Origin of the sequence: Methanogenium sp. S4BF, from assembly GCF_029633965.1 — an archaeon.
GTDB lineage: Archaea > Halobacteriota > Methanomicrobia > Methanomicrobiales > Methanomicrobiaceae > Methanogenium.
Genome location: NZ_CP091277.1, coordinates 1,842,051 through 1,897,204, shown reverse-complemented (window position 1 = coordinate 1,897,204; position 55,154 = coordinate 1,842,051). Strand labels below are relative to the sequence as shown.

The 55,154-nt window shown below is 55.4% G+C and carries 60 protein-coding genes and 1 tRNA gene (2 of these 61 cut by a window edge); 28 read left to right on the top strand and 33 right to left on the bottom strand.

The genetic code is table 11. The features are described 5' to 3' along the window. Positions 1-1,723 carry the 5' portion of a hypothetical protein gene (locus tag L1S32_RS09200; protein ID WP_278154773.1) on the bottom strand. Its footprint begins 1,469 nt before the window's first position, so the window shows 1,723 of its 3,192 coding nt (coding positions 1-1,723); it begins with the start codon at positions 1,721-1,723; its stop codon lies beyond the left edge, outside the window. Between the two features lie 324 nt (positions 1,724-2,047). Between L1S32_RS09200 and L1S32_RS09195 the strand changes: the two genes are divergently transcribed. Then, the gene (locus L1S32_RS09195; protein ID WP_278154771.1) at positions 2,048-3,319 is read left to right on the top strand and encodes a metallophosphoesterase family protein; all 1,272 of its coding nucleotides are present in this window, start codon (positions 2,048-2,050) and stop codon (positions 3,317-3,319) included. A gap of 242 nt (positions 3,320-3,561) precedes the next feature. On the opposite strand, the gene L1S32_RS09190 is transcribed toward L1S32_RS09195, so the two are convergent. The 3 genes from L1S32_RS09190 to L1S32_RS09180 all read right to left on the bottom strand — a co-directional run bounded on the left by L1S32_RS09190 (position 3,562) and on the right by L1S32_RS09180 (position 5,591). Further along, positions 3,562-4,296, bottom strand: a complete 735-nt coding sequence (locus L1S32_RS09190; protein WP_278154769.1) for a flavodoxin family protein — start codon at positions 4,294-4,296, stop codon at positions 3,562-3,564. Positions 4,297-4,312: 16 nt separating this feature from the next. Next, positions 4,313-4,975, bottom strand: coding sequence for a flavodoxin family protein (locus L1S32_RS09185; RefSeq protein ID WP_278154766.1), 663 nt, complete (start codon positions 4,973-4,975; stop codon positions 4,313-4,315). A gap of 358 nt (positions 4,976-5,333) precedes the next feature. Continuing rightward, positions 5,334-5,591, bottom strand: coding sequence for a MarR family winged helix-turn-helix transcriptional regulator (locus tag L1S32_RS09180; protein ID WP_278154764.1), 258 nt, complete (start codon positions 5,589-5,591; stop codon positions 5,334-5,336). Between the two features lie 281 nt (positions 5,592-5,872). On the opposite strand from L1S32_RS09180, the gene L1S32_RS09175 reads away from it, so the two are divergent. Further along, on the top strand, positions 5,873-6,112 hold the full coding sequence (locus L1S32_RS09175; protein WP_278154762.1) for a hypothetical protein: 240 nt from the start codon (positions 5,873-5,875) through the stop codon (positions 6,110-6,112). Between the two features lie 226 nt (positions 6,113-6,338). On the opposite strand, the gene L1S32_RS09170 is transcribed toward L1S32_RS09175, so the two are convergent. The 5 genes from L1S32_RS09170 to L1S32_RS09150 form a co-directional block, all read right to left on the bottom strand. Beyond that, positions 6,339-7,202: a DUF1670 domain-containing protein gene (locus L1S32_RS09170; RefSeq protein ID WP_278154761.1), complete on the bottom strand. Its 864-nt coding sequence runs from the start codon at positions 7,200-7,202 to the stop codon at positions 6,339-6,341. A gap of 175 nt (positions 7,203-7,377) precedes the next feature. Next, positions 7,378-8,043: a peroxiredoxin gene (locus tag L1S32_RS09165; protein WP_278154759.1), complete on the bottom strand. Its 666-nt coding sequence runs from the start codon at positions 8,041-8,043 to the stop codon at positions 7,378-7,380. Positions 8,044-8,221: 178 nt separating this feature from the next. Continuing rightward, entirely contained in the window at positions 8,222-8,566 is a 345-nt protein-coding gene (locus tag L1S32_RS09160) for a carboxymuconolactone decarboxylase family protein (protein WP_278154756.1), read from the bottom strand. Positions 8,567-8,572: 6 nt separating this feature from the next. Further along, complete coding sequence (locus tag L1S32_RS09155; protein WP_278154754.1) at positions 8,573-8,698, bottom strand: desulfoferrodoxin FeS4 iron-binding domain-containing protein; 126 nt, start codon at positions 8,696-8,698, stop codon at positions 8,573-8,575. Positions 8,699-8,753: 55 nt separating this feature from the next. After that, entirely contained in the window at positions 8,754-8,972 is a 219-nt protein-coding gene (locus L1S32_RS09150) for a hypothetical protein (protein ID WP_278154752.1), read from the bottom strand. Between the two features lie 131 nt (positions 8,973-9,103). On the opposite strand from L1S32_RS09150, the gene L1S32_RS09145 reads away from it, so the two are divergent. Next, the gene (locus L1S32_RS09145) at positions 9,104-9,709 is read left to right on the top strand and encodes a flavodoxin family protein (protein WP_278154750.1); all 606 of its coding nucleotides are present in this window, start codon (positions 9,104-9,106) and stop codon (positions 9,707-9,709) included. Between the two features lie 195 nt (positions 9,710-9,904). Here the strand turns inward: L1S32_RS09145 and radC are convergent, their stop codons facing one another. Next, positions 9,905-10,570 carry a DNA repair protein RadC gene (gene radC / locus L1S32_RS09140; RefSeq protein ID WP_278154748.1) on the bottom strand — a complete coding sequence of 222 codons (666 nt, stop codon included), beginning with the start codon at positions 10,568-10,570 and terminating at the stop codon, positions 9,905-9,907. Positions 10,571-10,732: 162 nt separating this feature from the next. Here radC and L1S32_RS09135 point away from each other — a divergent pair, with 162 nt between their 5' ends. From L1S32_RS09135 to L1S32_RS09125, 3 genes are all read left to right on the top strand, one after another. After that, complete coding sequence (locus L1S32_RS09135; RefSeq protein WP_278154747.1) at positions 10,733-11,233, top strand: rubrerythrin family protein; 501 nt, start codon at positions 10,733-10,735, stop codon at positions 11,231-11,233. 61 nt (positions 11,234-11,294) lie between these two features. Then, positions 11,295-12,455 (top strand): FAD-dependent oxidoreductase, encoded by a 1,161-nt coding sequence (locus tag L1S32_RS09130; RefSeq protein WP_278154745.1) that lies wholly within the window; start codon positions 11,295-11,297, stop codon positions 12,453-12,455. Positions 12,456-12,542: 87 nt separating this feature from the next. Next, positions 12,543-13,160, top strand: coding sequence for a HEAT repeat domain-containing protein (locus L1S32_RS09125; RefSeq protein ID WP_278154743.1), 618 nt, complete (start codon positions 12,543-12,545; stop codon positions 13,158-13,160). A 78-nt stretch (positions 13,161-13,238) separates the two neighbouring features. Here the strand turns inward: L1S32_RS09125 and tfrB are convergent, their stop codons facing one another. After that, a complete protein-coding gene (tfrB, locus tag L1S32_RS09120) occupies positions 13,239-14,735 on the bottom strand; it encodes a fumarate reductase (CoM/CoB) subunit TfrB (RefSeq protein WP_278154740.1) in 1,497 nt (498 codons plus the stop codon). Then, on the bottom strand, positions 14,732-16,363 hold the full coding sequence (gene tfrA / locus L1S32_RS09115; RefSeq protein ID WP_278154738.1) for a fumarate reductase (CoM/CoB) subunit TfrA: 1,632 nt from the start codon (positions 16,361-16,363) through the stop codon (positions 14,732-14,734). Before tfrA ends, tfrB begins: the two co-directional genes overlap by 4 nt. A 71-nt stretch (positions 16,364-16,434) precedes the next feature. Between tfrA and L1S32_RS09110 the strand changes: the two genes are divergently transcribed. Then, positions 16,435-17,817, top strand: a complete 1,383-nt coding sequence (locus tag L1S32_RS09110; RefSeq protein ID WP_278157077.1) for an aspartate kinase — start codon at positions 16,435-16,437, stop codon at positions 17,815-17,817. Positions 17,818-17,830: 13 nt separating this feature from the next. After that, entirely contained in the window at positions 17,831-18,826 is a 996-nt protein-coding gene (gene purM / locus L1S32_RS09105) for a phosphoribosylformylglycinamidine cyclo-ligase (protein WP_278154736.1), read from the top strand. A 1,035-nt stretch (positions 18,827-19,861) separates the two neighbouring features. Here the strand turns inward: purM and L1S32_RS09100 are convergent. From L1S32_RS09100 to L1S32_RS09090, 3 genes are read right to left on the bottom strand one after another with little or no spacing between them, the layout of a single operon-like run. Beyond that, positions 19,862-20,395, bottom strand: a complete 534-nt coding sequence (locus L1S32_RS09100; protein ID WP_278154734.1) for a ZPR1 zinc finger domain-containing protein — start codon at positions 20,393-20,395, stop codon at positions 19,862-19,864. A gap of 2 nt (positions 20,396-20,397) precedes the next feature. Beyond that, positions 20,398-20,778: a cell division protein SepF gene (gene sepF, locus L1S32_RS09095; RefSeq protein WP_278154732.1), complete on the bottom strand. Its 381-nt coding sequence runs from the start codon at positions 20,776-20,778 to the stop codon at positions 20,398-20,400. Positions 20,779-20,832: 54 nt separating this feature from the next. After that, the gene (locus tag L1S32_RS09090) at positions 20,833-21,330 is read right to left on the bottom strand and encodes an RNA-binding protein (RefSeq protein WP_278154729.1); all 498 of its coding nucleotides are present in this window, start codon (positions 21,328-21,330) and stop codon (positions 20,833-20,835) included. Positions 21,331-21,458: 128 nt separating this feature from the next. Between L1S32_RS09090 and L1S32_RS09085 the strand changes: the two genes are divergently transcribed. From L1S32_RS09085 to purF, 3 genes are read left to right on the top strand one after another with little or no spacing between them, the layout of a single operon-like run. Continuing rightward, positions 21,459-21,686: an LSM domain-containing protein gene (locus L1S32_RS09085; RefSeq protein WP_165077105.1), complete on the top strand. Its 228-nt coding sequence runs from the start codon at positions 21,459-21,461 to the stop codon at positions 21,684-21,686. Positions 21,687-21,711: 25 nt separating this feature from the next. Next, the gene (locus tag L1S32_RS09080; RefSeq protein ID WP_278154726.1) at positions 21,712-21,894 is read left to right on the top strand and encodes a 50S ribosomal protein L37e; all 183 of its coding nucleotides are present in this window, start codon (positions 21,712-21,714) and stop codon (positions 21,892-21,894) included. Between the two features lie 15 nt (positions 21,895-21,909). Beyond that, a complete protein-coding gene (gene purF, locus L1S32_RS09075; protein WP_278154724.1) occupies positions 21,910-23,334 on the top strand; it encodes an amidophosphoribosyltransferase in 1,425 nt (474 codons plus the stop codon). 194 nt (positions 23,335-23,528) lie between these two features. Here the strand turns inward: purF and L1S32_RS09070 are convergent. Then, positions 23,529-23,603: transfer RNA gene (locus tag L1S32_RS09070), tRNA-Met, on the bottom strand. Positions 23,604-23,754: 151 nt separating this feature from the next. On the opposite strand from L1S32_RS09070, the gene L1S32_RS09065 reads away from it, so the two are divergent. Continuing rightward, a complete protein-coding gene (locus tag L1S32_RS09065) occupies positions 23,755-24,177 on the top strand; it encodes a thioredoxin family protein (protein ID WP_278154722.1) in 423 nt (140 codons plus the stop codon). Positions 24,178-24,671: 494 nt separating this feature from the next. After that, on the top strand, positions 24,672-24,860 hold the full coding sequence (locus L1S32_RS09060; protein WP_278154721.1) for a hypothetical protein: 189 nt from the start codon (positions 24,672-24,674) through the stop codon (positions 24,858-24,860). A 656-nt stretch (positions 24,861-25,516) separates the two neighbouring features. Here L1S32_RS09060 and L1S32_RS09055 read toward each other — a convergent pair. Then, entirely contained in the window at positions 25,517-25,726 is a 210-nt protein-coding gene (locus L1S32_RS09055; protein WP_278154719.1) for a hypothetical protein, read from the bottom strand. 47 nt (positions 25,727-25,773) lie between these two features. Here L1S32_RS09055 and L1S32_RS09050 point away from each other — a divergent pair, with 47 nt between their 5' ends. After that, complete coding sequence (locus tag L1S32_RS09050) at positions 25,774-27,390, top strand: IS1634 family transposase (RefSeq protein ID WP_278154718.1); 1,617 nt, start codon at positions 25,774-25,776, stop codon at positions 27,388-27,390. A 209-nt stretch (positions 27,391-27,599) separates the two neighbouring features. Here L1S32_RS09050 and L1S32_RS09045 read toward each other — a convergent pair whose 3' ends face one another. From L1S32_RS09045 to L1S32_RS09035, 3 genes are all read right to left on the bottom strand, one after another. Then, positions 27,600-28,214 carry a flavin reductase family protein gene (locus L1S32_RS09045; protein ID WP_278154716.1) on the bottom strand — a complete coding sequence of 205 codons (615 nt, stop codon included), beginning with the start codon at positions 28,212-28,214 and terminating at the stop codon, positions 27,600-27,602. Positions 28,215-28,600: 386 nt separating this feature from the next. Beyond that, on the bottom strand, positions 28,601-29,779 hold the full coding sequence (locus L1S32_RS09040) for an ABC transporter substrate-binding protein (RefSeq protein WP_278154715.1): 1,179 nt from the start codon (positions 29,777-29,779) through the stop codon (positions 28,601-28,603). Next, positions 29,776-31,698 carry an Nramp family divalent metal transporter gene (locus L1S32_RS09035; RefSeq protein ID WP_278154714.1) on the bottom strand — a complete coding sequence of 641 codons (1,923 nt, stop codon included), beginning with the start codon at positions 31,696-31,698 and terminating at the stop codon, positions 29,776-29,778. The genes L1S32_RS09040 and L1S32_RS09035 overlap by 4 nt, the downstream gene beginning before the upstream one ends. 200 nt (positions 31,699-31,898) lie before the next feature. Here L1S32_RS09035 and L1S32_RS09030 point away from each other — a divergent pair, with 200 nt between their 5' ends. Next, positions 31,899-33,356 carry a PAS domain-containing protein gene (locus tag L1S32_RS09030; protein ID WP_278154712.1) on the top strand — a complete coding sequence of 486 codons (1,458 nt, stop codon included), beginning with the start codon at positions 31,899-31,901 and terminating at the stop codon, positions 33,354-33,356. 26 nt (positions 33,357-33,382) lie between these two features. On the opposite strand, the gene L1S32_RS09025 is transcribed toward L1S32_RS09030, so the two are convergent. The 8 genes from L1S32_RS09025 to argF form a co-directional block, all read right to left on the bottom strand. Continuing rightward, the gene (locus L1S32_RS09025) at positions 33,383-34,450 is read right to left on the bottom strand and encodes an AI-2E family transporter (RefSeq protein ID WP_278154711.1); all 1,068 of its coding nucleotides are present in this window, start codon (positions 34,448-34,450) and stop codon (positions 33,383-33,385) included. Between the two features lie 193 nt (positions 34,451-34,643). Continuing rightward, entirely contained in the window at positions 34,644-35,246 is a 603-nt protein-coding gene (locus tag L1S32_RS09020) for a hypothetical protein (protein WP_278154709.1), read from the bottom strand. Beyond that, positions 35,227-36,507 (bottom strand): aldo/keto reductase, encoded by a 1,281-nt coding sequence (locus L1S32_RS09015; protein ID WP_278154707.1) that lies wholly within the window; start codon positions 36,505-36,507, stop codon positions 35,227-35,229. The genes L1S32_RS09020 and L1S32_RS09015 overlap by 20 nt, the downstream gene beginning before the upstream one ends. A 418-nt stretch (positions 36,508-36,925) precedes the next feature. Beyond that, the gene (locus L1S32_RS09010; RefSeq protein ID WP_278154706.1) at positions 36,926-37,747 is read right to left on the bottom strand and encodes a proline dehydrogenase family protein; all 822 of its coding nucleotides are present in this window, start codon (positions 37,745-37,747) and stop codon (positions 36,926-36,928) included. A 5-nt stretch (positions 37,748-37,752) separates the two neighbouring features. Next, entirely contained in the window at positions 37,753-39,306 is a 1,554-nt protein-coding gene (locus L1S32_RS09005) for an aldehyde dehydrogenase family protein (RefSeq protein WP_278154703.1), read from the bottom strand. 131 nt (positions 39,307-39,437) lie between these two features. After that, entirely contained in the window at positions 39,438-40,712 is a 1,275-nt protein-coding gene (locus tag L1S32_RS09000) for an arginine deiminase (protein WP_278154701.1), read from the bottom strand. Further along, entirely contained in the window at positions 40,705-41,682 is a 978-nt protein-coding gene (gene arcC, locus L1S32_RS08995; protein WP_278154698.1) for a carbamate kinase, read from the bottom strand. Before arcC ends, L1S32_RS09000 begins: the two co-directional genes overlap by 8 nt. After that, positions 41,679-42,755: an ornithine carbamoyltransferase gene (gene argF / locus L1S32_RS08990; RefSeq protein ID WP_278154696.1), complete on the bottom strand. Its 1,077-nt coding sequence runs from the start codon at positions 42,753-42,755 to the stop codon at positions 41,679-41,681. Before argF ends, arcC begins: the two co-directional genes overlap by 4 nt. 185 nt (positions 42,756-42,940) lie before the next feature. Here argF and L1S32_RS08985 point away from each other — a divergent pair, with 185 nt between their 5' ends. The 9 genes from L1S32_RS08985 to L1S32_RS08945 all read left to right on the top strand — a co-directional run bounded on the left by L1S32_RS08985 (position 42,941) and on the right by L1S32_RS08945 (position 50,364). Next, positions 42,941-43,489, top strand: a complete 549-nt coding sequence (locus tag L1S32_RS08985; RefSeq protein WP_278154694.1) for an HDIG domain-containing metalloprotein — start codon at positions 42,941-42,943, stop codon at positions 43,487-43,489. A 72-nt stretch (positions 43,490-43,561) separates the two neighbouring features. Beyond that, positions 43,562-44,362, top strand: coding sequence for a class I SAM-dependent methyltransferase family protein (locus L1S32_RS08980; RefSeq protein WP_278154692.1), 801 nt, complete (start codon positions 43,562-43,564; stop codon positions 44,360-44,362). Positions 44,363-44,822: 460 nt separating this feature from the next. After that, complete coding sequence (locus tag L1S32_RS08975; protein WP_278154690.1) at positions 44,823-47,051, top strand: MASE3 domain-containing protein; 2,229 nt, start codon at positions 44,823-44,825, stop codon at positions 47,049-47,051. 74 nt (positions 47,052-47,125) lie between these two features. Then, on the top strand, positions 47,126-48,031 hold the full coding sequence (locus L1S32_RS08970; protein WP_278154689.1) for a flavodoxin family protein: 906 nt from the start codon (positions 47,126-47,128) through the stop codon (positions 48,029-48,031). A gap of 92 nt (positions 48,032-48,123) precedes the next feature. Next, positions 48,124-48,462, top strand: coding sequence for a cupin domain-containing protein (locus L1S32_RS08965; RefSeq protein ID WP_278154687.1), 339 nt, complete (start codon positions 48,124-48,126; stop codon positions 48,460-48,462). A gap of 211 nt (positions 48,463-48,673) precedes the next feature. Continuing rightward, positions 48,674-49,378, top strand: coding sequence for a metal-dependent hydrolase (locus tag L1S32_RS08960; RefSeq protein ID WP_278154684.1), 705 nt, complete (start codon positions 48,674-48,676; stop codon positions 49,376-49,378). Between the two features lie 135 nt (positions 49,379-49,513). Then, positions 49,514-49,849 carry a cupin domain-containing protein gene (locus L1S32_RS08955; RefSeq protein WP_278154683.1) on the top strand — a complete coding sequence of 112 codons (336 nt, stop codon included), beginning with the start codon at positions 49,514-49,516 and terminating at the stop codon, positions 49,847-49,849. 78 nt (positions 49,850-49,927) lie between these two features. Further along, positions 49,928-50,209 (top strand): NAC family transcription factor, encoded by a 282-nt coding sequence (locus tag L1S32_RS08950; RefSeq protein ID WP_278154682.1) that lies wholly within the window; start codon positions 49,928-49,930, stop codon positions 50,207-50,209. A 14-nt stretch (positions 50,210-50,223) separates the two neighbouring features. Next, positions 50,224-50,364 carry a hypothetical protein gene (locus tag L1S32_RS08945; protein ID WP_278154681.1) on the top strand — a complete coding sequence of 47 codons (141 nt, stop codon included), beginning with the start codon at positions 50,224-50,226 and terminating at the stop codon, positions 50,362-50,364. Positions 50,365-50,430: 66 nt separating this feature from the next. Here L1S32_RS08945 and sugE read toward each other — a convergent pair whose 3' ends face one another. After that, on the bottom strand, positions 50,431-50,760 hold the full coding sequence (gene sugE / locus L1S32_RS08940) for a quaternary ammonium compound efflux SMR transporter SugE (RefSeq protein WP_278154680.1): 330 nt from the start codon (positions 50,758-50,760) through the stop codon (positions 50,431-50,433). Positions 50,761-51,052: 292 nt separating this feature from the next. Between sugE and L1S32_RS08935 the strand changes: the two genes are divergently transcribed. After that, on the top strand, positions 51,053-51,457 hold the full coding sequence (locus tag L1S32_RS08935; protein ID WP_278154679.1) for a carboxymuconolactone decarboxylase family protein: 405 nt from the start codon (positions 51,053-51,055) through the stop codon (positions 51,455-51,457). 170 nt (positions 51,458-51,627) lie between these two features. Here L1S32_RS08935 and L1S32_RS08930 read toward each other — a convergent pair whose 3' ends face one another. From L1S32_RS08930 to L1S32_RS08915, 4 genes are all read right to left on the bottom strand, one after another. Continuing rightward, on the bottom strand, positions 51,628-51,927 hold the full coding sequence (locus tag L1S32_RS08930; protein ID WP_278154678.1) for a ChaB family protein: 300 nt from the start codon (positions 51,925-51,927) through the stop codon (positions 51,628-51,630). Positions 51,928-51,996: 69 nt separating this feature from the next. Next, positions 51,997-52,947 carry a nucleoside recognition domain-containing protein gene (locus L1S32_RS08925; protein ID WP_278154677.1) on the bottom strand — a complete coding sequence of 317 codons (951 nt, stop codon included), beginning with the start codon at positions 52,945-52,947 and terminating at the stop codon, positions 51,997-51,999. 50 nt (positions 52,948-52,997) lie between these two features. Further along, positions 52,998-53,438 carry a tRNA (N6-threonylcarbamoyladenosine(37)-N6)-methyltransferase TrmO gene (gene tsaA / locus L1S32_RS08920; protein WP_278154676.1) on the bottom strand — a complete coding sequence of 147 codons (441 nt, stop codon included), beginning with the start codon at positions 53,436-53,438 and terminating at the stop codon, positions 52,998-53,000. Positions 53,439-53,561: 123 nt separating this feature from the next. Further along, entirely contained in the window at positions 53,562-54,218 is a 657-nt protein-coding gene (locus L1S32_RS08915; RefSeq protein ID WP_278154675.1) for a phosphoribosyltransferase, read from the bottom strand. Positions 54,219-54,412: 194 nt separating this feature from the next. Here L1S32_RS08915 and L1S32_RS08910 point away from each other — a divergent pair, with 194 nt between their 5' ends. The 3 genes in view from L1S32_RS08910 to L1S32_RS08900 are tightly spaced (each overlapping or abutting the next) and all read left to right on the top strand, a layout consistent with a single transcriptional unit that may run on beyond the window. Then, the gene (locus L1S32_RS08910; protein WP_278154674.1) at positions 54,413-54,634 is read left to right on the top strand and encodes a FeoA family protein; all 222 of its coding nucleotides are present in this window, start codon (positions 54,413-54,415) and stop codon (positions 54,632-54,634) included. Further along, entirely contained in the window at positions 54,634-54,864 is a 231-nt protein-coding gene (locus L1S32_RS08905; RefSeq protein ID WP_278154673.1) for a FeoA family protein, read from the top strand. The genes L1S32_RS08910 and L1S32_RS08905 overlap by 1 nt, the downstream gene beginning before the upstream one ends. Then, positions 54,861-55,154: the 5' end (the start) of a FeoB small GTPase domain-containing protein gene (locus L1S32_RS08900; RefSeq protein ID WP_278154672.1), read on the top strand. It continues 336 nt past the right edge of the window; 294 of the gene's 630 nt are visible here — the first part of the coding sequence; its start codon is at positions 54,861-54,863; its stop codon lies off the right edge, out of view. The genes L1S32_RS08905 and L1S32_RS08900 overlap by 4 nt, the downstream gene beginning before the upstream one ends.

The following is a 55,154-nucleotide window of genomic DNA, read 5'->3' as shown; positions in this document are numbered from 1 at the left end:
GGAAAACGGTGGCGTCTGTCGTTGGATCACTGTAGCTGATGAGTGCAGCGCGGTCATAGCCGGGTGTGAGGCCCATCTCCTCGCTGCCCCCATCGACCAGGTACATTGCAGCGCGGCGTGCCCGTTCCATCCGGTCTTCTGCACCTTCATCGGCGAGCATGTCCTCACCACGGTCGAGGCAGAGAGCTACGTCAATCGGGTCATGGGTAAGCAGTTCATTGCCGTCGCCTATCAGCCGGATGGTCACGTTCAGCTGGTCGCCGGGTGCGATGTCGACATCCGAGACTTCTGTCTCGACCCGCAGGTAGGGGTAATTGCGCCAGGTGATCTCAGGTGAGGTCTTGGTCTGGTTGTTCCACATTGCAGTGACGGTGGCACCTCCGCGAGAGAACGGATCATACCCGTCCGCTCCCCGGACAGGGAAGGCCCCTGCCCGGAAAAAGAAGGTGGCAAATCCATCGTCCCCGGTAATGGCTGCCACGGCACTGCCGCTAAAGCCCCCTTCACTGGTTGCAGAGATTTCCGGTTCCTGTGTCATGGTGTTTGTGGCATTTATGCTTCCCGGGGTGATCCATGCCTGAATGGTCTCTCCGGAGACGCCGGTGCCGAGATCGTTGTACACACGGGCCTGGACTGCGATCAATGCGTTCTGGTCCACATCGTATGACGGAATGTTATTCGGATTTAAGGTGACTGAGAACCGGGTGCCGCTGCCCCCTATAAAGGAGAGGGTGGATGCCACAGTGGCTGTGCCCGCACTGGCGGAAACGGTGACATTGCCTATGCCGGTCTCCGGGCCGTAGATCATTTTTGCCACTCCCTGTGCACCGGTGACAATCTCTCCCGATTCCCCAAGGGTAGTGGATATACTCACCGGGTAATTGGCGATTGAGTTGCCGTACTGATCCTTGATGACATAGCTGATCTGGAAATAACTGATGCCGTCTGCGGGGCAGGTGTTTGTTACCGGATAGTGTGGTACGGTGACGATATACTGGGTGATCTGAGCGGGTATACGCTCCCCGATTACATCAACGGTGATGAGGCGCTGCAGGCTACTGCCTGGCGAGGGGTCCACCGAGATGATCACCGGCCCTGCGGTATTCGGTGCAAGGAATGATACGGTGCAGTCGCCGTCATCATCGAATGGCATGGTGATCGTCTGGACGGTCTCCATTCCATCTGTGAAACCCGCACCTTCATTTGAGACTGAGAAGGTGACGGTGGCATTTGTATCTGCGGTTATGGTATTGCCGTACTGATCCCTCATCCGTACGGTGACAGGGCCTGCAGAGGCCGCCTGGACAGCATCAGGTACAATACTCTCATACGTATATGGGTCAGACGGAATCACATCCTGCATAAATATGATGCTGAGGGGTTCAGTGGTATTACCGGTGAATGTGACATTCGCCTGGATATATGCCGTGCCGGCATGGTCAGAGGTGAACTGTGTTTCATAGGGAGCAACGGTATCGGTGGGTACACTGAGTGCACCGGAGGGATCTGCGGTGCTGTTCAGGTATGAAAATGAAACAGCAGCTATTTCGGGGAATGATGAATCCGGTTCGAGAAAAATGTGTGCCCCGGTCCCTCCTGCCCTGATCTGATCCTGGTCAGAGATGATCGTTATCTGGTCGGGCGTGACCCCCGCTGCAGAGGTGATACACAGGAGAGAGCATATGAGGAGGATAATCATCCCCCACGTCCGGGGAAGATGCATAATGCATACTATCTCCAAATCCTGTATATAGTAATATTGAATGATGAAATTATATCGATTTGGTAATAAATCTTGATGTCTGTTTTTGCGCTCAAAAAACTAATTTTATTATTAAAAGAGTGTGTCTGTTTGTGCAGAAATTGAGAATAATATATATATTATTATCCGGGTTCTGATGTATTCATGGTAGGTCTTTTCCGGTTGGAGCGCAGAATATCTTCCAATCAGTCCCGTACCGAATATGGTGAAAAAGACAGAAAGTATATGCAAAATTGAGGTTTTTTAAAAAATGGCGAGTGATGCAGGATGAAACAGGTGACACGTATGGCATGTATGCTCCTTCTCGTGCTCTCCTGTACCGGGTTTGGGGCGGCGGATACCATTGCCACAGGAATGACGGATGATAGCGGAAGTGGAGGAGGGTCCTCTCTTTTCAGCCATGGTCCGTATCTGACCGGCACGACAGTGAACGAAACGACGGTGAACTGGCTGTCCTCCCTCGCCGTAGGAGGGACGGTTTCCTGTGCAGGTGATGCCTATTACCGGGAAACGGGGCGGTATGAACAGGAGGTGACAGATGACGCGGATACCTCTCTCCACCATGTCCACCTCACCGGTCTTCAGCCGGATACCACCTATCATTATATGGTCACCATCGGCAGAGAAACGTCCGGCGACCTGACCTTCCGGACCTTCCCGGAGAACGGCCCGTTCACCTTCATTGTCTACGGAGATACACAGGAACAGATCCCCTACTTTACCCAGGCAGAACGTCATGCGCTGGTTGCAGAACGGATCGCCGCAGCAGAGCCGGATGCCCTCTTTGTAATGCACATGGGTGACACGGTCTGTGTTGTGGAAGATGGTGAGGAATGGAACCGCTTCTTTGCGGCAGGAAACTCTCTCTTTGCCAATACCACCGTAATGCCAGTGATGGGCAATCATGAGAATAATGCTTCCGTCTGGTATGACACCTTCGGCATGCCGGAGTGGTACTCCTTTGACTGCGGGGATGCGCACTTCGTAGTGCTGGATTCAAACGACTGGACTGCCCCGCATTTTGATGAGGAGGCGGCATGGCTCAGGGCAGATCTTGCGGCGAACCAGGAGTGCCGGGAGAACAGCCCGGCGGCCCGGACGTTTGTTGCATTCCACCACCCGCCGTACAGCTCCGATACCCGGCATCCCGGCGGATGGACGGATCTCCGTGATCTCTGGGGCCCGATTTTGGAGGAATACGGGGTCGATATGGTCTTTAACGGGCATGTCCATGCCTACCAGCGGTATGCGGTGAACGGCGTCCAGTATGTGGTTGCACCACCCGGCGGCGGACTGCTCTACAATCTCACCGACGAGAAGACGGAAGGATATGCGGCAAGTGCCGCCCAGGAACTTGGGTATGTGCGGGTGACGGTGGATAAAGACGGCGTTTCTTCCGTCTTTGTCCCGGTGGCAGCGGTTTCGATGGATAGCCGTGCCGTTACTAAAGTGTTCCCGGTGGGGGCGGAGTTTGATCCGGTGCGTATCGGGCATGATGATGGGGTTGCCGGAGTGATTGGGATGATGTCTGAGGGTCTTTTTTCTCTTTTAAACTGACCTTTCGTATCGATTTATTGGTCGATAAATCCGTACTCTCTGATTATTTGACAGTATCCGGAGATATCGGATATATCCCCCCACATCCGTCCCAAGGAGGGTCCTGTGGATAGCTCCTGTGAATAATGGTGGTCCGTCCGCAATGATGTGGATCTCTTGCCTGATGATGCAGGTGAGAATCCTGTGCGAACAGACTTCCATGAAAAGAGTCTTTTCCGTGCGATTTTGAAAAAAGAATTGGGTTATTTATTCAGCTCTTCCGTTTCTGCCCTTGTTTCTGTCTGCACCTTCTCAAGCTGTTTTACTGCTTCCTTGCCTGCCATATAGGCAAAGGTGAGAGCAGTCGGGTGTCCCTGAATGCCGCCCCAGCGGTCCATGCCGGGTGCAGTGATATTATGGTCAGGGGTGTAGCCGCAGCCGAATCCGTTGAAGAATGCGGTGATGACGGGGTAGGCGTAGTCAAAGATATCCGGCCGCTCCATCCCTGCTGTTGCCAGGAAGTAGCCGGGGTGGGTGGTAAAATGCTCTTTGCCATAATGCACCAGATTGAGCTTGAACTTCTGCGCCCAGATGGTGTGCGCCCGGTCGATGAACGCCTTCATCTCCGATGTGATGGACATGGAGTAGATGGGGGAGGCAAGGGCGACGATGTCTGCCTCCGGTACTTTCTTCGTAAGAATCGGGATGAGATCATCATCCATGATGCAGACACCGGTTTTATGGCAGGCATTGCACCCCCGGCAGGAGTGGTAGTCCAGCGTGGAGAGAACGATTTTCTCGATATCTCCTCCCGCGTCTGCAGCCCCCTCCAGAAAGCGGTCCAGCAGCTGTTCGGTGTTTCCCCGCCGGTGGGGGCTGCCGGAGATGCCCAGCACCCGTACCGGGCGGTTGGCTTTATGGGCCATGCTGAGCCCTTCCCTCATTTCCCTCTCCTCTCTGCTCTCCCCGGTAGCAGTGGTGTCATCTCTTTTTTTCATATCTCTCTCTTTCCTCTCAGGCCTGACTTCCCGGGCTCTTTTCCTGTTCTCCTTTGCTTTCCTCTTCACCAAGCCGCTTTTTGATCTCTTCGACCATCCGCGTTCCGAGGGCTGCTGCGTCCGCCGTCGCTGTCGGGTGAGCAGCAACCGCCCCCTTCTCGTCCACACTTTTCACCATAAGGTACGAGATGTCGCGGTTTTTGATATCCATGACATGGAAGAAGCACTTCACTGACGGGATGAGGGCGTCAAAAACATAGTCCCAGTCCTGCCCGGCCGTTGAAAGAAACGCCGCGAGGCGTTTTCCCTGCCGTTCTGCCGGAATGACCGGGAGATGGAGCACATATTTCCGGGAGCGAAGCACCTGCATCCGGTCGACAAGCGCCTTTGCCTGTGCACACAGTCCCATGCAATAGACCGGAGAGGCCATCACCACGATGTCTGCGGCGATTATCCTGTCCAGCACCCAGTGAAGATCGTCATCCTCCATGATGCAGTGGTTCAGCTTCTCGCAGGCATTGCACCCCCTGCAGGGACGGATCTCTATCTCATCGAGCGCATACTTCTCCACCGTGACACCGTCTTCTGCCGCCATCGCGTCGAGGAGGGCATCAAGGAGCGTCTCAGAATTGCCGTGCCGCCGCGGACTTGTCGCAAAGGCGAGGACATTCACACCCATTACGCCACTGTTCGCAGGAATCTTACTTTAGGGTTTGCAACGGAGGGTTGGGATTCCCTGTCTCGTGGTATTTCCCGGTTTTCTTTGTGCCATTTACAGGCTCCATCGTCCGTCAGGGAATATCAGTGATTCTCTGTTCTGAAGTGCGGAAAAAAGATGTGGGAAAGAAAAGGATATTGGGAAAACCACTCTGTATTGTCCGGTGGGATGCAGGTGATATTACCCGCGGGGTATCCGACCGTTCTCGTTCTGTAAAGTAATTGAGCAAAGATATGGTGCCGTCACCCTGAACTGCCGGTAAAAAACGGGGTTGCAGCCTCCCGCTCCCGTATGCAGGGTTTTTCTGTCGGCCTGGTACCTATGGCCGCATGTAATAGACCTGGCGTGCGTCGGTGAAGTTGAACTTCCGGACGACAAACCCTTCCTCAATGAGCCTGCGCAGTGCATTTCTGACTGTCCGCGGTGCCCATTCGACCTGGCCGGATATCTCTGAGAATGTCCGGGGTTCGTGATTTTCGAGGATATCCAGTACGGCACGTGCTGAACCCGGAAGCTTCTCTTCGGGGATCTGGGGCTTGATGCTGTCCTGGCTGGGCGTTACAGTATACGTTGTCATTGGTGTCCTCCTTGACTGGTGTATGATGGTTGTGGTGCTCATGTTTTAGCACCGTTTTTCCGGTTGCTGTTCTTTTGATGGTGGTTGTCGTTCTCCGACCTAATCTACGGTTGGATTTTGGAGATAGTGATGTCCTTCTACGGTATGGTTTATCTGGGTCACTGTGTGGTACCTCCTGAATCTCTGCGCACTGTCGTGTTCAACCAACGGATCTTCGCGGGTGGATTATCACAACCTGTCTTGCGACATATGTGTTCTCCACTGGCATCTGTCCGGACCCAATGGGTCCGTGTCGCATCGCCCGGAATTTCTTCCCCGTACCGGACCACTATCTCGCCTGTTCTGATGAGGCAGCGGGCATTCCCGGATCCCTGCCCCATCGTCCCGGGGTCATCGGTGGGGGTCTTATGATTCTGAAGGTAGGCAGCCATACTCCCTGCATTGTCCGTCACCGGTTCAGAGACGAAGCCACTGCGGATGGTATTGTCTGTCATTCCACACCGGGGGGTCTGTCGATCTGATGCGACATTTGTCACCCCTATCTCTACGCCAATACATATTAAACCTTTCGCATACGTGAAACTATTACAAAGTTGTGATAAATCCAATTCTGGCTTAAAATTGATTTTTTGAGAAAAATTGCCTGATTTCAATGATTGTTGATATTTTAAGGCTTTCCTGACCGCAATGCTCTAATCAAAGGTATTATATGCTCCCTTCAGGTGCGTGTGTCCGACTGCCGATGGACTACCGGGGGGCAAACGGGACCGGGCGCTGGATGATGCCCGGTGTGTATCGGGCAAAAAAATCATTCAGCCTCGGACTCTTCCGGTTCTTGTGGCATTCATAGAGAATAAGGAATTCTCCGACCACCTTTTCGGGAATGCCGGTGACGTCAATGATTTCATTTGCCCGGTACCCCCGTGCATACAGCACCACGGTATCGGTGAACTGCCGGTGATATCTGCGGACGATGTCGACAGAAACGCCGCATTCATCAGCGGTACTGTCCACATCCTCACCGCAAAGGAAGCGATCGACACAGACCGAGCGTATGGACGGAATATGCCCGTATTCATGAATGGCACCCCGTGTCGGCAGCCGGATGCCTGCGCCTCTCAGTTCCTTGATGTCACGCTGGATGGTGCGTGAGGAGGTGGTGAGCAGGAGTGCCAGGTCATGCTGGGTCAAAAGGCCGCCCTGGTCATAGGCCTCACGGGCGAGTCGGATCAGTTTATACTGCCGCATCCCCTGCAAACCCCCCTTCTCAAATGCCGCTGCGTCCTCCGGTACCGATATCGTGAGAAATACGGGCCGGAGCGGCATCTCCCCGAATGCCCTCCCCGGGGGTTCCCGCATATCTACCGTATGATAGATTATTTGCATGTCCCCGCGGTGCCATCCGTAGAATTCCCCTGCGAATTCGTTCATCAGATTGACAAGGGAACGGCTGGTCGCATGTTTTAAGCCGTATTCCTCTTCAAGAATGGCAAGGAGCTGGTACTCTTTGGTTTTGGTCCAGGCGCTTCTGAGAGACGGAACCTCGGTACGCTGCATAGGCATGAGACGTTTCCTGATGGTAGATGGATCCTTCTGGATGATAAACCTCACGACAAATGTCAGATCAGTTTATATGGAAAATCGTTGTGAATTGGCATGATACAGACGTTTCTCCGGGAGAATGCAAATATTTATATATCATTGTTGGTTGCAGCGCATGTATTCTCCGCCGCCCGCAGCGTGAGATGCCGGCCGTCTTCCTGCGCTCAAAAAAAGGGGGGAGATCTCAGATCTCTTTAAAGCAGAGATACCAGTCCTTGCACTCGTATCCCTCCTGAAGGCGTGCTTCTGCAGCTGCCTGGGTTGCCGGCGCCGGCACAACCACCTTGTCGCCCGGCTGCCAGTTTGCGGGAGTGGCGACACCCTTCTCGTCGGTTGTCTGGAGCGCCTTCACCAGCCGGACAATCTCCGGAATATACCGTCCGTTTGTGAGCGGGTAGTAGATCATGGCACGCAGAATGCCCTCCGGATCAATAAAGAAGACACACCGGACCGTTGCCGTGCTGCTCGCCCCTTGCTGAACCATGCCATACAGGTGGGCCACATTCATGTCGAGGTCGGCTATGACCGGGAAGGGAATGTCTACTCCCATCCTTTCCTTAATGTTACGTATCCACCCGAGGTGGGCATGCACCGAGTCAATGGAGAGGCCGATGAGGTACGCATTCAGCGCCCGAAGCTCCTCATACACTCCTGCAAATGCCATAAACTCGGTGGTGCAGACCGGGGTGAAGTCTGCCGGGTGACTGAAGAGCACCACCCATTTTCCCCGATAATCCTCCAGTTTCATCGGCCCCTGTGTCGTCACGGCGGAGAAATCCGGTGCAGGTTCACCCAGCACCGGTCCTCCCTGACAGCAGAGGCATTCGTCAAACAACTCGTCGTCACACATTTGTATTCCTCTTCATCATGAGGCGATTGCCGTTTTAGGCGGCAGGGCGTCTCATTTGTATCATTCTCACCGTCGGACGGGCTGAAGCAAAGGAGTGACTGTTCTGCACCCGGCTGCTCCGCTCGGCTGTTCAGATCATTGAATAAGGGGGGATACCGCCGGGAAAGCGCCTGGCGGATTATTTTTTCATCAGGTCGTCGATTGCAGTGCGCCCATAGGTATAGGCCGGCATGCCTGCAAGCAGGAATGTCACCCGGAGTGCCTCTTCCACCTCGTCATAATCGACACCAAGGCTGGATGCCCCTGCTGCCTGTGCCCGGACCGCATGCCGGTCACGGAGGGCTGCTGCCACACAGATTGCGATTATCTTCTTTGTCTGTCGGGACAGTTTTCCGTCTTTCCAGATCAGTTTATCCATTGACGCGACCCAGTCCTTCAGTTCCGGGTCTTCTTCCGCCCACTTCTTCACGATAAGAGGGACCTTGCCGATCTCCTCTTCCAGTTCTTTGAGCTGTGCATCCATCGGTTTTTACTCCTGCAGGGCCATCGGCTCACCGCAGCAGACGAGTTCTCCCCCGCCTACTTCTTTTACTTCAACGACATTTCCGCAGATCTCACATTCAAAGACCTGTCCTTCATCTGACACATTTACCATTTATCTTCACTCCGTTGTCGGGGAGGTGGTTCCTCCCCTTTTCAGGTTCATTCCTTCAGCGTTTCGGGGGATGTCTGGCATCTTCAGGGGTCTTGATATCTTCCCGGATGTGAGTCATCGGGAAACAGTCATAATACTCACAGGCACATGTAGGACATTTCCTGAGATCCTTGTCGGACTCATCAATGGCAAATTCAAGGCCGCAGTCAATACACTTGTATGTCCCTGGTCCGACTTTTTCACCGGCTTTCACTCGTTTTGGGCTTTCACTCATGAATACTTACCTCTATGCCTACATCATACTACGGTGTAATAAACTTTTCCCGGCCGATAGTTCTGAATAAATACTGCGTCACGTTTTCTCATCAGGAATCATTATTATGATGAGCACCATACCCTCCATCAATGGCACCACAGATTATTGCCCTACTGGGAAGTCCGCGACCAAAGGGAAATACGGCAAAACTGATGAATGAAGCGGTGCGGGGGATCCGTGATGCGGGCTGTGAGGTGGAGATCGTTGCTGTGCCGCGACTCAAATTCAGCCCCTGTAAAGAGATACTCTACTGTCAGGAGCATGCCACCTGTGGAATAAATGATGATGTGACCCCCTTTTTTGAGAAATTCCGTAATATTGACGGTCTCATCGTGGCCACGCCGGTGATGACGATGGGCATTCCGGGTGCCCTGAAATCGTTTATGGACCGGTTTCAGGTCTTTTTTATGGCGAAGTACTTCAGGAAAGAGCCGCTCGTCACCCCCGAAAAGAAGAAACACCGTAAAACGCTTCTTCTGAGCATCGGAGGGCAGAATATTGAACATGATTTCGACGGTGTCATCCTCTCCATGAAGGCTTTCTGCGACATCATCGACTGCCCGTACTGGGATGAGGTGCTGCAGAATAACATGGATGAAGTAATCGACATTACGACACAGCCGGCAGTAATGAAGGCCGCCTACGAGAAAGGATATCAGATGGGTGAGCTTATCGCCCGTGATATGGCAGTGTAACCCGAACTGGCAGGAAGGCCGTCATCCCCTGCATTTTTCCCGGTCGCATCCGTGATGACACCCTCAGGATTTTCACGCCCGAAAGGAAATTATGGCTTTTTTCCCATGAGATAGGGGGTATGTTCTGTTCGGCAGAACCCGGGTTCGGTGTAACCACTCTTTCATGGATCCTCTCTTCGTGAGAGTCCCCGGCTTCTAGAAAAGGCCGCGCTCCTTTAGACTGGTGTGCCCCGTCTTTGCGACGATCACATGGTCAAGCACCCGGATGCCGAGAATCTCTCCTGCCTCAGCGAGGGTGCGGGTGATGGTGATATCTGCGTCTGAGGGTTCGGTGCTGCCGGAGGGATGGTTATGGACAAAGATCACAGAGGCGGCACGGTCTGTGAGTGCGGGGGCAAACACCTCGCGGGGGTGCACCGGAGAATGGGTGAGTGTGCCTTTTGTGATTGTATGACGCCGGATAACCTCCCCCGCCCCGTTGAGGGTGAAAGCGACAAAGTGCTCCTGTTGTTTGTGAAGCAGGTCGGCAGACATCATCAGGATATCCTCCGGCCGCGAGATCGTGGTGCCGGGCTTTTTGATGTAGCGGCGGGCGAGTTCAAAGGCTGCCACCATCTGGGACGCCCTGCTCCCTCCGATTCCCTTTATGGCCTTCAGATCATCGTAGGTCATCTCGGTCCCCTTCTCATCCAGAAGGGCGGTGATGTCGGTTGCGATTGTGTTTACATCACGGCCGGAAATGCCTCTCCCGATGATTGCCGCAACGAGTTCACGGTTATCAAGGACTGCCGGTCCGGCGGCGGCGATCCGCTCCCGGGGCCGGTCAACCATTTCAGTATCGCGCATCCGTTTCACTGCCATATTGTTCCCTTTACCACCAAAATTGGTTACTATAGTGAGAGAATGGCAAACAGGGCATAAAACGGTGACGGTATGCAGCAGCCTCCCCTGCGGTCGGGGAAGTTTTTAATAGGGAGTATGTCCGTTCTATTCCTATCCAAAAGGAAGAGGTCAGAGATTACGATGACAACAGAAGAGAATGCGTGGGCAGCGTTTGCCGGAGAATCGCAGGCGAATCGCAAATACGCTAATTATTCAGTGAAGGCAAAGGATGAGGGATACCCGGTCGTGGCGAAACTCTTTGCAGCAGCATCCAGAGCAGAGGAGATCCATGCACGGCGTCTTCTCGGGGCCCTGAAGGCAATCGGGTCAACCGAGGAGAATCTCAGCGGTGCCGTTGAAGGGGAGACGCACGAGTTCACCGAGATGTACCCTTCTTTTATTGAGGAGGCAACGGCCGAAAATGCCAGTGAGGCACGGACGGTATTCACCCATGCAATGAAGGCAGAGGAGGTCCACGCGGGACTCTATGCCAAAGCGCTGGATGCTGTGAAGGCCGGTGGCGATCTTGAGGAGACTCCTGTTCATCTCTGTCCGTTCTGCGGCAACGTAGTGCTTGGCGAAGTGCCGGAGCGCTGCCCCATCTGTGGTATTCCGGGCACAAAGTTTGAACTGATTGAATAACCCTCCCTTTTTCCCTGCCGGGCCGGTAAGCCTTATCTGCCTCTGTGGTCTAGATGAGATCATGCCGAATGTCACGATATATTCTACGGAAGGGTGCCAGTACTGCCGCCTGACGAAGGGATATCTCTCCCGTCTGGGGGTGCCGTTCACTGAAGTCGATGTCGGGAGGGATCGCAGCGCCGCAGAAGAGATGGTGAAGCTGTCCGGCCAGTACGGGGTGCCGGTCACCGTGGTGGATGGGGAGGTTATCGTCGGGTTTGATGTGGCCCGTTTCCGCGAACTCTTTGAAACCGGGGAGGCCCCGGACGTCTACGATGTGCTCATCATCGGGGGCGGGCCTGCCGGTCTCACGGCTGCGATGTATGCCTCACGAAAGATGCTCTCGGTGCTGGTGCTCACGGAGAATATCGGGGGTCAGGCCCTTGAATCGTGGGCCATCGAGAATTATATGGGGTTCCGTCTGGTGACCGGCGGGGAGCTGATGCAGAAATTTGAGGAGAAGGTGCGTGAGGAGGCGGGCATCACTCTTGAGCTTGACTCGGTCACCGCCCTCCACGAAGAAACAGATCGCGGATTTGCGGCAGAGACTGCCTCCGGGCGAACATTCTCCGCCCGGGCTGTCATCATCACCTCCGGTATGCGTCCGCAGTGGCTGGGCCTTCCTGAGGAGAAGCGGTTCATTGGCCGCGGGGAGAGTATCTGCTCCACCTGCGACGGACCGCTCTTTGCCGGGAAGACGGTCGCGGTTGTCGGCGGTGGCAATTATGCCCTTACGACCGCAATTGAGATGAGTGGTATTGCAAAAGAGGTGCACCTCATCGTACGTTCAAAACTGCGGGCAGACGAAATATACCAGAAGGAGTATGCAACCGTTAAAAATATCTTCACTCATAAACCGGCGGTGGTGACTGCCATCCATGGGGAGACACTGGTGCAGGGTATTACCATCACCGACCAGGAGACGGGCAGTGAGACCCGTCTTGCGGTGGACGGCCTCTTCCTTGCAATTGGTCATCAGCCGAACAATGGCTTCCTGGACGGTTTTGTGGACCTGAACGAGCATGGTGAAATAAAAATTGATGTGAACTGCACCACTTCGCGGCCCGGTGTCTTTGCGGCAGGTGATATCACAGAGGTACACAGTAAGCAGGTGATCATTGCCTCAGGCGAGGGTGCCAAAGCAGCGCTTGAAGCATACCAGTATCTCTCGCGGAGCCGCTGAAGGGAGCTGTTTTTCGCTTTCCCTTTTTTCACCCTTCTCCCTTCCTGTGCGTGGGATTTTTCTCTGTTTACGGCCAACCGGGTATGTATGCGACCATCTCCGGCATGGAAGGCCGGTGTCCTGATTCTTCTGCTCCTCGCCGTCTGCATCTGCGGATGCGCAGAGAATGCAGCAGGGGATGCAGGCACCGGCGGGGTGATTCAAGAGCAGATACAGGCACTTTCTTCTGACGATCCGGAGGCGGAACTTGCCGCCATCAACGCCCTAATCGGGGCCGGTGAACCCGCCGTCCAGCCAATCATTGACTCCTTTGCCGCGGGTGACAACAAGACCCGTATATACGGTGCATTTATTCTCCGGGAGATTGGGGAACCGGCGGTTTCACCGCTGGTGGCCGCTCTGGATTCTGAGAACCCTGACACCCGGATGATCTGTGCGACGACCCTTGTGGGTATCGGTGCGCCTGCGGTGCCGTACCTGCTTGACGCCCTCGAACGCGGTGATTCAGACACACAGAAGGTAAAAGAGGTCATCATCCGGATTGGTGAACCGGCTGTACCCGCGCTGCAGGCGGCCGCCCTGAGTACAAATCCGGACTATGCCCGTGAAGCAGACGCCCTCATTAAGTCAATCTATTTCAGTGCTCAATACAAGGCCGGAGCATTGAATGGCGTGCAGAACGGGACTGCTGCGGCAGCAGACTAAAACGGCAGAGAACACAATCAAAAAAAGAGGGGATGGGGGGCATTCCCCTTCTTCGTATCAGATATGTTTTTTATTTTGCTATTCGGCGTCCCTGCAGGGGAGGTCTTTCCACCCGGAATCCTCACCTGACGCCTCATCCTTTGCTTCATATCCCTCAAAAAGGAGGGTCGTGATGTTGATGACGGGGACGTCGGAGTGCTCACCAATATGAAACTCACAGAACGGGCATGAGGTGACAACAACGGCTGCACCGGTCTCTGCAATGGCATCCCGGCGGTCACGGCCGAGGTCTGCTGCTTCATCGGGAAGCCCGGAGCGGACACCACCCCCCGCCCCGCAGCAGCGTGCGGGCATCTCACGGAAATCGTCTGTCAGTTTACGGAGCAGGGCCCGCGGCTCTTCGGTAACGCCCTGACCCCGGCGGAGATGGCAGGGGTCGTGGTAGGTCATGGGAACAGAGGATGAGGCCGGCGGTTCGACGCCGTATTCGTCCAGCAGTTCATTGATATCCATCACCCGGAAGGGCGTGTCGTAATCGTTCTTCAGGGTTGAGCCGCACCCGGCACACATCGTGAGGACGGTTTCGATGCCCCGGTCGACGAAGCACCCGATATTAATCCGTTTGAGTTCGCGGATATATTCCGTCTGGCCGGTCCGTATCAGCGGTGAGCCGCAGCATACCTGTTCGGGAGGGATGATGACACGGATGCCGTTTCTGCGCAGCACTGCAAGCATCTTCAGGGCGGTGTCCGGCAGACGTCCGTTGTACATGCAGCCGACAAAGAAGCCCACTTCGCCTTTCACTTCATCCAGCGGTTCGATCACTTCCGGTACCTGCTCCAGCACGGTGGGCATGATGCGGTCCACGCTTCGTCCGGTGGCGCGGACCATCTCTGCGACCGTCTGGTGCTTCGGCAGGGTGAGGCCCTCGCGATGGGCGATCTCCCGCAGCTTCTCGATGGCCTTCCCCGGAATCGCAATATGTTTCGGGCAGACTTCAAGGCAGCGCTGGCAGGTGGTGCACGTAAAGAGGCCCTCGTCGACAGAGAGGGCCGCACGGTCCCGGTCGTCCCGCGGGTCAAGGGCGATGCGCATCTCCTGACGCATCGCTGTCGGCCCCGCAAAGGTGGTGACGGCAACCGCGGGGCACTCGGAGACGCAGGCGAGGCATTCGATACAGTCCCGGATGGGCCGGATTGCCTCGTTTGCCTCCATCGTCAGGTAACCGGTGAAGATGCCCGGTGTGATCCCGGCAAGGTCCTGCAGGTAGCTTTTCATCTCCACGGCGAGGTCCCGCTCCACCGGGAGGTTCAGGGGGGCGACTGCCATGCCGTCATAGGCCTCGTGCATGCACGCGAGCACCGGCTCGCCGTTTACCCGGACCGCACAGCTGCCGCACTGGCCGGACATGCAGCAGTAGCGGTAGGAAAGTGTCGGGTCACACTGCTCGCGGACTGCGTGGAGGGCATGCAGCACCCGTGCCCCCTCGTTTATATCCACAGTATAGGTCTCGGTATGCGGTGCCGGGTCCGTCTCCGGGTCAAAGCGTTCGATGGTAAAGGTGATCGTGTTCATGTTTTCCTCCGGGCATCTTCAATGGCTGTCCCGAACAGCGACTGCACCGTATGGCCGAAGGGTGAATTCTCCGGGGTCCAGTCCTGGGTGATGTCTGTTCTCACGTGGGCACCGCGTGACTCCTCCCTGAGGAGTGCACCATGTATGATGAGGCGTGCAACTGTGAGCATATTGGTGACTGTGCAGCATTCATTGAGCATCCGGCGGTTTGCTGCCCTGGGCACCAGATTCTGGAGGCGGCTGACGGTGGCCTCGGCCGCCAGCAGGCCCGCTTTCGTCCGGAAGATACCGGCATGGTCCCACATCGCCCGCTTCAGGTCACGGGTGATCTCATGGGGGGGTGTGGTGCCGCGGCAGTAGGCGTCACAGCGTGCGGCCTCGGTTGCGAGAACCGCATCGATATCCACCGAAAGGGTGATTGCCGGTGCCTTTCCTGCGGCTTCTCCGGCACGTTTGCCGAATACCTGAGTGTCTGCAAGGGCGTTGCCGCCGAGGCGGTTGGCTCCGTGGACGCCGCCTGTCACCTCGCCGCAGGCATAGAGGCCGGGAAGAGTGGTGGCAGCATCCGGTGTTATCTTCAGTCCGCCCATGAGATGGTGGGCGGTGGGGGCGACCTCCATCGGCTGAACCCGGATGTCCACACCGAACTGGAGGAACTGCTCGAGCATGATGGGCAGCCGGCGTTCTATTTCTGCTGCCGGCAGATGGGTCACATCAAGGTAGACGCCACCGTGTTCGCTCCCCCGGCCTTCGAGGATCTCGGTTGCGATGGACCGTGAAACCACATCACGGGTGGAGAGCTCCATTCTCTCCGGGTCATAACGTTCCATAAACCGTTCCCCGAGGCTGTTTTTGAGCACTCCCCCTTCCCCGCGGACGGCCTCGGTGATGAGGCGGCCGCGTGAATCCGGCGGATAGACAGCGCCCGTCGGGTGGAACTGCACCATCTCCATGTCAATGAGGGCGGCCCCTGCCCGGTATCCAAGGGCAAAGCCGTCTCCGGTCCCTGCGGCACAGTTGGTGGAGATGTCATAGCACCGGGTGCCGCCGCCGGTGGCAAGCACGGTCGCGTCAGCGGTGATGATGCCGAGGCGTCCGTTTCCGTCCAGCGTGATCGCCCCTGCCACCCGCCGTCCGTCCATGAGGAGATCGATGGCACTCGTCTCCTGCACCTGCCGGATGCCCGCGTTTCGTATCTGTTCGGTGAGGGTGGCGATCATCTCATGGCCCGATCGGTCGCCTGCATAGCAGGTGCGGCTGAACCGCTGGCCGCCGAAGGGGCGCTGGGCCGGCACGCAGTCGGTCTCCACGTCAAAGACCGAGCCCCATGCGGCGAGGTCCCGGAAGCGGTCCGGCGACTCGGTCACCAGCACCTCTGCCAGCGCAGGGTCGTTGAGGTATGCTCCCCCGCGCACAGTATCTTCAAAGTGGAGGCCTGTTGAATCCTCCTCAGCGAGGACTGCATTATACCCGCCCTCCGCCATGATAGTGCAACCGCCTTTTCCCGTCAGCGTTCGCGAAAGAAGCACTGTCTCGCCGTACCGGCTTGCTTCAAGTGCCGCCCTGCAGCCGGCACCGCCGCTGCCGATGACAAGCACATGGCAGTCTGTCACATGATCTCCAGGCATGATATTAACCATTATGCAGTATACTTACATAAAGAAATAGATGGGATAGTGGAGCCAGAATGAGGCTTTTAATGAAATTTGGCGGCACCTCGGTCGGTGATCAGGACTGTATCGGCCGGGTTGTCGAAATCCTGAAGCATTACTATACGGCAGGCAATGAACTCTGTGTTGTGGTTTCAGCGATGTCAGGTGTGACGGATCAGCTCCATGCAATTGCAGCAGAGGTTGAAGGTGCCCGTGACGAACCGCCCATTGATGTGTTTATTGTATCAATGCGGGCCCGCCACGGAAAGGTCCTGCAGGCAGTGGCACCGGGTGAGTACGACATCGTTATGAGGATCATCAACGAGCGGCTGGAAAACCTGAGGAATATTCTTACTGCGGTCGATAATCTGCGGGAACTGACTCCGCGGTCACGGGACTATATCATATCGTTTGGTGAGCGTCTCTCTGCCCTGATAGTCTCTGCGGCGCTGCGGGAAGCGGGCATCCCCTCCCGGGCACTGAATGGCTGTGAGGCAGGTATCCGTACAAACGACAGGCATGGGTGCGCAGAGGTGCTGCCGGAGAGCAGCAGTCATATCAGGTCCCGTGTCGTTCCGCTTCTCGGGGAGTCGGTGCCGGTCATTATGGGTTACATGGGCTGCACCGCTGACGGGATCGTAACGACTCTTGGACGCAGCGGCTCAGACTACTCGGCCGCTATCGTGGGCGCTGCCATCGATGCGGATGAGATATGGATCTGGACCGATGTGGATGGCGTGATGACCGCTGACCCCCGTATCATCGAGGACGCACGGGTGCTCTCCGATGTCTCGTACCGCGAGGCAATGGAGCTTTCGTTCTTCGGCGCAAAGGTGTTGCACCCGCGTTCTATTGAACCGGCGATGCAGAAGGGGATTTTGGTCCGGGTGAAAAACACCTTCAACCCGGGGGCACCGGGTTCCTGCGTCGTGGACAAGAGTGCACCTGACCACCGGGTGGTCAAGGCGATTACCTACATCGACAAGGTCTCGCTGATCAACATCACCGGTGCCCAGATGATCGGACGTCCGGGGGTTGCCCGCGCCATCTTCTCCGCACTGGGTGAGTACGAGGTGAACATCATGATGATCTCACAGGGGTCGTCCGAGGCGAACATCTCCCTTATCGTGGATGATGAACATCTGGCCGCCGCCCTTGCCGCCCTCAATGAGGTGCTCAAGAAAGGGTATATCCAGGAAGTGGGGCACGACCGCAATGTGGTGGCAGTTGCCGTCGTCGGTGTCGGCATGGCCGGTTCTCCCGGTATAGCGGGCCAGATATTCACCGCCCTCGGTCGGGAGGGCATCAACCTCATGATGATCTCACAGGGGTCATCTGAGGTAAATATCTCGTTTGTGGTGAAACAGGCAGACGGACAGCGGGCCGTCCGTGTGCTGCATGAAGAATTCGGGCTTGCAGAAGAGAGCTGAAAAGATGAGAGGAATGGGCAGGAAACATACATACAGTGAAGCGGGCGTGGATATCGGACTGGAGGCATCCGCGGTGAAGGCACTGGTCTCTGAACTGACCTTCCGGCGGACAGGTGACTGTGCACCGGCGGGCGGCAGCGGACATTTTGCCGGCCTGATTGAGTTTGGCGACTATTATCTTGCCATGGCAGTGGATGGTGTCGGCACCAAGATGCTCGTTGCGGATGTGATGGAGGACTGGAGCACCATCGGCATCGACTGCATCGCGATGAATGTAAACGACCTCTATGTCATGAACATTGATCCGGTCGCCTTTGTCGATTATGTGGCCACTGACAAACTCTCCCTGAGCAAGATGGAGCAGGTGGGCATGGGCTTAAACGAAGGTGCCCGGCAGGCGAACATGACGGTCATTGGCGGCGAGACGGCGACCCTGAAGGGCATGGTGACCGGGCTTGATGTAGCAGGCACCTGTCTGGGCATCCAGAAAAAAGATGCAATCGTCACCGGAGAGGAGATAACCCCAGGCGATGTCATCGTGGGCGTCCCATCCTCGGGTATCCATTCAAACGGGCTCACACTGGCCCGTGAGCTGGTTGAGTCGTATGCACGCTATGATCAGACGATGCCATGGGGGACCACACTGGGGGAAGAGCTTCTGACCCCGACACGCATTTATGCGGGGGTTCTGGATGTTACTGCTGCCTGTAAGGTGCATGGTATGTGCCATATCACGGGAGGCGGCCTCCTCAACCTGAAACGGCTGGGTGACTGGGGGTATGAGATCACCGATCCTCTCATCCCGCAGCCGATCTTTCCCTGGATGCAGTCGATGGGCGATGTAGACGAGGCTGAGATGTACCGGACCTTCAATATGGGTATGGGATATGTCTTTATTGTCCCCGAGGAGTCTGTCGCTGTGGTGCAGAGGGTCTTTTCCGATGCCCGGCCGGTAGGCAGAATCACTGAAACCCCCGGTGTCTTCCTTCGTGGCGAACGGATTGAATAATAACCCTTCTGATTCCCTCTTTTTGTGATTAGGATATCTTCCAGGGTCTTTTTGGCCCCGTCCCGGAGATACTCATGTCCGGATGAAGGAAAAAATGTTCAGCAATATTCCCGGGTATTTTTCTGCAGGCCTCCTGGTATGTGTACCTCGGTTGTGGAGGTCTGCAGGAAAATGAGCCTAAAATTGTGTTTCAGGCGTCTCTAATCAGATCAAGGTGTGATCTCCTTTGTAAATGAGGTGGGATTGCCGCCTGCAGCTCCGTCATTCCAGGCGGCATCAGGGTATTTTGGTATTCAGTTATCGGGATTGGGTGCTTTCCGAATCCAAGTGGTATCATCCAGTCACATGCAGGGCATGTAATATTGGTATTGCTATAATCGGGAATTTTTTCAGACGACCTGGTAAGGCGGGTGCTCCCCACTCAGGGCTGCGATTAATTCCGTATGTTGCATTTGAGCCTCGGATTGACTCGTTATCGTTCGTGAGGGCCATTTCTGCTCCGGCTCCTTCATGGGTAAAGAACCGGACCGGCATGGCGCCTGATTATCAACACTTGTTGATTCCATTCCAGGACCTCTGTTCTTTTCCAACCACCCCCTGTGTGTTAGATGGTGCATACTGCCATATGGGGTGATATATATCTTTCTGGCAGGTGCTTTCTAAATCCAAAAATAGTCGTTGTTATGGCTTTAAATCATTATCTGTCGATTGAATGCCGGTATTTGTTGTATGTTTGTTCTGGTATCCAGACGATCAGGGAGACGTCCGGTTTGATACTGATGGTCCGGTGTTTTACGGCACTGGTACTAATTGAATGGAGTATATGAGGTATATATGGAGAAATCGGGTGTTTTCCCTTATTCCGGTATATTATTCCATTTACTGTGGTAATCGGGTGATAGACCTGATTTTTGAATCGGCTGTCGAGGTGCCGCCCGGCCTGCGGGTTGCACTTTCCTGCCCCACCCGCAGAAAGCAGGGGATGCAGGGACGAAGCTATGTTTCGGACCGGATATCACAAAAAAGGTATGAAGATTATTCCAGGCGGTCTTCGTACGGGATGAATGCACTCTTCTCTGCATCCGGGTGGATGATTGCACTGTTCCCATCCTCGTCCTGAATGATCAGGACAAAGGGCACGGTGCCTGAGCGCATCTCCTCTATCTTTGCTTTGAGTTCCCGGGCACGCTCCAGTTCCTCCCCTTCAGACCAGGTAATCACGCGATCGATGACATCTCCGATACGGACAAGGACTCCTTCTACATTGGTGATGAACCCTTCACAGATGGGCCCAGGCTCCACGAGAATGCCCAGTTCCGGTATTTCTATGGTCCCGGTCGTTGATCGGACTACACGCCCCTCCATGTCCTCTGGTGAAGAGACTGTGAGGGTATAGCGGGCAGGCTCGTTCTCCCCCAGTATCATTACATCGACAGAGCGGAACCCGCAAGAACCACAGATGACGGTTGTTATGAGAGCATCGGAAAAATAAGGGATTTCTACGGTTTTATACAGGTATTCGATCTCTTCTGAACACTGAAGGCACGGGGCACGAATGACCCTGTCCACCCTCAGACCCCTCCGCCGATCTTATCGCGGGAAATTTTCACAGACATCGGAGTCAGGATCACATATTTCTGGTCGCCAAGACCGACAATATCTCCGTTTATGTCATGTGCAACGGCCCGGAGGTCTTTGAGGACCCGTTCATAGGTGATCTTGTCCATCTTCAGTCTGGAAACATCGACAATGACGATGTTTCCGTTATAGATCTCGTCTTTAACCCGGGGTGTGTCCTTGAGGTCATTTATTGCGGCGATCTTGACATACATAGAGGCCGGTGACGCATCCCCTGAAACGGATTCAAACGATGCAAGGTCCAGTTCCATATAATCTGACTCTGCCGCAGATGAGGAACCCTTGCCAAGGATGGAATCCAGAAATTTAGCCATGAAAATCGTTTTAGAGTGAATTTTATTTAATGGTATCTTTTTTCCGGACCCGCGCTAGATCTCGATGTTCCAGAGTTCATCCCCTACGTAATGGAAGTTTCTGACCATCTTGCCGGTATCTGCCGCTTCTATCTCTGCTGCATCGAGTTCTGCGATGCCCACTGCAAGCGGTTTTCCATAGGTCTCCTCGATGATGAGGACCGGATGGCCGGCCCGAATGTCACCACTCACGCGGACAATGCCAGGGCGCATCACATCTGCACCCTTTACCATGAACCGGACAGCTCCGGCATCAACAACCACGTTCCGCGCCGAAAACGGGTGGGCGATAGCACCCCTGAGGGTAGGAAAGACCATCTCCTGGTATTCCATCAGGTAGGGCTTCTTTCCGATGAGATACAGGGAGATGTCTCCGGTGGTGTCTACCACCTCTACGGTCGATGACCGGAAGAGATCGGTCTCAGCACCGATCTCCTCTTCGAGCCCGCGGAAGAGACGGGAGAGATCGGATTTTCGTATTGTATGTCTTTTTCGTGAGCTAATCTTCGCCATTTTTACAATTCACCGTAATTTTACGTATTTTTTAGGTTTGTGTTCCGCCCATAAGGGGTCGGTCGCTATATTTATGTATGTTACTGCCGCAATTATACTAATCCTCATCGATTAGAGCAGGGAGTCTAATGACCAGAAGACCATTGGAAATTTTAGATAAGGCCCTTAACCAGAAACCGGTCATCGTCAGTCTAAAGGGCGGCAGGGAGATCCGGGGTATTCTCCAGGGTTATGATGTTCATATGAACCTCGTCCTCGACAATGCAGAGGAAGATATTGATGGCGTGGCTGAGAAACGCGGCACTTTAATTGTCCGCGGAGACAATGTGATCTACATCTCTCCGTCCGTGGAATAACTATCATTCAGGTTGGTGACAAAAAATGAGTAAAGGCACGCCCTCAATGGGTAAACGGCAGAAAACAACGCATATTGTCTGCAGACGCTGTGGTAAAATTTCATACCACAAGCGCCATGGAGTCTGTGCGTCGTGCGGGTTTGGAAAGTCTCCCCGCCTGCGTAAGTATAACTGGACGAATAAGAATTCTAAACCCTCAACTCACTGATTTTTGGGATTTATTATGTGCGGAATTGTTGGCATCGTCGACGAAGGCGATGTCTCATTCCCCCTGTATTATGCGCTTTACGCCCTGCAGCACAGGGGGCAGGAGAGCGCAGGTATTGCAACGTTTGACGGCCAGACACTGTACAAAGCGAAGAGTCAGGGCCTTGTTGCGGAAGTGTTTGATAAGGAGATCCTCTGCGGTCTGCAGGGGGGAACTGGTCTCGGGCATGTCCGGTATCCGACTACAGGAGAGAAGATACCGGAGAACATCCAGCCGTTCACTTTCACCTTCCGGGGGCGGAAGGTGGCGCTGGCCCACAACGGAAATCTTGTCAATACCATCAGTCTCAGGGAGGAATATGAAAAACGCGGGCAGATTTTCTGCACGACAACCGATACCGAAGTAATCGGCAACATCATCGCCGATGAGTACCGGGTTTCAGAGGATGTCACAGAGGCCGTTGGCATGTGCATGCGGCGCCTCCAGGGTTCATACTCGGTGGTGATGATGTTTGACGATGAAATCTGGGCATTCCGCGACCCGCTGGGTATCCGTCCGCTGTGCATCGGAAGGACCGAAACCGGGCATGTGGTTGCTTCAGAGTCTGTCGCCATCGACGCCCTTGGCGGTTCGTTTATCCGGGACGTCCGTCCGGGTGAACTGATCTGTCTGAAAGGGGGTGGCATCGAGTCGCATCAGATTGCAGAGGCCTCTCACCGGGCGCACTGCATCTTTGAGTATGTCTACTTTGCCCGGCCGGACTCTGTTATTGACGGGCGCCTTGTCTATGATGTGCGGCGCCGCATTGGGCACTCCCTCTTTGAGGAGGCGCCGGTGGAGGCAGATCTTGTCTCCCCCGTCCCGGACTCCGGGATGGCCCATGCGGCAGGATATGCAGAGGCGTCCGGCATCCGCTACCGGGAGGGTTTGATTAAGAACCGGTATATGGGCAGGACCTTCATCATGCCCAATCAGAAAGACCGTGAGACGGCCGTCCGGATCAAACTGAATCCGGTCCGGGGCCACCTGAAGGACCGGTCCCTGGTCCTCATCGATGACTCCATCGTCCGCGGAACCACGTCACGGCGGCTGGTGAATATTGTCCGTGATGCCGGTGTGCGGGAAATACACATGCGTATCGGCTCCCCGGCAATCAAGGCCCCGTGTTACCTGGGTGTCGATATGCCTACGCGTGCCGAACTGATTGCAAGTGACCTTGAAAATGACGAAGTCTGTGCGTCCATCGGGGCGACATCACTGCACCACATCTCAATCACAGCGCTTATTCGTGCGATAGGGATACCCGAAGAGGATCTCTGTACAGGATGCCTGACAGGCAAATACCCGCTTCCTATCGGGAAGGAGCATTGCTGCACCCGTGAGATTACCTGTGTTGCGAAACACTATCAGGCGGGGCTGGAGTCATTCTCCGGCGAATGACCGGACTCTTTTTTTTCGAAGTTTTTCGGAACTTTCCCACGGTATTTTCCGGCTTATGGCTGCTGATATGGATTAGTATGGTGCAGGGATGTTTCCGTGAGGCGTCAATACTCCTGATTACTATCCGTTCCGGATGGAAGAGATTACAATAAAAAACGAAATGTCTGTTGTTAAAATGAATAAAATGCTTAAAATAGCGAGGGATGGATTTGAACCATCGGTCTACGGGTTATGAGCCCGTCGGGATTTCCTGACTACCCCACCTCGCTCCGCAGAGCTACACAATAAACTGTGTGTCATACTACTATGATTCACAACCTGATATATGTTGTCATCTGAAGGCGCCGGTTTTCCGGGTTTTTGGATGTGAACTATCCGCTTACAGCAGTGTTAAGTACATTCGGGCCTACCTGTATCCTTATGGGCAATGATAATCCTGATGAGGATGAACTCGTACGCCTGCGCGAACTACGCCTCAGAGAGATGGAGAAATTGATGCATTCCCCTGGCCGGTTTCCCGGTGCGGTGATGGAAGTGACAGATATGAATATCACTGACCTCATTCAGGCTCACCGGTATCTGGTGGTGGACTGCTGGGCGGAGTGGTGCGGTCCGTGTATGACGATAGCTCCGGTGATAGAGGAACTGGCAGGTGAGTTCGGGGGGGTAGTCATATTCGGGAAATGTGATGCAGACATGAATGCAGCGGTGATGCGAACCTATCGGATATCTGCCATTCCGACTCTGCTCTTCTTTGCAGACGGGTCGCTTGCCGGGCGCCTCACCGGTGCCTATCCCAAAGAATCGATACGTGCATCCCTGCTGAGGACCTTCGGGCTCTGAATACGATGTTGCCTGTCGAACCCCTTTGCGGGGGTGTCTTCCGGGGCGAAAGGTCTGTCGGCGGGATCTTTTATCTCCGGCCCTGCTGCAGGGCGTATGCTGCAAAAATGTCGGTATATTGATAAGGGGGTGGACTGCCATGATGGGCGGGTGCTGGTTTAGTTATATAGCTATCTGCGGCACCCCCTCACAAGTGCCATTTTTGGGACCTATTTCTGTGCGCGTTTGTGTGTCTGTCTCCTCTTTGGGGGGGTCTTGAAATAGGCTATTCTGGTGGAGTGCTGTTGGATCCGGAAAGGCTTGTCTATTTTTGATTATTTTGATATATTGCCTGTATGATGGCGGTATTTTTTACAAATATTGGGTGGATGGTGAATTGACTGGATATTCCTCGATATTTATCTGTTTTTTGGAATTTCCGTTCCATATCTCGGGTTGCCGAATCGGAAAGACTTATATGTCTGACACTGAGACTATCATTTTGTAGAGATATCATGGAGTTCATGAGAATTACCGGATTCGAGTGTCTGAAGCCAATGGGGGAGTATGATCTGGAAGAGCGTGATGAGCTCTTTTCGTACTCACTGTCTGACGTCTACTGCCTGGATTATGAGTCATCCTGGCATGTGGCTGGTCACGATGATATACGTGTCATGGTTTCAGAACGTGATGAAGCAGACTAAAAAGACGCAAATGTCAATCCTGAACGGAAAATAATACAGGATGACGCGCCCGGAAGGCATGAGGGAAACTCCGGGAACAATAGATATTCTTTTTTGCCCTGGTGGAGTGGATCTCCGGGATAAACCGTATTTGAGTTTATGGTGTGGGGGTATGTGCTCTCATTCTCTCCTACGGAGACGGGATGTTCTCTTCTCCTCTGCTTTTCAGTTTCGGCTGCTCCGATGGCATGTCGGCGGGTGCTTCATCAGACGCATTCTGGTATCCTTTCCGGGTTGATCTTTGTCAGATGGTACGTTTTTATCCGATGCTGTCGACAATCCCTCCCGGGATGCCCCCGAATACAGCACGTGTCCGCTGCAGAAACATCTCAGGCAAAGAAGAACGAATGCGATCCAGAAGTGGTGCCTGCGATCAATCACTGCATGACGTGCCAAAAAGAATGATGGTCCATCATCCGCTGAATACGTATCCATACTGGTCTTTGATCCTTCTGCAAACGGGGAGAAGAAGAGAATAACAGTGAGAGAGAGCAGCCTGAAGAAAGAAAAGACGGTTTGCTGTCCTGCCATACTGCCTTGCAGTGATGCCTGTCAGCCATACCATTCTGTATAAACACTACTGCGGCTTCTCAATCCGGGGACAGGACATACCTCGGCTATATGTCGTCGTCTTCATACGATTCTCTGTCATGTCCCGGTTCATCGTCATACGATGAATCTCCCGAAAACGGGATGTCAATAACAACAGAACCGTCTGCCAGCAGAACACCGGGACTTATGTATTCATCCGGGAAAATTTCTGCATCCTGAATGTCTCCCTCAGGTGTCTTAACCCCAGCATCCGCACTAAAATCCACAATTAACACAATTATCCACCGCAAGATCTATGTACGTATAAGCAAATATCTACAATATGCCCCTCATTGACGGATTTGATGACGAATCAATCCTTTCCGTCGGCCATCTCGGCATTGTTGCCGGAGCCTACGATTCTCTTGGGATCGCGAATATAATCGATACCGCAATACCAAAGACCCGGAACCATAATCTCACCCATTCTCAGGTCGTGAAAGCTATGGTACTCAATGGTCTGGGATTCATCGAACGCCGCCTTTATCTGTTTCCGGAATTCTTTGACGATATCGCCGTTGAACGGCTTCTTGGGGAGGGAATTACCCGGGAACAGATAAACGACGATGTGCTCGGGAGAACACTGGATGCCATTGCAGAGTATGGTCCAACTGAATTATTCAATGAAATCGTTGCAAACTGCCTTCTTCGGACAGAATTTGGCTCGCATTGCGTTCACGTTGATACCACTAACTTCAGTGTCACCGGTGAATATGAATCCGATTTCAACACTGAAGAAATCCAGATTACCTATGGCCACCCGAAGGATGGCCGCTGGGATCTCAAACGGTTTGTCCTGGGCATGGCATCAAATCAGCACGGGGTGCCCCTTTTTCTTCAGACCTTTTCCGGGAATGAATCAGATAAAGAGACGCTCAGAATCATTATTGAAAAACTCCAGAGCAATCTGAAATCAGAAGAGAAAGTCTACCATGTGGCTGACGCTGCATTTTATACTGAAAAGAATCTTCAGAGCTTAGGCCGGCATATGTTCTGGATCAGCCGTGTGCCGGTTACCATCAAAGACGTAAAAGAACTGATAAAATCAGATTTTCAGTTTACACCGTGCGTTGATGAACGCTATTCCTATAGTGAATATTTCAGTGAATATGCCGGGATCAGACAGAAATGGGTCATGTATCATTCTGAACCAATGCATGAACAGCAGAATAAAACGTTTCAAAAGAATCTGGTAAAAGATCTGGAGAGAGCGAAAACATCTCTCCGAAAAGTCTGTGCACAGGAATTCGCTTGTGAACCGGACGCACGTATTGCAGCAGAGAAGTGGTTAGACAAACATCCAGAGTATCTGTTCAGCGAACTCGAAATTCTTACGGTTCAACGGAAAGAAGAGAAGAAACGGGGCCGGCCGAAGGCCGGTGAACCATTGGTTCATTCGTATAAGATTACTGCAGATATTGAATACGATGACAGCGTAGTCGAGCAGGAACGCCAAAATCTCGGGCGTTTCGTTCTGGCAACGAATGATACAGGGATGTCTGCGGATGAGTTGCTGGCAAACTACAAAGGACAGGGATCCGTTGAACGGGGATTTCGATTCCTGAAGGACAAATCATTCCGCGTTGCAGAGGTCTTTTTAAAGAAACCATCGCGTATTCAGGCATTAGCGATGATCATGGTACTGTGCCTGTTCATCTACTCGATGACTGAATTCCGGCTGAGAAGGGAGCTGGGACAGTCTGGTGAAACCGTCACCAGCCAGACAAAGAAGCAGACACAGAGACCGACAATGAAGTGGACCTTTTTCCTGTTTAGGAGGGTGAGGGAGTTTTCATTCGTCGAGGGAGAACGGAGAATAAAGCGGATTACGAATCTGAATGATGAATTGAAAAAGATATTACGGTTATTGGGTGGCGAGTACGAAAAATACTATTGTTGAAAGGAGACATGCGGAAAGTGAGCTTAACTCTCACCCACATCTCTTTACCTCCGTTTTCACACCTGCAAAACAGATCTGCAGGGTTGTATAATCCTGCATTGTCAGTGGAACATAATAGATTTTTTTGGGTTATGCAGGATGGGAGGCACTTCGCTTGTGCCCCTTCCTCTGCTGTCCCCGATATCTCCTGTTTTGGTCTTTCCTCAGTTTCAGGTCTCCAGATTTCTGCCGATTTTACAGGCACGCCCGAGGTATTTGCCTACCTCCCAGTATGCATTGTCCGGCATTGTCAGGAGGAGGGGCTTTATTTCAGCGACATCCGGCTTTCCGCTGGTGAAGCAGTTCTCATCGCCATATGCCCCTTTTATTTCACCAATGAAGAGGTAATTTGTCGGAAGATCAATTGTCTCGGTAAGCAGACATTCAAGTGTTATCGGGCAGTTTTTGATCATGGGTGCATTCTTCAGATCACCGTAGAAAATGTCAAATAACCGGGATTTATCCTTATCTCTGCCGGAAACCAGGCCACAATAGTCTGTCTCTTCAATGAGATCGGTACCGGGGAAATTTACCGAGAACGCCTTGTGCATGAGGATACCGTCTGCCGATGCGTTCGATTTTTTTATTCCGATGGCAATCATGGGGGGACTCACGTTTACCCGTGTCACCCATCCAACCGTCAGAAAGTTGGGGCGGTTGTTCAGGCGGGTCCCGACAATGGTGACCGGCATCGGGCAGATGAATACATTCCTGCCGATTGGAATTTTCGTTGTCTCAGAAGATGCCTTTCCATTGGTTTTTGTGGTCATTTTTTGTGCTATCATCGTCTCTCTCCTGATGATCTCCCCGCACGACGGCCTTCCAAGCCCCCCGGTGGGCCTGCCAGGCGTGGATAAGCGTTGAATCGTGTTGCTTTTATTTATAGATATGTCAGGCTGCACATTATCTGAAAGGAATTTACAATTAAGGCTCGTATGTTCGTCAAAATGAGAAAAATTATTTATTACTGCTTCCACACTGTCTGCTGTTTGGAATACTTCTCAATATACAAATGAATCGATAATCTGCGTTATTTTTATGGAGATCCATGGGTTTTGATACACCACCCGGTGTCTGTCGCATCTGACCCTTTCCGGTACAGGGTGCAGCACACTGTTCCTCTGTGGACGCACCTGTTCATCCGCGTGTGATCCGGGATTGAGCGGCCTGGTCAGTGTGCCGGGGCTTCACTCGTGGTTCCGGTTTGTGTGATCTCCTTCCAGGAGACGCGTTTCCAGACACCGTTTTCTATCCGCATCACATCAAAGGCGGGGGGTATATCGCCGTTCTCCTCGAACACCTTCGGGCCGCAGACACCCAGGTGCCGGATCTTCCCGAATGCATCGCGGATGCCGTCTGCCGAGTATCCGCCATACCGGATGGCCTCTGCCACAATCATCACGGTATCGTAGGAATAGGGGGCCATCCAGTTGACTGTGCTGTCTTTGGCCCGCACCTGGTATTCATGGATGAATGTCGGGTCACGGACTTCGCTTGACTGCATTGTGGCGATGAACCCTTCTGCATAGGAGCCGACATGGGAATAGAGTTCGGTGGTCACAATGCCGTCTGACCCGACCCAGGCAACGTCAAGACCCTGTGCCTCGGCCTCTTTCAGGATATTCTCCGCCTCTGTGACATGTGCGATGAGGGCAATGCCATTTGTTTCAGAGGCATGGATGGCTGCGATTTCATTGGAAAATGTGCGTTGCCCCTCCTCAAAGGGGATCACCTGCTGCACGTGAAATCCTCCGTCATCCTGTGCTGTCACAAATGACTCCGCGAGGCCGGAGCCGTAGGCATTGTCGATATAGAGGACAGTAACATTATTCGCCTCTGGGTGGAATATCCGGAAGATCCGGGCCATGCCCCTCCCCTGATAGATATCTGATGAGATGGTGCGGAAAACATATGGTCCGTATTCACTCAGGACTGGTGTGGTTGCCGCCTGCGAGATGAGGACGATATGTTTCTCTTCTGCGACCTCTGCACATGCCAGGGCTCCGGAGCTTGTGATGTCACCGATGACCACGGGTATCCCTTCCTCTGCGCATTCCTCCATAAGGGATGCCGCCCGGTTCGGGTATCCCCAGGTGTTCTTGTAGACTGCCCTTACCTTTTTGCCGCCGATGCCGCCTTTGCTGTTTATCTCATCGACTGCCATGTCCACACCGGTCTTCACGTCCATGCCATACTCCGCAAGGCCTCCCGAGAGCGGCACCATGATGCCGATGTTGATCGTTTCATTCTCCCCGTAATCAGGCGTATGCAATACCGCACTGAAGATGAGGAAACAACAGATGAAACCTGCGAAGATGTAGGGCAGATATTCAAGGAGTGTTTTGTTCATCGTTCTCCCTCCCGGTCGGGTGCCGGTTTATTCTCATCTTTTTCGCTGGTATTCCCCTCAAACCGGGTGGCAAGGGAATACCCTTTCATCCGGACGATATAGATGAAGAGCATTATTCCGAGGGTCATGGCAAAGACCATCGGAAGCAGGGTGACCCGGACGATTGTCAGGAATTCAGCGAAGGTGGCGATGTCTGAGAAGAGTGGCACAAAGATGAAGAAGTGTATCACTTCGACAAGGGCGACGAGGATGAATCCGCGGAGATAGGTGATGTCCCCACGGAACATTCGTGCGAAACATCCCGCCACAATGCCTGCCACAATGGTTGCCACCGCACAGGCAAGGGCGGTCTTCTCCATGCCGGGGATCTGGTAGCGGTATACGGCACCGATAATACCCGCACATGCCCCGATAACGGGGCCTCCTACGATGCCTGCGAGAATCGGGCCGAGGTCACGGAAGTTGATGATGATACCCTCATACACAATCCCGCGGAAGGTGCCGTAGATGGAGAGCGCCCCGAAGATGAGGACTGTCCATAAACGGTCGATCCAGGTAGGATGCCCTTGGATGACATCCCGGAAGAGGGTGGTGCCTGCGAAGACAAAGATCACAAAGGCGACGACGATCATGCGTTCTGCAAGCGGCAGGCCGAACATGATGATGCCCTCTTCCATAAAGAGGGCCATTAAAAGAAAGATGAGACTGCCGATGGTCATGACGGCGGTCCAGAGACGGTTTGGCCTCTCAGGCTCCCTGATCTCCATATTGAGCCAGATGAGAATGAACCCCATCACCGCAAAGAAGACGGACGCAATGGCCGAGACCCCGTGGACCAGTGCCATTGGCTCTCCGATGATGACACCACTCACGATGATGGCAGTGAAGAGTAGGAGAATGAGGCGGAAGGTGGTCTTCTCTCCCCATTTTACTGCATATCCGGTGTGCAGAATCCCGGAGATGGCCCGTGCCCGGCCGTCCATCCCGGTCAGCACCGCACCGAACATGATCAGATACCCTGTCGCAAGGAAGATCTGGGGGCCGTACGGGATGGAGGCGATAACATAGAGCACCTGGGAGAAGAGTGCATCGACGCTCAAGGTCTCGCCATGGGCCAGATAGGAGATGGAAAATCCGGTGACGCCAAGGGACATGAAGAGTATGGTGATGATGCCCACAAAGAGGAAGGCGATGATGAGGTCAAGATTGACTCCCACGATAGCCTTCCGGTAGAATCCCGGCCCCTTTTCATCACCGGTCTTTTCTTTGAGCCATATAGAGTATAAGAGGAGATTCAGGGACGAACCGACCGCGCCCATGAGGGCCATGATCGAGAGCAGGGATTTGGGCGGGATATTCGGAACCATTCCCGGCAGCATTGCTGTTAAGGAGATGGGGAACTGCGTGAGGGAGAAGGCGATGCCGAGGAAGAGCAGAAGAGCAATCAGAATTATGGTGTGCTCCAGCTGTTCATAGGACTCTTTCCAGAGCAGGATGAGGATGGCTGAAAGAGAGATGAAGATGATCATCTCAATCGAGTTGATGCCCGGCACAAGGTAATCCATGAAGATGGCGCCTAAAATCAGCATGCCCCCAAAGGCGAACATCTCGAGGAGATAGATGACCATCACAAGTATGCCCCCCCAGTTCTTCGGGCCGGGAATGGAGAGGATTCCTTCAAAGATCGTCTTCCCGGTGATCATCGTGTACCGGGCGATACCGTTTACGAATGCAAATTTATAGACGAGGGTAATAGCGATGGCCCAGATGAGCGCGTAGCTGAAATGGGCACCTATCTCCACTGCTTCTGCGATGCCGCTCTCGCCTGCGGCCGCGACTGCCAGCAGAAGTCCGGGCCCGAGAAACCGGAAGTAATCGGGAAGATGCTTTTTTATTGTGTGAAGGTAATTTCCGGGCATCGCTGTTTCTCTTTGTAATCGTGAGTAATTTCTTTTACACCGGGTACTTAAGTGTGTGGAAACCACTATGGGGCGGTGGCAGGATGAAGATCCTTTTTTAGTCTGTCAGCATAGTATTGATTATTGTGTATGCAGGTCCGTTGAGTCCTCATTTTGGGAGTTCATCTGTGCCTGCCTGCTCTAAAGAGAGGTGATCACGTTTGTCTGCACGAAAGGATATGCCGCTTCCGGGCGGTTGGCATGGATGCTGTGAGAATGCACCGCATGCCATGCTCATTGCAGATGCAGGCGGGGAAATCGTCTGGGCCAACAGAGCGGCAGCCCGGATTCTCGGACGTGAATCTCAGGATGAATTGTCCCGCAAACCGGTCATGTCGGTTCTCTCCCCTGTCAGGACAGTCAGCTGGGATGACCTCTCTCTCCAGACCCGGAAGGCCGGAACAGTCACCTGTTCTGCTCTTCCTTCCGGCCTTGTGAATGGAGGCCCCGCCCTCGATGTCATGGTTTCCCGTACGGCAGAGGGTGGTAAGGAGTGGTATTGCATCCATCTTACGCCTGCTTCCGGAAAACGGATCCCACCCCGTTCGGCACGGCATGATGAGGAACGGCTCAACCTTGCCCTCCAGTGTGCTGACCTTGGTGCCTGGGACCTGAATCTGCGTTCCGGTGAGATGGCAGTGGACGGGCGCTGGGCAAAGATGATCGGCTATCGGGCGGATGAGCTGATGCCCTTCACGGCAGAGCAGTACATGCAATTTGTACACCCGGATGAGCGGGACGGGTATCTCAGCCTCTACTCCGGCTGGAGTAAAGGCAAAAATCCATCCGGCTCCTATAAAATGCGCCTGCACCATAAGAATGGCACCTGGGTCTGGATCCGGTCGCACTGGCAGGTATTCTGGAGTCCGGAAAAGGATCCGGAACTGCGTGTTGTGGGTGTCCACCAGGATGTCACCGACAGGGTGAAGAAAGATGAGGCGATACGCGAAGCACAGAGGAAGATTGCGATGCTCTCGTCAGTTACCCGGCATGACATTCTGAATCAGGTGACAGTTATCCGGATGCTCTATGACATCATGGAGATGACAGGCGAAATCTCTCCCGAGTCTGATACATGGGAGCAGCTCTCAAAAATAAATGATGCGGCGCTTGCCATTGAACGGCAGATCGTCTTCACCCGTGACTATGAGGACCTTGGGTCACAGCCGCCTGCCTGGCAGCATATCGGGGAGCTGACAGACCGGATGGCTGCCCTGCCTGCATTCTCCGCACTTACGGTCACCTGCACCTGCCGCACCCTGTACGTCTATGCCGACCCGATGCTGGAGCGTGTGATGCATGAACTCTTCACGAACGCTGTGCAGCACGGTGGTGACGTGACGTCCCTCACCGTATCCTGCAGCATAAAACCGGACGGCACTGCTGTCATCGATATTGCAGATGACGGCACCGGCATCCCGGACGACCTGAAAGAGAAGATCTTCTCACGGGGGATAGGAATGAAAACCCGCTATGGTCTGTATCTTTCCCGGGAGATACTCTCAGTCACCGGCATTGCTATCCGGGAGACCGGTACCGGGGAGGGAGGTGCAGTCTTCTCCCTTTCGGTGCCGCAGGAAAACTGGAAGATTCCGCAGAATCACTCTCTTCTCTCCTGAAAACAGGGAAACCCGGAATCCTTTTTTTAGACAATGCCGTCATCTGTCTCATCGTCGCTCATCAGGACGGCAAGCCAGCGAGTGCGGTCGTCTCCGGCAAGCAGGGTCCGCATGATGACGGTCAGAGGAATTGCGAGGAACATACCGACGATGCCTAATACCGCCGTCCAGATCAACAAGGCGATGGCAACGGCAAGCGGGGTGAGCCGCATGTCATTTGCTGCAATCTTTGCAAAGACGACGTTTTCGATGACGAAGTTGAGGATGGCAATCCCTGCGAGGACGATGAGGACGCCGCCCCAGCCGAACTTCAGCCAGGCAAGGATGACAGCAGGCACACAGGCGATGAAGAGGCCGATATAGGGGATATAACTGAGGATGATGGTGAGCACCCCCCAGAGAATGGCGAGATCGACGCCGATGATATACAGGAATGCCCCGATGGATCCGCCGAGGACGACATTGGTCTTTGTCCGCACGACCATCACATCATATGTGTTGCGGATGAGAGTGGGCAGGTTGCGGCTGACACTGCTCTTTGGACCGAATGAGCGGTTGAGTTTCTCCTGCAGGGTCGGCAGTTCGAGCAGGATGAAGGCGGTGACGACGAGAACAAAGAATCCGTTGACGACCACCCCGGACACATCACCTGCGATTGTCATTGCCGGCTCGATGAGGTTCTCCAGTTTGAAAGTGTCTGATCCAATGATGTCGTATATGGAAAACCCGTATGTTCCGAGGAATGCGTTAAGCCCTGCAAGGTTTGCGTTCAGCTCTTCCTGGTACTGCGGCAGTTCCCCGGCAAAGACCATGAGTGAGACGATGGTGAGCACAAAGAGGGCGATGCCGATCAACAGGTACAGCAGGGTGATAATGCCGGTGCCTGCCCAGGTCGGCACCTTGTTCTCTCCCAGCCATAAGAGGAGCGGGGCTGCGAGAAACGCCATTACAAGCCCGAGCAGGATGACGGAGAAGAGATCGGTAAATAATGTGATTCCGAAGAGAACCACAAAGATTGCGGCACAGGCGACGAGTGATCGCAGGGGCCCTATCGGTGATTCCTTGTATTCCTGAATGTTCTGTGTCCGGGGCATATTAGTTACTGTTGTCAGGAGAGGGGTGATATTTGTTTGTATTTTCAAATTATTTGTCTGGCTAATTTCTTTTCATATTGTGATACAAAATGTGCTAAATGTGAATCAGGGCGGAAAATGGGTCGTTCTGTGAATCTGAATGAATGAAACCGCTGAATCTGCCCTTCCCTTAACCGTTCTCTGAAAAAATGAATTATACGGGGAGGAGCTTCTGGTCAACGCCGAGATGGTCCATCCAGTTCCGGAGATCAATCTCATTGATCTCTTCTTTGCAGGTCGTATAGAGGTATGCTGCCTGTTCGGGTGTGCCACGGTCGCCCGGCATCAGGATAAAGGGGATGAGGAGTTCAAGAGGTGCGGCAAAGAAGCGCTTGCCGTTCACCATGATCTTCAGGCGCTTGAGGTAGGCATACTGGTCGCTCTGCAGAGGATTTGCCCGGATGTGCACATTGGGGAAGAACTCCTCGTTGCGTGCAATGCGGACGCCTGCACCGGAGCGGAACAACCGGTACCATGCCAACCCGTCTCCCGGACTCATCACGGAGAACCCGGCTTCAAAGAGGCCTTCTATCATGGAGTAGAAGCGGTCCAGACAGATCAGGGGGAGGGTAAACTCCACCTCCTCACACGGGCCGGTATGGCCGAAGAGGGATGCGGCATAGCCGCTGGTGATCGTATAGCCGCTGTAGTTCCATATCTCATCTGCGAGCGACTCAACAAACCGGTCGGTATCTGTCGGTATCTTGCCGTCCACGGTCACGGTCCTGCCGTTCCATTCAATCTGTAATTCCTGCATTGTCTGTCTCACGTCCCTTGTGTGCCCGGTGCGCCAGAATGCGTGTTGCCATCCCGGCGGCATGGGAGATGATGAATCTCTTCGCCCCCCACAGCGGACCTTCATAGATCTGCTGCATCTCACTGAGGGCATCGATGATGGGGATCTGCTGCGGACAGTGTGTCATACACCTCCCGCAGGCCCGGCAGAGCCCGGCATTTCCGGGAGCATCCCCGAGCGCCCCTCCGAGGCGGACCGCATACTCTGTTTTTGCGCCCCGCCTCTCTTCCCTCAGAGAGTGGTTGTTCCAGAGATTAAAACACTCCGGGATATTCACGCCGAACGGGCAGGGCATACAATAGCCGCATCCGGTGCAGGGAACCCGCATTGCCCGCCGCCAGGCATCCCGTGCCCCCGCTATCATCGCCGCCTCATCCGGGGTGAGAGAACCGGGTAGGGTCTCCCGGGCGGTCTGCAGGTTCTCCCTCAGATGTGCCTCGTCATTCATGCCGGAGAGGACGACGGTCACCTCCGGGTGGTTCATCACCCACCGCAGGGCATGGGCGGCCGGGCTTCGCTGCACCGTAGCAGCGTCATAGGACTCCTGTGCCGCAGGCGGGACGGCGTTTGCAAGCATCCCGCCTCTCAGGGGCTCCATCACCATCACGGCCAGGTCGTTTTTGGCGGCATACCGGAGTCCGGCTGTCCCTGCCTGATGCTCTTCGTCCAGAATATTATACTGGATCTGGCAGAAGGTCCAGTCCCGGGCGTCCACGATCTCACGGAAGGTCTCCGGGTCGCCGTGAAAGGAGAAACCGGCATTTTTTATCTGACCGTCCGCCTCTGCTCTGTCAAGGAAGTCCATCACGCCGAGGCCGAGCAGTCTGTCCCAGTTCTCCCGGTTCAGGCTGTGCAGCAGATAATAGTCAATGGAGCCGGTCTGCAGACGGGAGCACTGGGCGTTGAGGGTCGCATCCATATCAGCACGGCGGTGTGTTGTCCACGGCGGCAGTTTGGTTGCGACCTTTACCTGCTTTCGGTATTTCCCGGCGAGCACCCGGCCGACGAATGCCTCTGAGGCACCCATGTGGTAGGGCACGGCAGTGTCAATATAGTTCACCCCGGCATCGAATGCCATATGGATGAGGGCGGTGGCCCGCTCCTCATCAATGGCACGTCCTTTCATAGGAAGACGCATCGCCCCGAATCCCAGTATCGAGAGCTGGTCTCCCGTCCTGGGGACGGTGCGGTATTGCATGCGGGGATGCTCCTCGGCTTCCATACGAAATGGTCTGCGGTGAAGGGATAACTAGCTTTGCCGCATCTGCCGCGGATGGGTGGGAAAAAAGGTCTCTTTGCGGCAGATGGTCAGAACTCACCGGTGGATGCGGCCGGCCGGATGCCGGGGTCTGTTCTTTTTCAGGTGGATTTACCCAGATCCCACGGCCTGCAGGATGGCACCTGCAGTGATGAGGTGGATGCCTGCCCGGTATTTCAGATGAATCCGGGGCAGGTAATGATGCCAATGGCAAGGAAAAAGGTGAATATTTCAATGATGGTGGTATCTGGTCTCATGCTTGTCTCCAGAGTTTATGGATGCACTCCGCACTGTACCGTACACTATTTTGACGATAGTATAGAATGTTGCTGGTCAGTAAGGGTGGGTGGGGGGATTTTTGGCGGAGAACAGCGGCCAATTATCAGACGAGCGGCCGTATCCGGGCACTTGCGAGGGCGGCGAGATAGATCTCGCGCCGGCGGTCATATGACCCGTGGTCATTCCCATAGGGCAGGTATTCATGCACTTTCCATCCGGAGTTTGCCATTCCGAGCATTGTCTCGGTCCCAAGGCCCTTCAGGAATCCGAAGGTGATGCGTGTACGTGCCTCGGGGATGGAGTCCTGCAGCCACCGGATCAGGTCCATGTCCTGGGTCCCGACAGCAAACTGGGGGTGCCTGCGGGCAAGAAGATATGCCTGCGTCCGGAATGCCGCTACGATTTCATCACGCTGGTGCAGGTCACCGAGATACGCCCCTTTCACCAGACGCACAGAGATCCCTTCGTCTGCTGCCCGGCTGATATCCGCCGGTGTCCGCCTCAGATATGCCTGCAGGGTGAGGGTGAAGGAGTATCCCTGTTCCGCTGCCTGTAAGGCGGCTTCGATGGTGTCGTGCACGAGCGGCGTGCCCTCCATATCGATTCCGGTGGGGACGCGTTTTGCCATGGCATGGGAGAGAATCTGTTCGAGGTATTCATGGAATGCCTCTGACTGCAGGGTAACACCGATGGCGGATGGCTTGATTGCCACCGATGCGTCCAGTCCGTGGCGGTGGATGGCGGAGATGCAGTCCTCGTATGCCCGCGTGCCCTCCTCGGCTGCCTGGCGGTCTTCTGCATATTCACCCAGGGGATGCATAATACAGGGAATGCCCCGTTCGTTGCAGGCCCTGCACCAGGATATCGCCTCTCCAAGGCCCGCGGAATGCCACCTCCCAATTGCTTTATGCGTACTTTCCATCATTGGTATCACCCGGCGATCCTCGTCTGTGCCTGTTCCCGCATGTAGGAGAGGAGATAATACGGCCCCCCAACTCCCCGTCCGGTTGATCCACTCCCTTTCCATCCGCCAAATGACTGATACTCGGGCCACCCGCCGGTGGTTGCCCCTTCTTTCCGGTTGGCATAACAGACTCCGAACCGTATGTGGGAGAAGAACTCCTCCACTTCTGCCGGGTCTTCTGAGAATATGCCCGCGGTCAGGCCATACTCCGTGTCGTTGGCGAGTCTGAGGGCCTCATCCATTCCGGTGAACGTAGCCAGCGCCACCAGCGGAACAAAGAGTTCGTCCCTCATCACCGGGTGGTCGTGTGAAATACCGGTTACAATGGTGGGATCTGCAAAATATGCGCCGTGCGTCTCTTTCCCGGAGTAACTCCTGCCACCCGTGAGGACCTCGCCCCCGGCCGCAGAAACGGCCGCAACCGCCGCATCAAACCGCTCCTTTGCAGCACGGTTGATTAAAGGGCCCATAAATACGCCTTTTTCCCGTGGGTCGCCGGTGGTGCAGCGTGCTGCCCGTTCTGCCAGCATCTCTGCAAAGACAGGGAAGACCGGCTGTTCAACATACACCCGGGAAGTGGCGCTGCATTTCTGTCCACCGAAGCCGAACGCTCCCCGGCAAACCCCCTCCGCAGCCTTCCTGAGGTCAGCCTGCCCGGTGACGATACAGGGGTTTTTGCTGCCCAGTTCAAGGATCACCGGTTTTGGATACGGCTGGTGCGTGGTGAACTCCCTGCGCAGCCACATGCCGGCGTCCCGCGATCCGGTGAAGGTGAGTCCTGCAATGGCGGGTGAGCGTGAGACTGCCTTTCCGAAGGCCGGTCCGCTCCCGGTGATGCAGTTTGCCGCCCCGGCAGGTACGCCCGCCTCTTCAAGAATCCGGCAGAAAGTGAGCATGGAAAGGGGTGCGGCAGAGGCCGGTTTCATGATGGCTGTATTGCCGGTGATAAGAGCCGCTGCTGCCGCTCCCGCCCCCAGGACCAGCGGAAAGTTGAAGGGTGAGATGACCGCCCATGCCCCGTAGGGGCGCAAAACGCTCTCATAGCGGTCCGTCTTTGTGTCCGCGGGCATTGACCGTCGGAATCCGTCATTGTCCCGGATGACATCGGTATGGTAGCGCAGCAGTGCCACCGCCTCACCGACCTCGGCCAGCGCCTCGTTTCTCGTCTTTGCGCATTCCAGGGTAATGAGTGCTGCCAGGTGGAAATACTCCGCTTCCAGGCGTTCTGCGGCAGCCCCGATGCAGGCAGTGCGAACCTCCCACGGTGTCTGTGACCAGTCATCCCAGGTCTCTGCCGCTGCCTGTATAGCAGCCTCCGTCTCTTTTTTCCCGCACTGCTGAAAATCGCCAATCTTCAGCGTCGCCTCAATGGGTGACCAGACGGTGAACGTCTCCCGTGCATGAATTTCCTCTCCTGCCACCCGTGCCGGGTGGAGCTGCCCCAACTGTGATTCTGCTGCGACCAGGGCCTCTTCGTATTTACGGTCAATGCCAGGGTCCCCTGGCCGTGACGTATACATGATCTGTTCTTCCAGAGTTCATCCCCCCGTGATATCCGGCCTGGTCTCCCTCCGGAGACCGGCTGGTTGCTTTATCGATTGTTCACCCTATTTAGGTCTATGCCAGACACAAGAGGCAAACACCTGTGGAACTATACCGGATCGCGTTTTAAGGGGCAGGTCATGCAGTGGGTGCCGCCTCGTCCCCGGCAGAGTTCTGCACCGGAGATCTCGAGCACCTCGATGCCTTCTTTCTCCATGCTCCGGTTTGTGTGGGTATTGCGGGCATAGGCGACGACCACACCCGGGCGGAGGGCGACCACATTGTTCCCGTCGTCCCACTGCTCCCGTTCTGCCTCATAGCGATCGCCTCCGGTGGGGATGAGGGTCAGATGCCTCTCGCCGAGGGCGTCTGCCACGGCCCCGGTGAAACTCTCCTCCCGCTCCACGATGAAGGGTGTCTCTCCCGTGTCTGTCTCTTTTCCGGGGTAGAGGGAGAATGCAGGAGCCGTATCAGTCACCGGGGGATAGATGGTGGCTGTGGCCGGGTCCAGAAAGGTGAAGACCGTATCAAGGTGCATATGGGCACGGTCGGGGCTGAGGCGGCAGACGATGATGCGGTCCGCTGCGTCTGCTGCAAAAAGGCGGGATGCAACGGTCTCGATGACCTGCGGGCCGGTGCGCTCGCTCATCCCGAAGAGCACGTTCCTCATACCGGCATGCATCACATCCCCGCCTTCCATGGACGCAGTCCCGGGGGTTACAGGCGGGCAGCCGGGAACCACGGTCATTTCCCCGTACCAGAAAGGGAGGTCTCTTCCGGCAAAGGCAGGATGATGATGGTAGACTGCAGCGGCGTTCATCGTCTCACGCCGCCGGACCGGCCAGTACATCGGGTTCAGGGTGAGGCCGCCTGCAAACCAGGATGAGGAGTCGCGGGTGTACATGGTATTCGGGAGTGGCGGGATGGCAAACCCGTCAGCGTCGGCTGCGGCTGCAACCAGGGACTGCCTCTCCATGTGCCGGTTTTCTTCTCCTGCGAGATCCGCAAACCGGAGCCCTGCCGTGAGGTGGTGAACCAGTGCGGCGGGTTCACTCTCCATGAGGTATGCATGCAGTCTCTCTGCAAGCGGCGTCCCGGCACCTGCTGTCTGCAGGGCGGAGGCGGCCAGTTCCTCACGGCAGACCCGGCTTTTCCGGATGCTCTCTTCGAGGAGGTCTGCAAGGTGGCAGACCCTGACTCCCTCCGCCTCCATCAGACGGGTGAATTCGTCATGCTCTGCTGCGGCCCGGTCGACCCAGAGGACATCGTCAAAGAGGAGGGTCTGCCGGTTTGAGGGAGTGAGGTGGCGCAGTTCGTCGCCCGGACGGTGAACCAGCACCGTGCGCAGCCTGCCTGTCTCTGAGTAGACACCAAAATCAGGCATGCTCCTCTCCTGCTTCCTCATTCCGGTCACCGGCTGTTGTCCGGTATGGTGCGCCGGTGAATACCTGAGTGCCGCCGGTTCCTGCCACCAGAGCAGGGATATCGGCAAGTGCCCCTATCGCGGCCCGTTTTCCGGGAGTGCGGGCAAACCGGCAGGCGGCCTCGACCTTCGGCCCCATTGACCCTGCGGGGAAGGTCCCTGCACCGAGGGCCTCCGGTGGGGCGGAGACAATGCGGCGTGCGGCCGGGGTGTCCCAGTCTTCGTACACGCCGTTGACATCGGTTGCCATGATGAGGAGGTCTGCCTCTGTCTCCCGGGCAAGGAGGGCGCTTGCGAGGTCTTTATCGATGACTGCCTCCACTCCGGTCAGGACTCGTCTTCCGTCCGGGGCAAACATCGTCGGGATGCCTCCTCCTCCGGTGCAGATGACGACGGTCCCGTGCTCCAGCAGCCAGCGGACGGGGCGTATTTCAAAGATCCGGAGTGGTTCCGGTGACGGGACTACCCGTCGCCATGCTTCTCCGTCCTGCCGGAATGACCAGCCATGTGCTGCTGCAAGGGCATCTGCCTCCTGGTGGGTATAGAGCGGGCCGACGAACTTTGTCGGGTGAGTGAAGGCGGGGTCGTCTGCTGCCACCTCCACCATCGTAAGAAGGGTGGCAAGGGGCTGGTCTTCCGGGAGGAGGTTCCCGAGCTCCTGTTCAATGAGGTATCCGATCATCCCCTCGGTCTCGGCCCCGAGGACGTCAAGGGGGAAAACCGCGTTATCTCCACTCCCTGCAGCTGCTGCCTGAAGGGCAAGCAGGCCTACCTGAGGGCCGTTGCCGTGGGAGAGGAGGACCTCGTGGCCGGATGCGACCGGTGCAATCGCCTCTGCTGCCGTCCGGACATTCCCGCGCTGTGCAGCTGCGGTCATCGGTTCTCCCCGGCGCAGGAGGGCATTGCCCCCCAGGGCGATCACGATCCTCATCGGTTCTGAGCTCCGCCTCCGTTCTTTACGCAGGCGTCATCGGCGAGGGTTGCCACCATGATGGCCTTGATGGTATGCATGCGGTTCTCGGCCTGGTCGAAGACGATGGAGTATGGCGACTCAAATACCTCGTCGGTGACCTCCAGTTCGGAAAGGCCGGTTGCACGGAAGAGCTCCTCACTCACCTCGGTGTCCCGGTTGTGGAAGGAGGGCAGGCAGTGCATAAAGCGCACGTCCGGGTTTCCGGTGGCTTTGATGATCCCCATCGTCACCTGATACGGCAGGAGCAGTTCAATGCGTTCGTTCCAGACCTCTTCTGGCTCTCCCATTGATACCCAGACGTCGGTGTAGACGAAATCCACGCCGGCGACGGCCTCCGGGACGGATTCGGTGAGGGTCAGTGAGGCCCCGGTTCGTGCAGCAATCTCCCGGCAGGTGGCCGTCAGGTCTTTGTCAGGCCAGAGCGAGACCGGCCCGCAGATTCGGATGTCCATCCCGAGCTTCACCGCACCGACCATCAGGGAGTTGCCCATATTGTTGCGGCCGTCCCCGAGATAGCAGAAGGAGATCTCCTCCGGCGGTCGACCGGTGGATTCGGTCATCGTGAGCACGTCAGCGAGGATCTGGGTAGGGTGGAACTCGTCGGTCAGTCCGTTATAGACCGGCACACCGGCATATGCAGCGAGTGTCTCCACGCTCTCCTGTGAGTATCCACGGAATTCGATTGCGTCATAGAGGCGCCCGAGGACACGGGCAGTGTCTTTGATGGACTCCTTGTGACCGATCTGGGAGCCTTCCGGCCCGAGATAGGTGACGTGGGCACCCTGATCCCGTGCCGCCACCTCAAACGAGCAGCGTGTCCGGGTGGAGCTCTTCTCAAATATGAGTGCTATCTGGCGCCCTTCCAGGTATTTCCGTTCATTTTTGTTCTTCTTTGCCGCCTTGAGCCGTCCTGCAAGGGCAAGCAGTGCCTGCAGTTCCCCGGCCTCAAAGTCGAGCAGTTTCACAAAACTCCGGTGGCAGACGATCTCGGTGACGGTCTGTCGGGGTAGGGATATTGATGCCTGCTTCATGAAAACTATCCTCCGGGCCCGTTATGCGCCCTTTCTCTCTGTTTTGGTGGAGATACAGAACGGTGTATGACGGGGAAAAACCGGGAATATGATGGTATGCGAGGTTTATCCTGTGATTATATATGGTTTCTCCCGCCGCCGTTCGGATGGCGAATTTTATCCCTTTGGCCGTACATCCTTTTTCCATGGAGAGTGATGATGCCATCCTGCTCCTCCGGGAGCATGTGGCAAAGGAGAGCCTCATCGCCCACTGTCGTGCCACCGCCGCCATTATGCGTGCATCGGCGGGTGCGCTGGGGGAGGATGCAGACCTCTGGGAGGTGATCGGCATCCTGCATGACATCGACTATGAGGAGGTGAATGAGGATATGGAGCGTCACGGAGATGCGGGGGCGGTTCTGCTCCGTGCCGCAGGCTTCGGCGAAGAGGTGGCAGGTCCGGTGCAGCGGCACAACTACCGGAAATACGGGGACTCCGACACCCCGGTGGATACCGCCCTCACGGCCGCAGATAATATATCCGGGCTGGTGATTGCCTGCGCCATGGTGAAGGGCGGTTCGCTGAGTGATGTCACGGCAAAGACGGTGAAGAAGAAGATGAAGGACCGGGCGTTTGCCGCTGGGTGCAGCCGCGAACGCATCCAAAAGATTGAGGCATATATGGAGCTGTCTGCATACTATGCACTCTCGGTCGCCGCCCTGCAGGACATAAAAGAGGATCTTGGCTTCACATGATCCGTGACTGTTCTGTAACCGGTGGATATCCGATGGTTTATCCGTCTCCTGCGGCTACATAGAGAGATACTGATGTCACTTTCATCCCGCTGTGGAGGCTGTCTGCCCCCGGATATGGCCTGTCTCGTGCCGGATCACTACGATGTCATCGGGGATGTGGCCGTTGTTTCCCTGCCTGATGCCCTTCTGCCCTACCGTGAGGTGATCGGCCGGTGCGTCGCTGAGGAACGCCACAGCATCCGGTCGGTCTGTATGCGCACGGCCCCGGTGGCGGGCACCCGCCGGACGGCTGGCTATGCCGTTATTTATGGCAGGGAATCCACAGAGACCGTTCACCGTGAGTATGGCTTCACCTACTGTCTGGATGTGAAGACCGCCTTTTACAATCCCCGCCTTGCCTTTGAACGCCACCGGGTGGCAGGATGCGTGCGGGCAGGTGAGCGGGTGCTGGTGCCGTTTGCCGGCGTCGGCCCCTTTGTGGTGCCCGCTGCACAGCAGGGTGCCCGGGTGACCGCAATCGAGATGAACCCCGATGCCTGCGGGTATCTCCGGGAGAATGTCCGGACAAACGGTGTGCAGGATGCCGTCACCATCTTTGAGGGTGATGCCATGCAGCTGCTGTTGTCCTGCAGGGAGGCCTATGATCGTGCGATTGTTCCCACGCCATACGGGCTGAATACTGCTCTTGATGAGGTTATTCCTCTGGTTCGCCGGGGCGGTATCATTCATTTCTATACTTTTACCGTACCGGAAGAGACCGATATGCTCATGGCGAAATTCCGGGGTATGGGATGTGTAGTGAGTGGGATGCGCCGGTGTGGCAATGTGGCCCCTGGTGTATCACGCTGGGTTTTTGATCTTCGCCGGCGGTAGGCGGTCTCAATTATTACCGGGAACATTCTTGGTAGGTACGCCTGTGGGTAATCAGTCATCCGGCAAATACGGGTATGATATATGCAATACTGCATATCAATAAGAGGATGGTGAGGAGATAATGGATCAGTTTTTGCACGATATTCACCACATTTCAGGCATTGGATGAGATATTTGGGAATTGAGTACCCGATGTAGTAACTATCTCGTGTGGGATATACTTATATCTTGCTTTGATTTGGGATTCCTTTCCAGATATGATCCATACGTTGTTGCCATTCTTCTGAATACGAAGAGTATCATGCCCGGATCGATAAAATAATGGGTAATCTCTCTCCATTGAAAGATGTCCCGCCTGGAATATGGATCAGGTAATGTTATCATATCCAGGAGAAATTATCTCTTTATTATTCTACCCCGCACCCAGAGGATGAACACCAGCAATGAAGAAGGTGAACAGATGAACCCATCAGAAAATGAGGATCACGGTATTTCGGGTCGGCTATTTTCAGAAAACCGGATCTTTTTTGCGGTTCTGATCCTGCTTCTTGCAGGTGCCGTCCTTACCTCTCTCTATAGTTTCCTGCTTTTTCATGTCATCGTTGAGATGTTTTCGGTTCTCATTGCTGCTGCCATCTTCATCATTGTGTGGAATACCCGCGGGTACCTCCAGAATACCTATCTCCTCATCGTGGGGATTGCCTATCTCTTCATTGGCAGCATTGATTTCATCCACACGCTTGCCTATGCGGGAATGGATATCTTTGTCGGGTATGGTCCAAACCTGCCCACCCAGCTCTGGATCATTGCCCGGTACATGGAGGCGGCCACCCTTGTGGTCGCACCCCTGATGTTTAGCCGGACGATGAAGCCATACCGGGTGCTTGGCCTCTATGCGGCGGCGACAGCCGTCCTCGTGACCGCTGCCTTTGTTCCCGGCCTCTTTCCTGCCTGCTATGTGGAGGGGGAGGGTCTCACGCTCTTTAAGATTGTGAGTGAGTATCTCATCTGTATCCTCCTTGCGTGCGCTATTTATCTCCTGTGGCGGCACCGTGACCACTTTGAGGATGACATCTTCTGGCTGGTCGTTGCCTCAATCGTCCTCACCATCTGTGCAGAACTGTCGTTCACCTTCTACGTCAGTGTCTATGGGCTCTCGAATTTTGCAGGCCATCTCTTTAAGCTGGCATCCTTTGCGCTGATATACCAGGCGCTCGTTGTCTCCGCCTTCCGCCGGCCATATGAGACGCTCTTTCGTGAAGTCCGGCAGGCTGAGGAGACGGTCAGGAAAGAACGCGACCTGCTACAGCAATACCTTGACCTCGCCCCGGTCATGTTCATCGTTATCGACCGGAACGGAGAGGTAAAGCTCATAAACCGGCGAGGGGCTGAGATTCTGGGCTATCCGGCGGAGGAGATCATCGGGAAGAACTGGTATGCCACATTCCTGCCGTCCCCTGTCAGAAAAACGGTGATCAGCCGGCTTGACCACCTGCTGGCGGATGATGTTCATCCCGGTGACGAGGTGGCAGAGAATCTGATCCTCACGAAGGATGGTGAATACCGGAGAATCCTCTGGCATAATACGGTGATACGCAACGCAGACGGGATGATCACCGGCACCCTGAGTTCCGGTGAGGACGTCACCGATATCCGCGAGGCAGAACGGGATCTGCACCTGAAGAATGCGGCCATCGAGGCGACGCAGAACGGCATTGCCCTGCTTTCGATGGATGGGAGCGTGCGCTATGCAAATGCAGCTCTGACGAAGATGCTTGGGTATGACGACGAGACCGCACTGGTGGGCCTCTCCATCATAGATCTGGGTGAAGACCGGGAGCAGTCCGCGGCTGCACTCCAGAACCTTACGGAGACCGGAAACTGGTTCGGGGAGCAGCACGGAAAGACGGCAGACGGGCGGACGATTGATCTGCTGGCATCTGCCACGGTCATCTCGGACACCCATGGGGAACCGATGAATTTCGTGGTGTCGTTCATGGACATCACTGAGATGCACCGCTACCGGGCGGCCCTGCGGGAGGCAAACAAAAAGCTGAATATCCTTTCGTCTATGACCCGGCATGATATCCTGAACCAGGTGCAGGTGCTGCTCTCATACTCTGAACTGCTTGAGGAGCTGACGCCGGATGATGCCCCGGGCCATGAGTATATCGAGAAGCTCTTTGAGGCGACCAAGCGGATTTACCGGCAGATCTCATTCACCCGGGATTACCAGGATCTCGGGGTAAAGGCGCCCCGGTGGCAGAAGGTGAATGCGGCCTGTGCAGAGGGGGCCGATGCCATTGACCCCCGTCTGATTCAGATCTCCTGTATGACGGGAGCCCTGGAGATTTATGCCGATACGATGCTTGTCAAGGTATTCTATAACCTCTTCGACAACGCGGCCCGGCACGGCGTCTCCGTTACGGATATTTATGTATCCTTCACGGAAGGTGCGGATGGCTCAGGCACGCTTCTGGTGACAGACAACGGTGTCGGAGTGCCGGAAAGCCAGAAAGAACGGATCTTCGAGCGTGGTGTCGGGTCAAATACCGGGCTGGGCCTCTTTATCATACGGGAAGTGCTGGGCATCACGGGGTGCTCAATCACCGAGGTTGGGACTGAAGGGGAGGGGGCCACTTTTTCGATTCATATTCCGGCCGGGGCCTGGAGGTATGGGGATGCCTGAATGACGTACGCGTTTTCATCCTTTGGCCACCGCCGTGGTGCGGTTTTTTTTGGGAGACCCACAGGAACTGAGTGATGATTCGGGAGATCATACTGGAGCGGCGGACGGTGCAGACAGCACAGGGAGACTTTTTGATTACATGCGTCAGTGCAGATCTCACCCACCTGTATCCCGGCATGGAGCGGTATGGGGTGCGGGTTACTGACGGAACAGGCCGGACCGTGACGGAGTTTTTCACCAATACCTATGAGTACACGCCTGCAATGGAGCTGGATGCGAAATCCGTTGCATTCAGGCAGGCAGATGAGTGGGAGGGGGAGTTCACAGAACATCCAACGGATATGGTGGAGTATTTCAGCCGCCTGCATCCCCGGTGCCTGCCGGCGGCAGAGACGGCAGATGTGGTGATCATCCAGGGCAGTCCCCGCCCGGACGGGAACTGCGGGCAGACTGCAGGCCTGATTGCAGCAGAGACGGACCGGGCAGGGGGGACGGTGCAGGTTCTCTACCCGGATGATATGGATATCCACCCCTGCATCGGATGTTACCAGTGCTATAACACCGGTTATTGCACATTTGCCGACGATATGGACGAGGTCTTTGTGCTGGTGCAGCGCTGCCGGGTGCTTGCGGTATGCGCCCCGGTCTACTCCTGCAGTGTCCCCGGTGCCCTGAAGGCCCTCATTGACCGTTTCCAGGCATACCATGCGCGCCGCAATCTTACCGATGTGGTTCAGGGGAGCCATCAGGCCGGGCTCTTCTTCGGCGTCTGCGGCCGGGAGGGCGAGGTGAACTTCATTCCTCTGCGTGCGATTGCAACAGCATTCTTTGCCACCGCCGGGATCCCGCTCACCGGAACGGCATGGGCGGACGGAATGGACCGGAAAAGGGACGTAAGGCAGGTGTCCGGCTTCCCCGGTGAGGTGCGGTCACTCGTCCGGCAGGCACTGGAGGGCGCCGGGGACTGGGGAGATCAGTAGGCCCGGACAGGGCACCGAAGCACGACGGCCGATGGCGTGGTATCCATCCGGGCACTGGCATCTTTATTGCCTTCCGGGACGACCGGAGTCGTATGAAGATCACAGATATCGCCAGCCTGCCGGTGGGCGAAAACCCTCATCAGGTGGATGCCCGTGTGGCCTATGACACCGAACATGCGATGGCAGTCGTCATCACGCTCCAGCCGGGTGAAGAGCTCAAAAAACACATCACGCCGGTTGACGTCTTCTTCTATGTCCTCGAAGGCACCGGGGTCGTTGAGATCGGAGACGAGGAGGAAGTGGTGGGAAAAGATCAGCTCGTTGAGAGTCCGGCCGGGATCCCGCACCGCTGGTTTAACCGGAGTGAAGCCCCCTTCCGGGTGCTCGTCGTGAAGGTGCCGAAACCCACAAAAGGCACCCGCATCCTCTGAGGTGCGGCGACCACAACATCACTTTTTTTGAAGAAAACAGGGCCAAAAACAGTTTCGGGCCGCAGTCATCGCCTTTATTTTCAGACAGCATCAACCGTGATGCAATGTATCTCTTCTGCTCTCGCTGGTATCCGCCTGCAATATCTGGAGGTATCCCGACGACGGCGGCCGGAAGGGGCGGAGGTATGGTTGGACTGCCGGTGATCGGCAGGTGAGGGGAGACGACCATGTTGTCCTCTCAATGGCGACTGCACTCCTCTGTATTTCACCGTTTTTATCGTCAGATCTCACTGCCGCATGCCTCTGGTGCTGTGTCTGTTTTCTTGTCGGGGTATTTGGGGGGAGCCATCTGCCGGATGCGGACCTCGTTGCCGCACAGGGTGTGCATCTGAAGAGCTGTGGCAGCTTCATCTGTTCCTGTGTGTGCATCGGGATTGTATCCGTCGTGCGATGTGTTTATTGGGTGACAGGATGCCGGTTTGACGGGCGCCACCGGTGTTCCCTCCATACCCTGTATGGGGTGTCTGTCGCAGTGGCTGCCATCTCTGCAGTAACAGGCATCCTCTGCATGCAGATGGTCCTGTGGACGGACGTGCTCCTCTTCGTCTACGCAGGGCTTCTCTTTGGGAGTATCCTCCATCTGGCAGAGGACTGCTGCACGATAAGTGGCCTGCAGCCCCTCCTGCCGTTCTCCTCTCTGCACCTGAAGGGCGGCATCCATACGGGGGATTCCCGTGACCGGCGGCCGGTCTGGTTTGCAAAGTTCCTGGTGTCCATGGCGGCAGTGGTCATTGCAGGGGGGTATGTGTATCACATTCCGGCAGACCGTCTCCTCCTCCCGGTGCCGGGTGCGGCGGCCCTTTTCTGGTTTGTCTTCTATTATCTCTCCCAGCATCTGCATACCTGGCGCAGGTGAGCGGGTGTTATCCTTCACCAAACGGGCATGGTATCCCGACGGATACCATTCTGTTCCATACAACCCTTTATTGCAGTTATGAGCCAAATACCGGATATTACGGTATGCATGGCCATACCGGGGTGAAGTATCGGTATGTCAGAAAATAACCGGGATGAACTGAAGGGGAAGGTCCTGCATCTCGCAGACCTCGTGGACTACCAGGAGGGTGCGGTCGCAAGCCGGATGATCGTGAACAAACCGGTGGGTACCATCACCCTCTTCTCGTTTGACGAGGATGAGGGGCTCAGTGAGCATACTGCTCCCTTTGATGCGGTGGTCACGATCCTGGACGGCGAGTGTGAGGTCTGGCTCTCCGGTGAGACGTATGTGATGAAAACGGGTGACACCATCATCTTCCCGGCGAATGCACCGCATGCCCTTTCAGCGGTGACGCGGTTTAAGATGATGCTCGTGATGATCCGGGCATAGATCCGGGTCGAATGTGGGGTGACCGGCGGGATGATGTCCTGGATGAAGTGGTGGGCAAAGAACGGGGTGAAGAGATAAATGGTGGATGACGAAGGGGAGTACTGTACGGTCTGCGGCGGCATGGTTTCGAAGGCAGGCGATGTCCAACAGATCATGGTGGATGGCAAAGCGGTCGGCATCAACGGCCTTGACCAGATCCTGAAGCAGGTCGCAGGGCTGAACCTCTCCGGCCCTGTACAGGTAAAAGAGGCGCTTCTTGCGGCGGTGAAGGCGGCAAACTATGTCCCGACAAAGAAGGCCGGGGCATATGAGGACGCCCTGTACAGCGAATATCTGCGCTATATTGAATCACGGGGGTGATTTCTGTCCGGGCCATGTCTCTCCTGAAAAGATGCGGTTCCCTCCTCCTGAAGTCGGTGGTTACTCTGCCGCGGATGGTCCTGTATTTCATGCAGCCGATCACGTTCAATGAATCCCTGTTCCGGGATTGGTTTGAGGAGAACAAAAAGCGGTGAAGGCAGGCATGGTTTGCCTCTATTTCTCCCTTTCTTCGCTGCATGCCTCCCCTTCGTTTCTCCCTGTCACTCCCCGCTGACGAGTTTCAGCCCGATAATCCCTGAGATTACCAGCAGAAGGCAGAGGATACGCAGGAGCTCCCGTGACTCACCGAAGAGAAGGATGCCTAAAATGACGGTTCCCACCGCACCAATGCCTGTCCAGACGGCATAGGCGGTGCCGATGGGCAGTGTCTCAAGTGACTTTGAGAGAAAGTAGAAACTGCCTCCCATCAGGGCGATGGTGAGGACGGACGGGAGCAGTTGGGTGAAGCCTTCGGTATATTTGAGGCCGACTGCCCATCCGGTCTCCATGATGCCTGCCACCAGAAGGGAGAGCCATGCGTTTAGTGCCATACTCTATTTGTCTCGCCTGATACGGCATGGATTTTTCCTGTTTTATGAACTGTTCAGTCTCTCTCCCGTCCTGATTCGGGTGACTGTTTATGCTGCTATGCGGAATGCAGTATCTTCTTTGTGAGTGGTTCCTTGTCTTTTCAGCCTCTTTTTCAGAATCCTGGTTCTGCCGGTGCGGAAAAACACTGGCCGGAAGGATATGGCGACTGAAAAGACCGGAAGTGCACAGAACGGGGATTGCCTGAGTGGTTGCATCTATGGTGGAGTATGACATACCGGTACAGGATATCAGATGAATCCAGAGACACAGAAAACGATAGACGATTTCCTCGTCAACAAAGAAGACGTGTGCGACGGTATCATGGATGATTTTAAGCAGACCCTCGGGGTTGTCCCGTTTATCCTGCCCATCCTCAGGGAACGGCCTGACTCCTTTGCGTTCAACGGGCTCGGCGATCTCTACACCTTCAACCCGGAATCGATGGACCGTAAAACAGCAGAGCTGATCGCTGTTTCAGCAGCTGCTGCCATCGGCGCCAACGCCTGCCTGAAGGTCCATATCGGCGCTGCCCTCAAAGAGGGTGCCACCCGTGACCAGATCCGGGATGCCATCAGCATTGCCGGGCTCGTCGGCAGAACCGGCATTCTCGGCGCATCCTTCCGGGTGATGCGGGACGCGATTCCCGATAAGGAATAGATACCCTTAGACGGATGGGGCTGGTCTGTCTGAAAACGGCGTGAACTGTCGTGGTTTTCAGCCGGTCATATCCGTTCTTTTTCCCAAAATCTCCCGTACAGAATTATTAAGGTGCATTGAGGGCACCGTGTCTCTTTGCAGCAGACACGCCCTGGATACCGTTCTCCCTGTTACCCTGCCTTCTTCTTCTCCCATGTGCCCGTCTGCGGATTCTTCCGGTAGCATCGTTTCACCGCGGCCCAGGCAACGCGGTGGGCAGTCTCTTCCCGGCTCTCGTCATCCCGGCGTTTGCCCGGGTCTGCATACTCTTCCCATGCATTGTCGAATGCGGCCAGGAAATCTCCTGCGCATGGAGCGGCAGGCGGGACTTCACCCGTGCCGGGAGTTCTTCTGTCTCTGTGTATGGCATATTGTTTCCCTATTCCCTGGTCTTTTTCCCGGGAGAGGGATTGCCCGGGGCGGTAAAACATCTTTGCCGAGCACTCTCCCTGCGTATCGGGCAGGCATGGAAGAGAAAAGAGGGGTGCTTCGCCTCCTTCTTACCACATGACGGAGAGGACGGCCACGATTGCAATCATGACCACCACCCGGAGACCGGTGGAGAGGGCCTGAATGACAGCACCTGTCCGCGGGCCGAATATGGCCGCATAGGAGGAGCCATACCAGCGGATGGCCCGGGTGACGCTGGTAAGGATATTTCCCACGAGCAGGGTGATGATGATCTCCTGCGGGGAGAGGGTGCCTGCGGCAAGCAGGGTGGAGGCGACACTTGCGCCTGCAATAAACGAGCCAAACTGGGCGGCGATGATGGCAAAGCCTGCGGCAGGGACCGGGAACCACGCACCAAAGCCCTGCATCACATCAGCCACGCTGTCAAAGAATCCGAGGGTGATGAGGGCGGCTACGATGACGATCGTAGGCAGACTGATGACGAGGATATGGCGCAACGATGCGGCGGACGCCTTTAGTGCTGTCTGCACCCCCTTTCTCCATTTTGGCCGTGGTGCAGGCCGGTTTGTCTGTTCGTCCTGCTCATCAGGTGCGGGGAGGATCCGCCGCCCAACGATCATCACGATCACGGTCTTCATGATGCCGACCGCAACCAGAATGGCAAAATAGACGAGGCCGGTCAGGCCCAGCAGGGGGATGTACACAGGGAGCAGGTAGCGCCAGTGCATCATTACATTGGGAAAAGAGTTCATCAGCGCCGCAATCACCATCTCATGGTAGGTGATGGTCCCGTCCCGGTGGTATTTGGCGAGCATCGCGTTTGCAGCCTTGGGGGAGATGAAGGCCATCATGAATGAGATGCCGCATTCATGGTGGAGGTTGGACCAGGTGGTGAGCGGCCGGGAGATGCGGGATATCCGGGCGGTCGCATTGAATGCCATGATGAGCTCCGCTGCAAAGACGCCGGCTGCCATCATGGGGATGGTAGCGGCGAGGAGGCTTATGGCAAGGGAGGCTGTCTCCGGAAGAAATGCGTTCATGAGTTAGCTGAACCTGCGGGTGTGCAGTCGCCGTTAGCCGGGTTCCGGAATCACGGTAAGATCCGGAATGGTTCCGTTGCATCCAAAATGGCGTCGATGGACGGAGCATAGGGTTTGATGTCGAGGACCGGCGTTTTGTCCAGTGCATCGAGCCCTGCCACCCGGATGGTCCGTCCGGTGACACTGACTATTTTCCCGATGTCAAGGCCTATGGGGTTCGGGCGGTCCGGGGAGCGGGTGGCAAAGACCGGCCGGCTTCCCTCCATCCACGGCGGGTGTGCGATGAGGGTGTTCCTGTTGGCCCGGTCGAACCAGAGGAGGACAAAGAGATGGCTGACGTCTGCCAGATCACCGATGCCGTCCTGGTACTCTTCTCTGATCTCGATATCCATCTCAGCCCCGGGAATGAGGCGTCCCTGCCGGGGGGCGTCACCGCGGGGCTGGTGGGGGGAGCGGACGATGCCGATGGGGTGTACTTCTGCTGTGTTCATCAGTGCTCCGGGTACGGATACCGGCATCCTTGCCGGAGCAGGCATCCGTTTTACATACAGATGCTCTTTCCTGACCTAAATCTTACGATGTGGGATTTTTGTGTTACTGGTCCCGGAGGGGGTTTAGCCGGGTATCTGTATCCTCCCGTCTCTCTCCTCCGCATCGCCCCGCCGGACAAGGCCTGCACAAATTTCTCTCACTATCCCTGCATCCGTGGTGATGCTGAAATCCTCTGTGAGGGCTTTAATTATCTCTTCTGCGGTGCCTGGTCCCTTTTTAAGGACGCGGACCACAAATCCCGAAATGTCCTCATAAACCGCCCACGGGTATATGATCCAGCGCCACTCCAAAACCTGCTCTGCGTAATAGTCCGGCAGGTATCCTGATGTGTCCTTGTGCTGCAGCACGGCGGTTCTGACTTCAGCTGCCCCGCATCCCCTGAGATAGGCGACTGCTGCTTTCAGCGTGTCTCCGGTGTCGGTCACATCATCGACCACCAGCAGTCGGGCGCCGGTCACATCGATGGAAAGGGGGAACCGGACGACGGTCTCCGGCTTCTCTTCGGCGGCCACTCCCCAGTGTTCGATTTTGATGCTGGTGAGCATCTCATGCAGCAGATAGTCGCAGACAACCCGTGCCGGGACATATCCGCCCCGCCCGATGGCGACCACAATGTCGGGTGTATAGCCGGCATCCCGGATGGTGTGTGCAAGCTGTTGTGCGAGCGCTGCGGAGCGTTCCCAGCTGATAAGTTCACAGGGGAAGGTGTCAGGCATCATGAGCGTGCATATGCGGTGGGTGTTCAAATGTATTTGGGCGGGGGATGGGATGACAGCAGAACCGGGCGCAAACCCCCTCCGTTTTTTCGGTTTGCCAACTGATTTCCGAATCAAATCCCTGCTCCATAAAAAAACCGAATTTCTTTCGGCCCTTTTTGATACCAACCGAATGAGAGAGATAATAGCAGACTGTTATGATCCTGAACGAGTTGCATCCCGGTGAACGGGGACGTGTCACGGGGATAGAGGGGGGACATCGTCTCCGGCAGAAACTGGCCCTGCGGGGTATTGCGGAAGGGTGCATGCTTACTATGGTATCGTCATCATGCGGGCCGGTGGCAGTGGAGGTGAGGGGCAGTACGCTGGCCCTCGGCCGGTGCATGGCCCGGAATATTCAGGTTGTGAAGGTGGAATAATGCTGATAAAACTCTCCGATTTGCCGTTTGGCGAAACTGCGGTCGTCCGGGAGATCCATACGCCTGCGCATGACCTGAACTGCATGGGGCTCCGGATTGGCAGGGAGCTGAAGATGATAACCAGACAGCCCATAAAAGGGCCGGTGGTCGTCTCCATCGGTGAGCTGGAGATTGCCATGGGCCTTGAGACGGCTGCACGGATCGTGGCAGAGACCGGGACGGATGTATGACAGGCGTGAGGCCGGAGGAGATCGTTGTGCTACCGGAAGGGGGAACGACAGTTCTGATGCTCGGCAACCCGAATGTGGGTAAAAGCGCTCTCTTTAACCGGATGACCGGTGCAAATGCTGTTGTATCAAACTACCCCGGCACAACGGTTGACTTTACCAGCGGGACCTTCATCGAGGGCGGGCATACCTACACCATCATTGATGTGCCGGGCACCTACTCACTGGAACCGCGGGACGCAGCAGAAGAGGTGGCTGTCCGGATGCTCCGGGACTATCCGGATGCGACGGTG

What these genes read in the sequence shown, in the direction of transcription:
- L1S32_RS09195 (WP_278154771.1), top strand. Translation starts at nt 2,048, where the DNA reads ATGGCATGTATGCTCCTTCTCGTGCTCTCCTGTACCGGGTTTGGGGCG.
- L1S32_RS09190 (WP_278154769.1), bottom strand. Translation starts at nt 4,296, where the DNA reads ATGAAAAAAAGAGATGACACCACTGCTACCGGGGAGAGCAGAGAGGAG.
- L1S32_RS09185 (WP_278154766.1), bottom strand. Translation starts at nt 4,975, where the DNA reads ATGGGTGTGAATGTCCTCGCCTTTGCGACAAGTCCGCGGCGGCACGGC.
- L1S32_RS09180 (WP_278154764.1), bottom strand. Translation starts at nt 5,591, where the DNA reads ATGACAACGTATACTGTAACGCCCAGCCAGGACAGCATCAAGCCCCAG.
- L1S32_RS09175 (WP_278154762.1), top strand. Translation starts at nt 5,873, where the DNA reads ATGGGTCCGTGTCGCATCGCCCGGAATTTCTTCCCCGTACCGGACCAC.
- L1S32_RS09165 (WP_278154759.1), bottom strand. Translation starts at nt 8,043, where the DNA reads ATGTGTGACGACGAGTTGTTTGACGAATGCCTCTGCTGTCAGGGAGGA.
- L1S32_RS09160 (WP_278154756.1), bottom strand. Translation starts at nt 8,566, where the DNA reads ATGGATGCACAGCTCAAAGAACTGGAAGAGGAGATCGGCAAGGTCCCT.
- L1S32_RS09155 (WP_278154754.1), bottom strand. Translation starts at nt 8,698, where the DNA reads ATGGTAAATGTGTCAGATGAAGGACAGGTCTTTGAATGTGAGATCTGC.
- L1S32_RS09150 (WP_278154752.1), bottom strand. Translation starts at nt 8,972, where the DNA reads ATGAGTGAAAGCCCAAAACGAGTGAAAGCCGGTGAAAAAGTCGGACCA.
- L1S32_RS09145 (WP_278154750.1), top strand. Translation starts at nt 9,104, where the DNA reads ATGGCACCACAGATTATTGCCCTACTGGGAAGTCCGCGACCAAAGGGA.
- radC (WP_278154748.1), bottom strand. Translation starts at nt 10,570, where the DNA reads ATGGCAGTGAAACGGATGCGCGATACTGAAATGGTTGACCGGCCCCGG.
- L1S32_RS09135 (WP_278154747.1), top strand. Translation starts at nt 10,733, where the DNA reads ATGACAACAGAAGAGAATGCGTGGGCAGCGTTTGCCGGAGAATCGCAG.
- L1S32_RS09130 (WP_278154745.1), top strand. Translation starts at nt 11,295, where the DNA reads ATGCCGAATGTCACGATATATTCTACGGAAGGGTGCCAGTACTGCCGC.
- L1S32_RS09125 (WP_278154743.1), top strand. Translation starts at nt 12,543, where the DNA reads ATGCGACCATCTCCGGCATGGAAGGCCGGTGTCCTGATTCTTCTGCTC.
- tfrB (WP_278154740.1), bottom strand. Translation starts at nt 14,735, where the DNA reads ATGAACACGATCACCTTTACCATCGAACGCTTTGACCCGGAGACGGAC.
- tfrA (WP_278154738.1), bottom strand. Translation starts at nt 16,363, where the DNA reads ATGCCTGGAGATCATGTGACAGACTGCCATGTGCTTGTCATCGGCAGC.
- L1S32_RS09110 (WP_278157077.1), top strand. Translation starts at nt 16,435, where the DNA reads ATGAAATTTGGCGGCACCTCGGTCGGTGATCAGGACTGTATCGGCCGG.
- purM (WP_278154736.1), top strand. Translation starts at nt 17,831, where the DNA reads ATGGGCAGGAAACATACATACAGTGAAGCGGGCGTGGATATCGGACTG.
- sepF (WP_278154732.1), bottom strand. Translation starts at nt 20,778, where the DNA reads ATGGCTAAATTTCTGGATTCCATCCTTGGCAAGGGTTCCTCATCTGCG.
- L1S32_RS09090 (WP_278154729.1), bottom strand. Translation starts at nt 21,330, where the DNA reads ATGGCGAAGATTAGCTCACGAAAAAGACATACAATACGAAAATCCGAT.
- L1S32_RS09085 (WP_165077105.1), top strand. Translation starts at nt 21,459, where the DNA reads ATGACCAGAAGACCATTGGAAATTTTAGATAAGGCCCTTAACCAGAAA.
- L1S32_RS09080 (WP_278154726.1), top strand. Translation starts at nt 21,712, where the DNA reads ATGAGTAAAGGCACGCCCTCAATGGGTAAACGGCAGAAAACAACGCAT.
- purF (WP_278154724.1), top strand. Translation starts at nt 21,910, where the DNA reads ATGTGCGGAATTGTTGGCATCGTCGACGAAGGCGATGTCTCATTCCCC.
- L1S32_RS09065 (WP_278154722.1), top strand. Translation starts at nt 23,755, where the DNA reads ATGGGCAATGATAATCCTGATGAGGATGAACTCGTACGCCTGCGCGAA.
- L1S32_RS09060 (WP_278154721.1), top strand. Translation starts at nt 24,672, where the DNA reads ATGGAGTTCATGAGAATTACCGGATTCGAGTGTCTGAAGCCAATGGGG.
- L1S32_RS09050 (WP_278154718.1), top strand. Translation starts at nt 25,774, where the DNA reads ATGCCCCTCATTGACGGATTTGATGACGAATCAATCCTTTCCGTCGGC.
- L1S32_RS09045 (WP_278154716.1), bottom strand. Translation starts at nt 28,214, where the DNA reads ATGATAGCACAAAAAATGACCACAAAAACCAATGGAAAGGCATCTTCT.
- L1S32_RS09040 (WP_278154715.1), bottom strand. Translation starts at nt 29,779, where the DNA reads ATGAACAAAACACTCCTTGAATATCTGCCCTACATCTTCGCAGGTTTC.
- L1S32_RS09035 (WP_278154714.1), bottom strand. Translation starts at nt 31,698, where the DNA reads ATGCCCGGAAATTACCTTCACACAATAAAAAAGCATCTTCCCGATTAC.
- L1S32_RS09025 (WP_278154711.1), bottom strand. Translation starts at nt 34,450, where the DNA reads ATGCCCCGGACACAGAACATTCAGGAATACAAGGAATCACCGATAGGG.
- L1S32_RS09020 (WP_278154709.1), bottom strand. Translation starts at nt 35,246, where the DNA reads ATGCAGGAATTACAGATTGAATGGAACGGCAGGACCGTGACCGTGGAC.
- L1S32_RS09015 (WP_278154707.1), bottom strand. Translation starts at nt 36,507, where the DNA reads ATGGAAGCCGAGGAGCATCCCCGCATGCAATACCGCACCGTCCCCAGG.
- L1S32_RS09010 (WP_278154706.1), bottom strand. Translation starts at nt 37,747, where the DNA reads ATGATGGAAAGTACGCATAAAGCAATTGGGAGGTGGCATTCCGCGGGC.
- L1S32_RS09005 (WP_278154703.1), bottom strand. Translation starts at nt 39,306, where the DNA reads ATGTATACGTCACGGCCAGGGGACCCTGGCATTGACCGTAAATACGAA.
- L1S32_RS09000 (WP_278154701.1), bottom strand. Translation starts at nt 40,712, where the DNA reads ATGCCTGATTTTGGTGTCTACTCAGAGACAGGCAGGCTGCGCACGGTG.
- arcC (WP_278154698.1), bottom strand. Translation starts at nt 41,682, where the DNA reads ATGAGGATCGTGATCGCCCTGGGGGGCAATGCCCTCCTGCGCCGGGGA.
- argF (WP_278154696.1), bottom strand. Translation starts at nt 42,755, where the DNA reads ATGAAGCAGGCATCAATATCCCTACCCCGACAGACCGTCACCGAGATC.
- L1S32_RS08985 (WP_278154694.1), top strand. Translation starts at nt 42,941, where the DNA reads ATGGAGAGTGATGATGCCATCCTGCTCCTCCGGGAGCATGTGGCAAAG.
- L1S32_RS08980 (WP_278154692.1), top strand. Translation starts at nt 43,562, where the DNA reads ATGTCACTTTCATCCCGCTGTGGAGGCTGTCTGCCCCCGGATATGGCC.
- L1S32_RS08975 (WP_278154690.1), top strand. Translation starts at nt 44,823, where the DNA reads ATGAACCCATCAGAAAATGAGGATCACGGTATTTCGGGTCGGCTATTT.
- L1S32_RS08970 (WP_278154689.1), top strand. Translation starts at nt 47,126, where the DNA reads ATGATTCGGGAGATCATACTGGAGCGGCGGACGGTGCAGACAGCACAG.
- L1S32_RS08965 (WP_278154687.1), top strand. Translation starts at nt 48,124, where the DNA reads ATGAAGATCACAGATATCGCCAGCCTGCCGGTGGGCGAAAACCCTCAT.
- L1S32_RS08955 (WP_278154683.1), top strand. Translation starts at nt 49,514, where the DNA reads ATGTCAGAAAATAACCGGGATGAACTGAAGGGGAAGGTCCTGCATCTC.
- L1S32_RS08950 (WP_278154682.1), top strand. Translation starts at nt 49,928, where the DNA reads ATGGTGGATGACGAAGGGGAGTACTGTACGGTCTGCGGCGGCATGGTT.
- L1S32_RS08945 (WP_278154681.1), top strand. Translation starts at nt 50,224, where the DNA reads ATGTCTCTCCTGAAAAGATGCGGTTCCCTCCTCCTGAAGTCGGTGGTT.
- sugE (WP_278154680.1), bottom strand. Translation starts at nt 50,760, where the DNA reads ATGGCACTAAACGCATGGCTCTCCCTTCTGGTGGCAGGCATCATGGAG.
- L1S32_RS08935 (WP_278154679.1), top strand. Translation starts at nt 51,053, where the DNA reads ATGAATCCAGAGACACAGAAAACGATAGACGATTTCCTCGTCAACAAA.
- L1S32_RS08930 (WP_278154678.1), bottom strand. Translation starts at nt 51,927, where the DNA reads ATGTTTTACCGCCCCGGGCAATCCCTCTCCCGGGAAAAAGACCAGGGA.
- L1S32_RS08925 (WP_278154677.1), bottom strand. Translation starts at nt 52,947, where the DNA reads ATGAACGCATTTCTTCCGGAGACAGCCTCCCTTGCCATAAGCCTCCTC.
- tsaA (WP_278154676.1), bottom strand. Translation starts at nt 53,438, where the DNA reads ATGAACACAGCAGAAGTACACCCCATCGGCATCGTCCGCTCCCCCCAC.
- L1S32_RS08915 (WP_278154675.1), bottom strand. Translation starts at nt 54,218, where the DNA reads ATGATGCCTGACACCTTCCCCTGTGAACTTATCAGCTGGGAACGCTCC.
- L1S32_RS08910 (WP_278154674.1), top strand. Translation starts at nt 54,413, where the DNA reads ATGATCCTGAACGAGTTGCATCCCGGTGAACGGGGACGTGTCACGGGG.
- L1S32_RS08905 (WP_278154673.1), top strand. Translation starts at nt 54,634, where the DNA reads ATGCTGATAAAACTCTCCGATTTGCCGTTTGGCGAAACTGCGGTCGTC.